This window comes from Mesorhizobium sp. M0590 (genome assembly GCF_040320905.1).
GTDB lineage: Bacteria > Pseudomonadota > Alphaproteobacteria > Rhizobiales > Rhizobiaceae > Mesorhizobium.
In genome coordinates, this window is record NZ_JAMYQN010000009.1 from 1 (window position 1) to 56,084 (window position 56,084).

Genomic DNA, 56,084 nt, shown 5'->3' on the forward strand with positions numbered 1-56,084 from the left:
CGCCCACCTACCCAAACCCCCCCCCGCGAAGCGCTCGCCATCACCCCCCACCAGATGCCCCCCGGCGACGCCCCCAGGCCCCCCCCCCGGCGCCCCTTCCCACCGCGAGGCACGGGCCGTCGCCCACACGGCCTCGGCGGCGGCCTTGTCGATGCGGCCGCCGAGCGCCGAGAGCGCGGCTCGGGTCTCGGCGTCGTAGACCGAAAGCCGGCCACCGCGGTGGAAATTATGCTGCCCTGCCGGTGGCCCATCGGCAGCGTCGATCCGGTAGAGCGCAACCAGAAAGCCGGCCAGCGAACGGGCGAACTCGGTAAGATCGGCAATCAGTCCACCAGCCGCCGGTCTGCCGCCAAGCCAGCGATAGACGGACCAAGGCCATGGATAGCCTTCCCCGGGCGCGCCTTTGGCCAGCGGCACGGGTATCGGCAGAGGCAGGTGAGGCGCCAGGCGGGGCAGCCAGCGATGCTCCTTCTCGACCTGGGCGACATAGGCGGCAGCGCTCGGCAGCCGCACCGACATGCTGTCGCCCAGCCGGAACGTGCGGTTGTCCCAGCCGCCAGGCTCGACCGTCTCTACCGGCAGGTCCGCCCATTTGGGGAACTGCGCGGCAATCAGCCGGCGAACAAGTGCGGCATCTATCGGCATGCCTGGCGTTCGTTCATCGGGCGGCATCGAGCTTGCTCCGGTCTTCTGAATAGCCGGCGGTCCATCTTTTTGTCATCGCACTCTTGCGGCGCCAGTGATTCCCTTGCCGGCAAATTCTCTAAGCCTTGCGTTCCCAGCGCCGGTCAGGCGTTTGCTGCCAGTAGGTCACGGTGTGGCCGGCCTCCTTCATTGTCTTCCAATGCGTGCGTGCCGCCTCTAGCTGGGCTGCATCGTGGCCGTCGAACAGGAACACGGCGCGCTGGTAGCCGCCAAGCTCCGGCGGCGCCGCCCCATCGACCAGGAAGCGTATCTGCGCCTGGTTCGGATTGTCGGGGCCGACGGTCAGAAGCACCGGCTGCTCGGCGGGATGGGCTTCGCGATCCGTTGCGTGGGCCAGGAATGAATCGTCCCGGAAAGTCCACAGATGCTGGTCCAGCGCGTCGCGCCGTTCCTCGGTGCCGGTCTGCACCACGGCGCGCCAACCGCGATCGACACTGCGCTCCAGGAGGCCGGGCAGCGCATCCTCCAGCGTCGATTCGGTCAGGTGATAAAACAGAATCTCGGCCATGCGTTCAGTCTACATTGTCGGAGTCCCGCCCCAGCCGCTCATTGCTCGTAATGATCGCGCACCAGCCGGTCGAGCAGCCTGACGCCGAAGCCGGAAGCCCATGACTGGTTGATCTCGTTGGAAGGCGCGCCCATCGCGGTGCCGGCGATGTCGAGATGCGCCCAGGGCGTGTCCTTGACGAAGCGCTGCAGGAACTGCGCGGCGATGATGGCGCCGCCATGGCGGCCGCCGATGTTCTTCATGTCAGCATTCTTGGAATCGATCAGCTTGTCGTATTCGGCACCGAGCGGCATGCGCCACACCCGCTCCTGCGTCGCCTGTCCGGCCGCCGTCAGCCGGTCCGCCAACTCGTCATTGTTGGAGAACAGGCCGGCATAATGCTGGCCGAGCGCGACCATGATGGCGCCGGTCAGCGTCGCCAGATTGATCATGAATTTCGGCTGGAAGCGGTCGTTGCAGTACCAGAGCGCATCGGCCAGCACCAGGCGGCCCTCGGCGTCGGTATTGAGCACTTCGATAGTCTGGCCCGACATCGAGGTGACAATGTCGCCCGGTCGCTGAGCGTGGCCGTCGACGGCGTTTTCAACCAGCCCGACAATGCCGACGACATTGACCTTCGCCTTGCGCGCGGCCAGCGCGTGCATCAGCCCGGTGACGGCAGCAGCGCCGCCCATGTCGCCCTTCATGTCCTCCATGCCCGACGCCGGCTTGATCGAATTGCCGCCGGTGTCGAAGGTGACGCCCTTGCCGACGAAGGCGACCGGGCTTTCCTTGGCCTTGCCGCCGTCCCACCGCATGACCGCGATGCGGGCGCCACGCGGCGAACCCTGCGCTACGCCCAGCAGCGAACCCATGCCGAGCTTCTTCATCTCCTTCTCGGCCAGGATCTCGACCGTGACGCCGAGCGCCTCCAGTTCGGCGATGCGGGCGGCGAATTCCACCGGTCCCAAAACATTGGCCGGTTCATTGACCAAATCGCGCGCCAGCAAGACGCCGTCGATCACCGCCGCTTCATCGGCGAAGGCCTTCTTTGCAGCTGCCGGATCGGCGGTGTGAATAGTCACCTTGACCGGCTTTTTTGGCTCGCGCTTGTCGTCACCATTGTTCTTTTTGGTCTTGTACTTGTCGAAGGAATAGCTGCGCAGCAGGATGCCCGCTGCAAGCTGAACGGCTTGCCTGCCGCTGACGGCCGCACCGGGAAGATCGAGCACGACGGCCACTTCGGTTGCCTTGCGAAAGGACGCGGCAATCGTGCCGCCGAGCTTCAGCCAGGCGTAATCATCGAGATTGGAACCCTTGCCGGCACCGACCGCCACCAGCCGCTCGAGCGATGTCCCTTCCGGTGCCAGCACTTCGACCAGGCTGGCGAATTTGCCGGTGAAGTCGGCGACCGGAAAAGCCCGCTCGAGGGTCTTTGCCGGATCGCAAGCCCTGGCGGCATCGCTGAGGCCGCCCTCGTCGGCCACCAGAACGAAAACGCTGCCTTTTTTGGGCGCGGCGAATTTGGCAAAGGCGATCGAAGGTCTCGAATTCATCATGTCCTGCTTTCGGGGAAGTGAGTTGGATTATTGCGAGAAACGTTCGTCAGTGAGCGGCGGGTTGAAACAGCTCGATGACATTGCCCGATGGGTCTTCGAGCAGCGTCTGGGAACCGCCGACGCCCGTTATGATATCGTTGCGAAAGACAAGTCCAGCACTCTTGAGGCGCGCAACCTCTTCTTTCAGGTCCGGCACCACCAACAGGATGCGATTCCAACCTCCCGGCACCGGCTGCCGGCCATCCGGCATCGCCCGTGCACCCGAACTGCCGGGGCCGCTTAGAAGGAGCCGTAAAGCGCCGCGTGTGACGGAAGCAAAAGCCGGTCGCGCGTCCTGTTCAACAGCGAAGCCCAGATGTCCACAGTAGAAGTCGATCGAGGCGGCGACATCATCGACCATGTAGCGAATGCTGACTGGCGTCATGACCATTGACCTTTCGGTTCGAGCACCTTTCAACAAGGCGTGTCTATTGCGGGCGGAACAGTCGGCATAGTCCGGCTCATTATCGCTGCTTGACAATCCGCGCCGCTATCGTCCTGGCCTGAATGCGGGCGTTGGCGAAACAACCGCGAATGCTCGGCCGCATGCCGGTAAACCACAGGCCGGGCAATTTCGGATCGGCATCGCCGCCGTTGAAAAGCGGAACGCCCTTGCCGTCGAGAACGCCGAGCTTGCCGACCATCTGCTCCAGACCGGTGCGATAGCCGGTCGCTGCAATGACGATATCGGGCGTGATCAACCTGCCGTCATTCAATACGATGCCGTCTTGGGTAAATTCCCGCAATGGTGGCAGCACCACGATCGTGCCTGCCTTGATGGCGCGAACCGCGCCGTCATCGGCTGCGATCGCGGTGTAGTCGGCGCTCAGACGGCTCGCACCGCCTGTGGGAGCCGGCGGAAGCCCAAATTTCGTCAAGTCGCCGAAAACCAGGCGCTGGGTTGTCGCCATCACCGCATCGGCCAGCCGCACCGGCAAGCTCGCCATTAACGGTGAAAGCCTGTGGACGGCGACCTTGCCGATGCGTTTCGGCAGCAGCGACGGGCCGTTGCGGGCCGACAGCCAGATGCTTTGGGCATCTGCATTCGCAAGATGATTGAGTGCATCGAACCCCGAATTGCCGGCTCCGACGACCAGCACCTTTTTGCCGACGTAGTCCTTCGCCTCGCCAAAATCGGCCGAATGGATAATCCGGCCTGCAAAATCCTTCATGCCTTTCCACGCGGGAATAAACGGCTGCCGGTCGCGCCCGGTGGCGACGACGACATGACGCGCCAGACGACGTCCGGAGTTCGTCCGCACGGTCCAGTGATCGCCGTCGAACGTGATCTCTTCAACGGCAACGCCGAATGCGACCGGCAGACCATGCGCCTGGCTGAAATCGTTCAGATGGCGAATGACGGCCGATTTATGCGGAAAAGCCGGGGTGCCTGCGGGATAGCCGACGCCGGGCAGCGTCGAGAGATCGCGATGCGTATTGAGGTGCAGCCGCTGGTGCCGCCGATGCCAGGGTTCGGCAAGCCGGCTCTCCTTTTCCAGGACGAGCGTCGGTACGCCGGCCTTCATCAAGGCGTGGGCGGCGGCAAGGCCGGCTGCGCCGGCGCCGACCACGATCGCGCCGTCAAAGATCGTTTCCCGACCGGTTTGACCGCGCAATTTTTCCGCTTCCATGCTGGGGCTCACAGATCCTGACCCGTCTTATCATGTCGCGGCGGTCGCGACCGGCGCGACATTTGGTCGTTTTGCCGCATTTGACAAGACTTTGGCCGAAATCGCTCCCATATGCGATATCGAACCATCCACGATTCGTCGCGGCACGGCCCCGCTTCCCGCCGCAACCTGTTGTTAACCAACAATGTTCGCTCTTTCTTATCCATTGCCGCCGACACTCCGGCCCAGCGGATTTTGCGATCCGGGACAGAACCCAGATCGAACCGCCAAACTGAGCCAGTTGTGCAGCCGGCGCCGGACGACTACCTTGTTCCAAGGCATGATGCCGTTCGAAATCGCCGAGAAAAGCCTTCATGAAGGTCGTTGAACGTTACATCATGCGCCGTGCTTTCGCGGTATTCGCGCTGGCGCTCGTCTGGACGCTGGCGATCGTCTGGACGACTCAGGTGCTCGCCCGCATCGACCTCGTCACCGATAGCGGTCAGTCGGCCCTCACCTTCTTCGAAGTCGCAGCGCTGATCATCCCGACGATCGTTCCGATCGTCGTGCCGTTCGCCCTGGTGGTCGCGGTCGCCCAGATACTCAGCGTGATGAATTCGGATTCGGAGCTGGCCGTCATCAATGCCGCCGGCGCTTCACGCTGGACCATCGTCAGGCCGATCATGCTTCTGGCACTTGCAGCCAGCGTTTTTTCCTTCGCCGTCGACAATGGCGTCGACCCTTACGCACGCCAGAAGAACCGCGAGTTGATTGCGTCGTCGCGTGCCGATCTGTTGTCGTTGATCATCCAGGAAGGCACCTTCCGTAAGATCGATGACGGCCTGTTCCTGCAGGTTGGCGAACGGCTTCCCGACAACCGTCTCGGCGGCATCTTCGTCGCCGATTCGCGCGAAGAAGGCGTCAATCTCATCTACTACGCCAAGACCGGCAGCATCATCGAACGCGGCGACGAGAAGGTGCTGATGATGAATGACGGCGTCATCCATCGCAAAACCATGACTGGCGACCTCTCGGTGATCCGGTTCACCTCCTACGCCTTCGACTTGTCCGCTTTCATGTCGGCATCATCTGACATCCTGCTTTTGCCGAAGGACCGGACGACCCAGTATCTGCTCAATCCAAGTCCGAACGACAAGATGTACCAGCAAAAGCCGAACAGGTACCTGGCCGAGCTCAACCAGCGTTTTTCCGAGTGGTCCTATTCGCTCGTCTTCGCGCTGATCGCGCTCGCCGTTGCCGGAGATGCGCGCTCGCATCGCGAGGCGCGTGTGCACCCGCTGATCACGGCAATCGCGATCGCACTGTTCGTGCGCTGGCTCGGGTTCTTTGCCGCCGGCAAGGCCGACAAGGTGCCGCAATATGCCTATATGGTCTACGGCGTCCCGATCGTGGCATCGGCGATCGCCATCTGGTTCATCGTGTCCAACCGGACCATGGAACTGCCGGTTGCCTGGGCCGATTGGATAACCAATCTTGCCGGCCGCTTCAGTGACGGCTGGAGCGCCATCAAGCTCCGTTTTGCCAGGCGTGGCGCATCCGGGCAGGGGGCCGGCTGATGGGCTGGACTCTGGGTCGGTACTTCTTCTTTCGCTATGTGACGATCACCATCTGGTTCTTCATCGGCCTCTTGGCGCTGGTGTTCCTGATCGATTTCACCGAGCTTTCCGGCCGCACGACCGGCGTGCCGGGCTTCACCTACGCAACTGCGTTCGCCATTTCGGGGCTCAGGATGCCGATGATCATGCTGCAGACGGTGCCGTTCGTCGGCCTGTTCTCGGCGATGGCGACGTTGGTGTCGCTCAACCGCAAATATGAATTGGTCATTGCCCGTTCCGCCGGGGTTTCCGCATGGCAATTCCTGCTGCCGTGCTGCATCGGGGCGCTGCTGTTTGGAGCCTTGTCGGTCGGCGTCATCAATCCGGTAGCCGCGCACGCCTATTCCTGGTCCGAGGAGATCGAGACCCAGCTCCGTTCGGGCAAGTCGAACAGCGTCTCGGCCGATGCTGCGCCCTGGATCAGGCAGAAAACCAACGCCGGCGACACCATCATCGGCGCGCGCGCCATTCTCAATCAAGGCCTGGAGATGGCCGACGCGGTCTTCTTCAGCTTCAGCCCGCAAGGCGACATCATCGAGCGCAAGGATGCGGCGCGCGCCTTTTTGCGGGACGGCTACTGGGAATTGCAGGACGTCAAGGTGTTCCGGGACGGTACCATCCAGTCGTTACCTAGCGATCGGCTGCCGACCAATCTCAAGCCGGAATTCGTGCAAGAGCGGTTGGCGCGCCCTGAGACCATTCCCTTCTACGATCTGCCCGGCAAGATCGAAGTGGCCCGCTCCTTCGGCCTCAAGGCAAACGCCTTCGCCATGCAGTTCAATTCCCTGATTGCGCTGCCCTTCCTGCTTGTCGCGATGACGCTGATTGCGGCAACGGTATCAATGCGATTTGCGAGGATGGGGCAGTCGGCAACGATGATTCTGGGTGGCATCGTGGCCGGCTTTCTGCTTTATGTCGTTTCGGTGCTGGTCAAGGCATTCGGCGTAGCGGGATTCGTACCCACTGCCGTAGCGGCTTGGGTCCCGGTTGTCGTGGCTATGTTCTTCGGGGTGACATTCCTGCTATACAAGGAAGACGGCTAGTGAGGGAGGCGGTTTTGCGCAGCCATAGGCACGCCGGTTTGGCACGCCTCTCTGCGGCGAGCGCCTTGGCATGCCTGCTTGCCAGCGCCGCCCCGGTTGCTCCGGCTTTCGCCCAGGACGTCAGTGAGCTGGCAACGAAGGTTCCGAGCGGCACGCAGATGCTGTTGGCAGCCGATACGCTGGTCTACGACAACGACAAGCAGACAGTGACGGCCGTCGGCGGCGTCCAGATCGACTACGGCGGCAACCGTCTCGTCGCCCAGCGGGTCGAATACAACCGCAACACCAAACGCCTCGTCGCCAGCGGCAATGTCGAACTCGTCAATAGCGACGGCACCAAAATTTATTCGCAGCATGCCGACATCACTGACGATTTCGCCGACGGCTTCGTCAACGCGCTGCGGGTCGAGACCATAGACAAGGCGTATTTCGCCGCCGAAAGCGCGGAGCGCATGGGCGGCGTGCTGACGACGTTCCACAATGGCGTCTACACCGCCTGCGAGCCGTGCGAGGACAAGCCCGACAAAGCGCCGACCTGGCGTATCAAGGCCAGGAAGATCATCTGGAACGGCGAGAAGAAGACGGTTCGCTTCGAGAACTCGAATTTCGAGTTCTTCGGCTTTCCGCTGGCCTATCTGCCGGCTTTCGAGATCGCCGACCCAACGGTCAAGCGCAAGAGCGGCTTCCTGATCCCCGGCGTCGCCTACAAGAGCGATCTCGGCGTCGGTGTTAAAGTCCCCTATTATTTCGCGCTCTCGCCGACCTACGATCTCACTGTCACTGGCAGCGGCTATACCAAGCAAGGTTTCCTCGGTGAGGCCGAGTGGAGGCAGCGCTTCAACAACGGTCAGTACAGCCTGAAGATTGCGGGCATCCGGCAGGAGAATCCCGACGCCTTCATCGACGACAATGGCCACAACGTGAATTCGGGTACCGAAGGCGACCCGAACAGGTTCCGCGGCATGATGGGCACCCAGGGCCAGTTCGCCATCAACCCGCGCTGGGACTTCGGCTGGGACATCCTGCTGCAGAGCGACAAGAATTTCGCGCGCACCTACGACATCGATGGCTTCAACGATAGCGTGCACCGCTCCGAGGTGTACCTGACGGGGCTCAACGATCGCAATTACTTCGACGTGCGCGCCATGCACTTCGAGGTTCAGGAAGACACGCTCGCCAGCGATCCGACTGCACGCGCCGCCAAGCAGCCCTGGGTGCTGCCCTCGCTCGACTACGCTTATATCCCCGACATGCCGGTGGCCGGCGGGCAGCTGTCGTTCGACGTCAACGCGCGGGTCATTGACCGCGACAGGCTCGATACGGCTCTTGCAAATTCGGGCATCCCTTCGTCCGTCAACAACGTCCGCGGCATCGACGGTCAATCCGGGCGCCTTACCGCGGAAGCCGAATGGAAGCGCACCTTCACCACCGATGGCGGGCTGCTGCTGACACCGCTCCTGGCGCTGCGCGGCGACGCCGGCTACGTCAACGCCTCCTCGGCCTCGCTCGACGCCGTCAACCAGATGGCGACCAATCTCGGCGTCGAGGACGATATGCGTTCATCGCTTGCCCGCTACATGGCGACCGCCGGCCTTGAGATGCGCTGGCCGGTGCTGTTTTCGATGACCAGTTCCAGCCATGTCTTCGAACCGATGGCGCAGGTATTCATGCGTCCGAACGAGCAATATGTCGGCGGGCTGGCGGTCCCCAACGAGGACGCCCAGAGCTTCGTCTTCGACGCCACGACGCTGTTCGAGCGCGACAAATTCTCGGGCTATGACCGCATGGAAGGCGGCACACGCGCCAATGTCGGGCTGCGCTATTCCGGCGCATATGACAATGGCTGGGGCACCAATGCGGTGTTCGGCCAATCCTACCAGCTCGGCGGCCAGAACTCGTTCGGCACGCCGGACCTGGTCAATGTCGGCGCCTATTCAGGTCTTGAAACTGCAACCTCCGACTATGTCGGCCTTGTCGGCTTCAACAGCCCCAGCGGGTTTTCCGGCTCGGTCAGCGGCCGTTTCGACGAGCAAAGCTTCGAGATCCGCCGCGCTGAGGTAAAGGCCGCCTTTTCAGGCCTGCCGGTGTCGCTGAGCGCCAAATACGCCTTCATCCAGGCGCAGCCACTCTATGGCTTCTCGACCGATCGCCATGAGGTTACGCTCGGCGCCTCGACACATCTTGCCGAGAATTGGCGCGTCTTTGGCACCGGCACATATGATCTGGAGCAGAGCGTTCTGGTCAAGGACGGGGTCGGCTTTGCCTATAGTGATTCGTGCTTTACCTATTTGATGACGTTTTCGGAAAGACGTGACCTGAACACCAAGGAAGTATCGCAGAACGTCGGCTTCAACCTGTCGTTCCGCACGCTCGGCGATTTCGGCTCGTCGCAACGCTCCATCGACACCATTCAATAACGGGCAGCGGTCGGCAACGGGGCGGCTGGCGGACGACATTGTTTCGCCGCATAGAGCAGGCACGAATTTTGACGGCCTGAACTGGGATAGGTTCGGCTGAATCGGGATGGAATTGGGATGCTTTCGATGAGGAAATACCTCTTTTCGGCAGGGTTCGCGCTGCTGGTGGCGTTCTCGACCACCGCGGTGACGCGGCCAGTTTTCGCCACCGAGATCAAATACGTCGTCAACAATATACCGATCACCACCGGCGACATCCAGCATCGGGCCGCTTTCCTGCGCCTGCAGCACAGAAAGGGCGATGCCGGCCAGGAAATGATCGACCAGACGCTGCGTCTGGCCGAAGCCCGGCGGCTCGGCATCCGCATCAGCGACGCGCAGGTCGATGCCGCTTATCAGCGTTTCGCCACCAGCAACAAGATGCCGCTCAAGCAGCTTGACGGCGCGATGGCGCAATCCGGCGTCACCAAGGAGCATTTCAAGGAGTTTATCCGGGCACAGATGGCCTGGAACCAGGCGCTGACCGCGCGTTCCCGTTCCGGAGACGGTGGCGGCGCAATGAGCGAGCAGGACCTCGTCAAGCGCATGCTCGAAAAAGGCGGCAGCAAACCGAGCGCCACAGAGTACATGCTGCAGCAGGTCATCTTCGTGGTGCCGGCCGCCGAGCGAACCGCGACGCTGGCCAAGCGCAAACGCGAAGCCGATGCCATGCGCGCCCGCTTCAACGGCTGCAACACCACCCGCGAATTCGCCAAGGGCCTGATCGATGTCACCGTTCGCGATCTCGGCCGGGTGCTGGCGCCCCAATTGCCGGCGGACTGGGCCGAGCAGATAAAGGCTACAAAGGTCGGCGGCGCCACCACGACGCGCGAAACCGACCGCGGTGTCGAATTCATCGGCATCTGCTCGTCGCGCGAAGTGTCAGACGACAAAGCCGCGCAGATGGTGTTCCAGAGTGAAGGTTCGAACGACAAGAACGCCGACGAACTCTCGAAGAAATATGTCGAGGAGTTGCGGAAGAAAGCCCGCATAATCGAGCGCTGAAGTCGAAGCGCCGTGGCTGACGCAGAGCTTCCGCTGGCGTTGAGCGTCGGCGATCCGTCCGGCGTGGGGCCGGACATCGCCATCGCTGCTTGGCAGGCCCGCGATAGCGCTGGCGTTCCGTCTTTTTATCTCCTTGCCGATCCGGCACTGATTGCCGCGCGGGCGCACAGGCTCGGCACCGATATCGCGATTGCCGAGACGACGCCGGCGTTAGCGCCGGGGGTGTTTTCGCGCGCGCTGCCGGTGGTGGCGCTTGCTGCCCGTTTCGTCGACAGTCCCGGCCGCCCGGATCCAGCCAACGCCGCCGGCATCATCGAGGCGATCGACCGCGCCGTTGCCGACTGCCTGGCTGGCCGCGCTGCCGCGGTCGTCACCTGCCCCATCGCCAAGAAGCCGCTCTACGACGCCGGCTTTCGCTTTCCCGGCCACACCGAATATCTGGCGCATCTGGCATCGCTTCACACCGGCACCGAAGTGACGCCTGTGATGCTGCTTGCCGGACCGGACCTGCGCACCGTGCCGGTCACCATCCACATCGCGCTGGCCGAGGTGCCGAAAGAGCTGACGACGGACCTTATCGTCGCCACCGGCCGCATCACCGCCGCCGACCTTGCGAACCGCTTCGGAATTGCCAAGCCGCGGCTCGCCATTGCCGGCCTCAACCCGCATGCCGGCGAAGGCGGCACCATGGGCACCGAAGACGAGCGGATCGTGCGCCCGGCAGTCGACCGGCTGAGGCAGGAAGGGATCGACGCCTTCGGGCCATTGCCGGCCGACACGCTGTTTCATGCTCGCGCCCGCGCCGGCTACGACGTGGCGCTCTGTATGTATCACGACCAGGCGCTGATCCCGGCCAAGGCGCTGGCGTTTGACGAGGCGGTCAACGTCACGCTCGGCCTGCCCTTCGTCCGCACCTCGCCCGACCACGGCACCGCCTTCGACATCGCCGGCAAGGGCATCGCCCGTGCCGGCAGCCTGATTGCAGCGCTGAAACTCGCTCGCGTTCTTGCCGATACCGGGAAAAGGCCGTAGGCCCTGAGCCCAATCAGCCAAATTCGATGGCCTTAACCCGATGAGCCCGCCTGATGAGCCCAGCCCGATGAGCATAGACGGCCTGCCGCCACTGCGCGAGGTGATCGAGCGCCATGGGCTGCAGGCGAAAAAGGCGCTGGGCCAGAATTTTCTGCTCGACCTTAACCTGACAAGCAAGATTGCGCGAACCGCCGGCGACCTGAGCGACGTTACGGTTATCGAGGTCGGTCCCGGTCCGGGCGGGCTGACTCGTGCCCTGCTCCTCAACGGCGCCCGGCGGGTCGTCGCGATCGAGCGCGACGAGCGCTGCCTGGCGGCCTTGGCCGAGATCGCGAACCACTATCCGGGTCGGCTCGAGATCGTAGCCGGCGATGCGCTGAAAGCTGATTTTGCAGCGCTTGCAAAAGGAGTGCCGGGAAGCGGCGGGTCGGCGAAAATCGTTGCCAACCTGCCCTACAATATCGGCACCGAATTGCTGATCCGCTGGCTGACCGTCACCGAGTGGCCGCCGTTCTACACATCGATGACGCTGATGTTCCAGCGCGAGGTCGCCGAACGCATTGCAGCCAGCCCCGGCAGCGAGGCCTATGGTCGGCTCGGCGTGCTGGCCGGCTGGCGGACGGAGGCGAGGATTGCCTTCGACGTACCGCCGCAGGCGTTCACGCCGCCACCCAAGGTGACGTCCTCGGTGGTGCATCTTGTGCCGCGTGCCAACCCCTTGCCGGCAGAGGTGAAACGGCTCAGCCGCGTCACCGAAGCGGCATTCGGCCAGCGCCGGAAAATGCTGCGGCAGAGCGTGAAAAGCCTCGGCGGCGAGGCACTGCTCACCCGCGCCGGCATCGATCCGACCAGGCGTGCGGAGACGCTCAGCGTCGAGGAATTCGTTCGCCTGACCAACGCGGTGTGATGCCGGGAAGCGTCCGCGTGGAATTTCCGCTCTCATGGCATAGATAGCCGGACAAACCCTGCCCGGAGACAAACAGTGGCCGCCTATGTCATTTCCGACGTCACGATCCGTGACGCAGAGGCTATCGAAGCCTATCGCGCCAGCGCGGCTGCCTCCATCGCCCAGCATGGCGGGCGCTATCTGGTACGCGGCGGCGAGGTGGAAAGGTTGGAAGGCGACTGGTCTCCCGGGCCGCTGATCATCGTGGAATTCCCCGACATGGACACGGCGCGGCGTTGGTACCGCTCCGCCGAATATGCCGCGGCATTGGAACTGCGCGACGCCGCGCTCAGCCGCAATCTGATCCTGGTCGCGGGGACAGCGCCTTGATCAATCCGTCTTTTCGTCGAGCAGCCCCGAGACGAAATCGAACAGGCCCGGCCGGCGATCGCGTCTGAGCCGTTCGGCCGTGACGATGCCCCGCACCTCGGCGAAAGCGCGGTCGAGATCGTCGTTGACTATGACGAAATCATATTCCTTCCAGTGCTCGATCTCGTTGCGGGCGTTCTTGAGCCGCGTCTCGATCACCGCTTCCTGGTCCTCGGCGCGACGCTTCAGCCGCGCCTTCAATTCCTTCATCGATGGCGGCAGGATGAATATCGAGACGATGTCGGCGCGCATCTTCTCCTTGAGTTGCTGAGCGCCTTGCCAGTCGATGTCGAACAGCATGTCGCGGCCTTCGGCCAGCGCCTGTTCAGCCGGCTCGCGCGGCGTCGCGTAGCAATTGCCGTGCACCTCCGCCCATTCGAGCAGCGCATCGGAATCGCGCAGCCGCTCGAACTCGCGCATGGTACGGAAGTGGTAATGGACGCCCTCGATCTCGCTGCCGCGGCGTGGCCGCGTGGTGACCGAGACCGACAATTCCAGGCTGGAATCGCTCTCCAGCAGATTGCGCGCAATCGTCGACTTGCCGGCGCCTGACGGCGACGACAAGACCAGCATCAGCCCGCGGCGCCGAATGCGGGAACCCACATCCCTAGCGGTCATGGGGCTTGGCAGTCATGTGGCTTGGCATCGGGATCATTCCAGATTCTGGACCTGTTCGCGAAACTGGTCGACGACCGCCTTCAGTTCCAGCCCGATGGCGGTGACCGCGGCAGCATTCGACTTGGAACACAGCGTATTCGATTCGCGGTTGAATTCCTGTGCCAGGAAATCGAGCTTGCGGCCGATGGCGCCACCGCCGGCGAGCAGTGCCCGCCCCGACGCCACGTGTGTCTTCAGCCGGTCGATTTCCTCGCGTATGTCGGCCTTGGTGGCCAGGAACGCCGCTTCCATATGCAGCCGGCTGGCGTCCAGGTTGGCAGACGCGTCCATCAACAGGCGGATCTGCTCGGCGAGCCTTTCGCGGATCGTGGCCGGTTCGCGTGATGGATCGGCCTCGGCCCGCAGCGTCAGCGCCTCGATGGCATCGATATGGCCGGACAGCAGGGAACGAAGTGCCGCACCTTCGCCCTGGCGCGCCTGCTGCAGCCCGTTCAGTGCTGCTTCCAGCGCCGACAGTATTGCGGTATCGAGCGCACTGCGCGCCTCTTCGGTTTCGATGGTTTCGGGAATGTCGAGGACGCCGCGCAGCGCAAGCAGGCCGTCGGCCGCCGCAGGGGCTACTCCGAACTGCTCCTGCAGCCGCTTGGCCAAGCCCGCCAGATCCTTCAGGAAAGCCTCGTTGACCACGGGTTGCGCTTGAGCGCCGGCGGCGCGGCCAATGGTCAGCGTCATCTGGAAATTGCCGCGCGCAAAACGCTTTTGCACCGTCTGCCGGACGGCCGGCTCCAGCCGGTCGAAACCTTGCGGCAGCCGCAGCCTGACCTCGACGCTTTTGCCGTTGACGGACTTGGCTTCCCAGGCAATCGAAGTGCCGTCGTGTTCGGCGACACTGCGCGCAAAACCGGTCATGCTCTGCAAGTTCATGTAGCCGTGCGTCCCTTTGCCGAATGCCCCTCAAGCCGGAGCGATTTTCTCCGGACAGGATCATGTGAATTTCAATGCCATAGCAGCCCTTGCACATCCACCCGGACATGCACAGGGCCAACCTGATGGCGTCCGGCCCTACTGGGCGGCGGTGGCGCCCGCATCGTCAACGATGGCTCCCGCCGGCGTGTCGGCTCCGGTATTGGTTGCCCCGGCCTTGGCGGCGTCCTGCGCCTGCTTTTTCAGCAGTGCCCGGTAGCGAGCGACATTCTCGTTATGCTCATCGAGCGTCGAGGCAAAGACGTGCCCGCCGGTGCCGTCGGCGACGAAGTAGAGATCGCTGGTCTTCGACGGATTAGCGACTGCCTCCAGCGCCGCACGGCCGGGATTGGCGATCGGCGTCGGCGGTAAGCCGTTGATCAGATAGGTGTTGTAGGGCGTCGGCTTCTGGATGTCCGACTGATAGATCGGGCGGTCGATGGGTTTGCCCTTGCCGCCGAACAGGCCGTAGATGATGGTCGGGTCCGACTGCAGCCGCATACCCTTGGCCAGCCGGTTGAGGAAGACGGCGGCTACGCGCGAGCGTTCATCGCCCTTGCCGGTCTCCTTCTCGACGATAGAGGCTAGGGTGACAAAATCCTCAACGTTGGCGATCGGCAAATCCGGCGCTCGGCGCTGCCAGACCTCGTCGACCAGCTTCTTCTGGTCGGCCAGAAGCTTGTCGACCATCTGCTGGCGTGTTGCGCCGCGGGTGAAACGCAGCGTGTCGGTGGCGAGGCTGCCCTCAGGTGGAGTGGTCGACGGCATATCGCCGGTCAGCGCGTCCTGCTCGGCAATCCGTTGCAGCGCCTGCGCGACCGTCAGCCCCTCGGGGATAGTCAGCGAATACATCACCGACTTGCCGCTCTTCAGCAGTTCCATGATATCGTGCATCGACGCCTGCGGCTTGATCTCGTATTCGCCGGCCTTCAGGGCGGAATCATTGCCGAAGGCGCGCACGCCAAGGCGGAAAATGCGGGCGTCGCTGATCAGCCCTCGCCGCTCAAGCTGGTCGGCGATCTCCTGGACGCCGCTATTCGGCTTGACCAGGAAAGTGTCGCCATTGGCCGACGGGCCGGGCTCGTTGAACTCCTGCTTGCCGAAATACAGCGCAACGCCTGCCGCCAGCACCATCAGCATCACCGAAGAGATGACGAAGTTCATGAACACGACGAACTGGCTGCGCGAGGCACGCGAGCGCTTCGGCGGCGGCGTGCCGGCCTCGGGCCGCAACGCCTCGCTGGCCGTCTTCGGCACGATCGGGCCGGGCGTTGCTGCCCGTTGCCCGAATTCCCCGTTATCGGCCGGATTTGTGTTCATAGCGCCCTACCATTTGATCTTGCGACGAATCCCCTCGGGCAGAGTAGGGGCGAATATGGCAAAATTGACGGCAGACGGAAACCGGCAGAGCGGTCAGCCATTGTAGCGCTGGAAGACGAGCGAGGCGTTGGTGCCACCGAAGCCGAAGGAGTTGGACAGCGCCACGTCGATCTGCCGGGCCCGCGGCTTGTGCGGCACCAGGTCGATCGCCGTTTCGCGCTCCGGATTGTCAAGATTGATGGTCGGCGGCGCGATGTTGTCGCGAATGGCGAGGATCGAAAAGATCGCCTCGGCAGCGCCAGCCGCGCCCAGCAGGTGGCCAATCGACGATTTGGTCGACGACATCGATATCTTCGAGGCGGCGTTGCCGACCAGCCGCTCGACGGCGCCGAGTTCGATCGTATCGGCCATGGTCGAGGTGCCGTGCGCGTTGATGTAGTCGACATCGGCCGGCGTCAGCTTCGCCCGGTTCAGCGCCGCGGTCATGCAACGGAAAGCGCCGTCGCCGTCTTCGGCAGGCGCGGTGATGTGATAGGCGTCACCGGTCAGACCGTAGCCGGTGACCTCGGCATAGATCTTGGCGCCGCGGGCCTTGGCGTGTTCGAGCTCCTCGAGCACGACAACGCCGGCGCCCTCGCCCATGACGAAGCCGTCGCGATCGCGATCATAGGGGCGTGAGGCCGTTTGTGGCGCGTCGTTGCGCTCGGTGGAGAGCGCGCGGCAAGCGGCGAACCCGGCGATCGACAGTCTCGTCACCGGCGCTTCGGCGCCGCCTGCGACCATAACGTCGGCATCGCCCCAGATGATCAGCCGGGCGGCATCGCCGATGGCGTGCGCACCGGTCGAGCAAGCGGTGACGACGGCATGGTTGGGGCCTTTCAGCCCATGCCGGATCGAGACCTGACCGGAGACGAGGTTGATGATCTGGCCAGGGATGAAGAATGGGCTGATGCGGCGCGGACCGCGTTCCTTGAGGATCATCGCATTCTCGGCGATGCCTTCGATGCCGCCGATGCCCGAACCGATCAGCACGCCGGTGGCGCACTGTTCCTCATGCGTCTTCGGCTGCCAGCCGGAATCCTTGAGTGCCTCGTCGGCGGCCGCGATCCCGTACAGGATGAAATCGCCGATCTTGCGCAGTTCCTTCGGCTCGAGAACGGCTTCAGGATTGAAAGTGGCATTGGAGCCGTCACCGCGCGGAATGACGTGGGCGACCTTGCAGGCAAGGTCTTCCACCTCGAATTCGGTGATGCGCTTGGCTGCGCTGCGGCCGGTCAGAAGCTCCTTCCAGCTGTGCTCGAAGCCCATGCCGAACGGCGAAAGCAGCCCAAGGCCCGTGACGACGACACGCCTCATCGCAGGTCCTCCCCGGTGATGACTGCAAATAGCGTCAGGCGGAGGCCTTGTCGATGTATTTCACCGCATCGCCAACAGTCAGGATGGTCTCGGCGGCGTCGTCCGGGATTTCGACACCGAACTCTTCTTCGAACGCCATGACAAGTTCGACCGTGTCGAGGCTGTCCGCGCCCAGATCATCGATGAAGCTCGCCTGCTCCGTCACCTTCTCGGCATCGACGCCAAGGTGCTCGATGACGATCTTCTTGACGCGCTCTGCGGTGTCACTCATTTGGGCATCCTCGTCTTTTGGTTGTCTGTCTTCGTTAGCGGGCAGAATGCCGCTAATCAAGCTGAAAGATGGTCCTGCCGGAAACGCAGCGGAACAGGACCGGTTTTTGCCCGAACCGCCGGGTTGCGGGCGGCATTACACGAAAAATCCCGTGCATCCAAGACGGAATGAAGCGTTTTCCCAAGTGTTAGATCATTGCCATGCCGCCATTCACATGAATGGTCTGGCCGGTGACGTAGGCTGCCTCGTTGGAAGCTAGGTAGGCGACGGCAGAGGCGACTTCGGCGCCCGTGCCCATGCGCCGGGTCGGGATCGCCGCCATGATCGCCTCTTTCTGCTTGTCGTTGAGCTTGGCGGTCATCGCCGATTCGATGAAGCCCGGGGCGACGCAGTTGACGGTGATATTGCGGGTGGCGATCTCCTGCGCCAGCGATTTGGAAAAGCCGATCATACCGGCTTTGGAGGCGCAGTAGTTGGTCTGGCCGGGATTGCCGGTGACGCCAACCACTGAAGTGATGTTGATGATGCGGCCATGGCGGCGCCGCATCATCGGATGGGTAAGCTCGCGGGTCAGCCGGAACACGGCGGTCAGGTTGACCTCGAGCACGCTATCCCAGTCGGCGTCAGCCATGCGTACGAACAACCCGTCCTTGGTGATGCCGGCATTGTTGACGAGGATGTCGACGCCTTCGAGGTCGGCCTCCGCCTTCTGGCCGAGCGCCTTGACGTCGTCGCGGTTGGAAAGATTGGCCGGGAAAAGCTTGACCCGGTCGCCCAGTTCGGCGGCCAGCGCCTCCAGTTTCTCGATACGTGTGCCATGCAGGCCGACGATGGCGCCCTGGCCGTGCAGCACCCGGGCGATCGCCTCGCCGATACCTCCCGATGCGCCGGTGACGAGCGCCTTGCGGCCGGTCAATTCGAACATGTTTTATCCTCTTCCCAAATCGTACTGGCCAATCATACGGGCCGGTGAGTTCGGCTATCTGTAAACGTCGCCGCGGTGGCCTATGGTTACCACCAGAATGACGAGCCGGTTATCCTGCACATCGCAAATGATGCGATAATCCCCGACGCGATATCTCCAAAAGGTTGCGAGCGGGCCCTTCAGCGGTTTGCCGAGTTCACGCGGGTTGTCGAGAACGGCAATGCGGTTTTCAATAAAATCACGGATACGGTGACGTGTCTGCGGATCCAGTTTTTCGACAAATTTTCGCGCCGAGCGGGCGTATTCAAGCGTCCAGGCCACGCCAGAAGTCCTCGGCTCTCATGACGTCTTCTTCACCACGCCTGATCCGCTCAACGACTTCGGCAGCCAAGTAGTAATCCTCCAAGTCCTCCAGACCACGTTCAATGAGCTCGCGCAGATAGTAGGCCTTGCTGCGACCAGTCTTGGCCGCGAGAAAATCCAGGCGCTGCTCGACTTCAGGAGAAAGGCGGATCGATGTGGGCATGCCGCACCTTGTTGCGATACATGTATTCATGTAGCGGCAAGCACAGATGAATTCAAGCTACGTGGTCACCCAAGGCGGCAAGTGCGGTCTCGACCTCCGCCGCCGATCCGATGCTGCTGGTGGCAATGTCGCGGTTGATGCGGCGGGCCAGCCCCGACAGCACCTTACCGGCGCCCACTTCGTAAAGCGTCACGACGCCGTTGCTGCCGAACCACTCCACCGTTTCGCGCCAGCGCACGCGCCCGATCACCTGTTCGACGAGTCGGCGGGCGATCTCGTCGGGATCGCTCGTCGGGGTCACCGTAACATTGGAGACCAGCGGCACGACCGGCGCACTCTTCGTCACGGCGGCCAGCGCCTCCCGCATGATCTCGGCCGCAGGCTTCATCAATGCCGAATGGAAGGGCGCCGAGACCTGCAGCATCAGCGCCCGCTTGGCGCCCTTCTCCGTGCATAGCCTCGCCGCCAGTTCGACCGCTGGCCTGGCGCCGGAGATCACCAGCTGGCCGCCGCCATTGTCATTGGCGATCTGGCAAACCAAGGCTTGTGCGGGATCTTTGGCGGCGCCCTGGGCGGCCTCTGCGCAAGCGGCTTCGACGTCGGCCTGCTCCAGCCCGATGATCGCCGCCATGGCGCCCTCGCCGGCCGGCACAGCCGCCTGCATGGCGTTGCCGCGGATGCGCAACAGCCGGGCGGCGTCGGCGACCGAAACGAAACCTGCGGCCGCAAGTGCCGAATATTCGCCGAGCGAGTGGCCGGCGACATAGGTGACCTTGCCGTTCAGGGAGAAGCCGCGCGCCTCCAGCGCCCGGATTGCGGCAAGCGACACCGCCATCAGCGCCGGCTGGGCGTTGGCGGTCAGCGTCAGCGTCTCTTCCGGGCCTTCCCAGATCAGCTTCGATAGGTTTTCGCCGAGCGCGTCGTCAACTTCCTCGAAGATCCGCCGCGATTCCACAAAGGTATCGGCGAGGTCCTTGCCCATGCCGACAGCCTGGCTGCCCTGCCCCGGAAAGGTGAATGCGATGGCCATCGGCGGCTCCCAGCTGCTGGTTCACGTTGCCTGTGACGCAAGGCGTGCGGCCAAGTCAAGTCCAACCTTGATCGCGTAATATCGGCCGAGTGCCTGTTTCGGCAGGCTTTTTGGCGATCACTCATGATGAAAACCGCTCACGATTTGTTTGCTGGCTCTTCTTATTTCCGCCGCAGGCGCTAAGCTTTGCGTGACAGTTCGATGACAATCGAGTGACGCTTTTGTTGCGGGCCGGGGAACTATTGAAGTGGCAAAGACCAAGCAGAGCGCAGCCGAGGCGGCGCCCCAGTTTCTTGAAGGCGATCCGTCGACCGGCTATCTGCCGGCGCGCAAATGGCCTGTCATCCGCTATGGCCTTATCAGCTTGCTGGCTGCGGCCGTCCTTGTGTTTGCCATCGAACTGATCGTGCGCGGCAACTTTGCCGGCACCATTGATTTCTTTCTGCAGCCTTTCAAACCCGGCTGGACCACGATCATCATTTTTGCGCTGATCCTCATCGGCCTTGACGCCGTGCTCGGCCGCAGTCATCAGAGCCTGATGATCGTCGCGCCGCTGACATTGTCGCTGGCGTTCGTCGGCCACCAGAAGTCGCTGTATCTCGGCGATCCGCTCTATCCGACCGATTTCCTCTATTCCCGGCAGATCGTGGCACTGATGCCGCTTCTGGTACGCGATCGCCCGGGAACCGCCATTGCCCTGGCGATCGGCATCGTCGGCGGGCTGTCGCTGCTCGTCTATGGCTGGCGGCTATGGCGCCGCCGCGTTCCGGCACTCAGCCACAAGGGCCGCCTTGCCCGGCTGACGCTGACGGTGCCGCTGATCGCCTTCTTCGTCTCCATCATGGACTATGCCACTTTCTCGTGGACACGCGACCGGCTGCAGATCATCCCGATCATGTGGGACCAGAAGGAAAACTATGCCTCGAACGGTTTTGCGCTCGCCTTCGCGCTGAACGTCCCGATGGCGCATGTCTCGGCGCCGCCCGGCTATTCCGGCAAGGCGATCGAAGCGATCGGCAAACCGCAGGTGACGGCTTCGGTACCCGCCGAGAAGCCCGACATCATCGTCGTCATGAGCGAATCCTTCTGGGATCCGACCAAGCTACCCGGCGTCACCATCACGCCCGACCCTATCCCCAATGTGCGGGCACTGCGCACGGGTTACATGTTCTCGCCCGAGTTCGGCGGCATGACGGCCAACATCGAGTTCGAGGCCCTGACCGGCTTTTCCAACGCCTTCCTGCCGGCGGGCAGCATTCCCTACCAGCAATATGTGCGGACACCGACTCCCTCGCTGGCGACCTTCCTGAAAAGTCAAGGCTACCGGGCGCGCGCTATCCATCCCGGCACTAACTGGTTCTGGAACCGGGGGGCTGTCTATGCCGATTTCGGCTTCAACGACTTCAAGTCCGAGGAGACGTTGCCGCCCATGCAGAAGCGCGGACCGCTCGCGTCGGACGCTGCGATGACCGACGAGATCATCCACGAAGCCGATACCAGCGCCGAGCCGGTCTTCTTTTTCGCCGTCAGCCTGCAGAACCACGGGCCGTATGAGCCGTATCGCTATAACAATCCGACCCACAAGGTGCAGGCGCCGATCAGCCAATGGGCGCGTGAATCGCTGTTGAGCTATGCCGAAGGCTCTTCCGACGCGGACCGCGGCCTCGAGCGGCTGATCGAATGGGCGAAGAAACGCGAGCGGCCGACCGTCATCGCGTTCTTCGGCGACCATCTGCCGCCGCTTGGGCCGGTCTACGTCGAGACCGGCTTCCTGAAGGACAATGTTGCGCCGCGCAAGGAGGCGGCCGACCAGATGCTGCTACACCACCAGACGCCGCTGGTCGTCTGGTCGAATCGCAGCGGCCCGGCCGAGGATCTGGGCGCCGTCAGCCCGTCCTTCCTGCCCTACCATATCCTGAAGACAGCCGGCATCAGCCATCCCTATTACACCGGCTTCCTCGGACAGTTGCGAGAGCGCTACCGCGTTATCGACCGCAATTTGCTTTTGGCACCCGGGGGCGACGCCACCCCCGATTGGTCGCGTCAGAAAGAGATCGATCCGGCAATCCGCGACTTCCGTCTGCTGCAATACGACATGATGTTCGGCAAGCGCCATGCGGCGCCCGATTTCTTCCCCGAAACCACAGGCAAAGTGGCTGCACACACGAGTTGAGCAGCGGCTGCGGGAGAGCGGCCGACGTCGTTCAGTTCGTCAAGTGCAGCTGCGAAATCGAGCTTCCGATTTTCAGGAAGACGCTTTCGAGCTGACTGACGTCGTTGGTCGGGTAATAATCCGACGGCGACGATGCGCAGGCCTCGTAGAGCTTGCGGTTGGCTGCGGTGTCGGCCTGCAGCAGCACTGTGAATATCTGTACGTCCTGCTTCTTCAATGTGTTGCATACATTGGTTGTCCAATCGTCGACATTGCGCGCAGCCGCGGTCTGGTCGCTGGATCCAAACCGACCCGAGGCCAGGAATCCGTAGGAGCCATAGTCCGATTTCTGTGGCGTATCCTTCGCGCCATAGACAACATTCTCGCCGTCGGTGAGCAGCAGCACCGTTTTGGTCGTGCCTGACGCCCTGAACGGCGCGCCGTCGCTGTAAGGCGGTTCCGGCGAGAGCACCCGCATCCCCCATGACAAGCCTTCCGAAACATTGGTCCCCGAGCCGTTCCATTCGATCATCTCACCGACGGCCTTCCGCAATTTGTCGAAATCATCGGTCAGCGGCACTATCGGCGTCGGACAGGCCCGGTTTGGGCCGATAGTCAGTGGGCCTCTCTTGTCGTTGATCAGCTTCATCGTCGAAACACTGTACTTCGCCATGTCGCTGGTGAGGCCGGGAAGCACGGTGACAACGGTATCGTCGAGATAGGAATTGTTGTAGCCGGTCGCTGAATTGCCGTAGGAGCTGGTTGGATTTTTAGCGTTACCTGGATCGTCCGGCGCGAAATAGGGTACGAACAGGGTGTCCGGTTTGTTTTGGTCGGGCGAAATGTCGGAAACATTGTTGGTTCCGGGCCGCGCTTTCGACGCAGCCTCTCCATTCGACGCCCAATTGCTTGAACAGGTCCATATGGTTGACGCGCTTGCCGCCGACCAAGGGGAAATTGGCGCCATTGTTCGGCGATTTGCCGGCCATGTCGATCCAGGCCGGATCGTAGTCCTCGCCCTTGACGTTGACGGCGGTGACGAACGGCACCACCGCGACACGTACGCTGCGCGTCGGCGACTTCGCCGCTTCGAGCATATCGATCAGGGCCGTCGCCGCCGTCCGCAATGCGCCGATGCGATCGTTGCTGGCCATCGACCCGGTATTGTCGAGCACTAGCACGACTTCGAGCTGATTGGTCGATTCGACGGCGCCGGCATCGACGGTGATGCGCTTGTCGTTGCCGAACAGGAAGGCGAAGTTCAAATTGACGTCCGCCATGGCGACAGCCTTTGTCTGGATGTAATTGAGGCCCCTTTCCACGGTAAGCGTCGCTTCGGCGTTCCTCAACTCGCTGTGGCCGGCGACATTGGTCTGGAAGTAGCGGTCGAAGACGTCCTTGCGCGAAGCCTCGATGTCGCCGAGATGCGAAGATGCAAGGTTCGCGGCATCGAGCGCGTTCTGCAAGCTGACCTTGGCCCTCATCAAGGTGGACACGTCCACGGCAAAGGCGACGGCGGTCAGAACCGCAGGCAGCCCGAACGCCAGCATCAGGGCAAAGTTGCCGCTCTTCGAACGGCAGAATTTGTCGAAAAGCATTTTTGTCCCCAAAACCGCCTTGCTGCCGACCTCGCACAGACTGTTTGCTTTTGCATCCGCATGATGAACGACGGGTTGCCGCCACGCCCGCCGGTGCTGGAACTTCGCATGGTGGTTAAGGTCCGGTTTCAGGAAATCCGTAAGCCTTGCCGTCGAGGCCCGTGGCGCTCTGGGACGGTAGGGCCGTTTGCCCTGTCGTTTGGCCTTGCTTTGCGGTCAAATTCCTGTATAGACGCCCGCAATCTGCCGGTCCTTGCTGGGGGCTGAACGGAGGGCCGGAGGTTTTTCGAAACCTTCGCGTGAAGCCAGAAGCGCTTCCGCCTCCCGTGTCTCCGCTCTCGACCGTCTCGTCATGCTCCTTTCTTCCCCGCCTTCGCAAGGATTGCGGGTCAGAGAAGTTGCAGAGGCTTTTGCCGCCGGGAACCGGGAGAGAAACGAAGAAAGGCACGAATACTATGGCTCTATACGAACATGTGTTTCTTGCCCGGCAGGACCTCTCGCAGCAGCAGGTCGATGCGCTTGTCGAACAGTACAAGGGCGTCATCACCGCGAATGGCGGGTCCGTCGGCCGGGTCGAGAACTGGGGACTGAAGTCCCTCACCTACCGGGTCAACAAGAACCGGAAGGCATACTATACACTCATGGACATCACCTGCCCGCCGGCCGCGCTCAACGAAATGGAGCGTCAGATGGGTCTGTCCGAGGACGTACTGCGTTTCCTGACCATCAAGGTCGATGCGCATGAGGAAGGTCCGTCGGCAATGATGCAGAAGCGCGAAGAGCGCTCGGAACGCGGCGGCTTCGGCGACCGCGACCGTGGCGATCGTGGCCCGCGCTCATTCGGCGACCGCGATCGCGGTGACCGTGGTGATCGTCCGCCGCGCAGCTTCGGCGATGGCGGTGCCGATCGTGGCCCGCGCCGTCCGCGCGAAGGCTTTGAAGGAGCCGCAGAATAATGGTCGACATCAACCAGATCCCAACCCGGCGCCCCTTCCACCGTCGCCGCAAGACTTGCCCGTTCTCCGGCGCCAACGCGCCGAAGATCGACTACAAGGACGTGCGGCTTCTGCAGCGCTACATCTCCGAGCGCGGCAAGATCGTGCCATCGCGTATCACCGCCGTCAGCCAGAAGAAGCAGCGCGAACTCGCCAAGGCGATCAAGCGCGCCCGCTTCCTCGGCCTGCTGCCCTACGTGGTCCGCTAACACTTCAGGCGGGCGGTTCGCCGCCCGCTTTTTCACCGGCCACGACGGGCGTAGCCGGATCGAACACTAAATCCCGGGTTGGATTTCGACAAGAGATCCTAACTGCCGCGACAGGCAGGACAGCGACACAGGCGATGACGCCCCAGCTTCCTGACCTGTTCCAGACAATTCGGCGCCGATCCTGAGGATAGCGCCCAAGCGAAGGAACAAAACCATGGAAGTCATTCTTCTCGAACGCGTTTCCCGCCTCGGCCAGATGGGCGATACCGTCAAGGTCAAGGACGGGTTCGCCCGCAATTTCCTGCTGCCGCAAGGCAAGGCGCTGCGCGCCAACGAAGCTAACAAGAAGAAGTTCGAGGGACAGCGGGCCCAGCTCGAAGCCCGCAACCTGGAGCGCAAGTCCGAAGCCGCGCAGATTGCAGAAAAGCTCGACGGCAAGAGCTTCATCGCCGTGCGCTCGGCCGGCGAAACCGGTCAGCTTTATGGTTCGGTCTCGACGCGCGACATCGCCGAGCTGGTGACGGCGGAAGGTTTTTCGGTCAACCGCAACCAGATCCTGCTCAACCAGCCAATCAAGACCATCGGCGTCACCAATGTGGCGATCGCGCTGCACCCGGAAGTCGAGGTTACCATCACGCTCAACATTGCCCGCACGGCCGACGAAGCCGAGCGCCAGGCCAAGGGCGAAACACTGACCACCGCCGAAGCCATCTACGGCGAGGACATCAACGATAATGCGCGGCCGGAAAACTTCTTCGATCCGAATGCGGAGTTCGAAGGCGGCGAAGACAACGGCTGATCGTCATTCGTCGGCATTCGCCGGCTAATCGCTATTCTGGACCAATGCCCGGGCCTCGTACCCGGGCATTTTTATGCCAAATGGAACTTTTCGAACCCCTATATCTTGATGCAGAATAGGACAGCATGTCTGGCCGAGAGGGGACAATTGGTCATGAATATTCTGCTGAAACGCGTTCTCGACCGCCTGGTCCGCATAGGCAATCTCAAGGTGACAGGGCCGCAAGGCTCGATGGTGACTTTCGGTGACGGCAGCGGCGAGCCGGTGCACATGCACATCAAGACAAGGCATGCCGAGCGCGCAATAACCTTCGATCCGATGCTGGCGGTGCCGGAAGCCTACATGGACGGTGAACTCGACATTCTCGAGGGCGGCGTTCTGGGGGTGATGCGGATTGCCTTCCAGAACATGGGCAGCGGCGGTATCGATGCCACCTGGTCGAAGGCGATCGAAGGTCTGCGCCACGCCTTCCGGCGCCTGCAGCAGATCAACACGGCGTCGCGGGCGCGCCGCAACGTGCAGCGCCATTACGATCTGTCGGGCGACCTCTACCGCCTCTTCCTCGATGAGGACATGCAATATTCCTGCGCCTATTTCGAGCAGCCGGACATGACGCTCGACGAGGCACAAGCGGCCAAGAAGCGCCATATCGCCGCCAAGCTCAGGCTGAAGGCCGGCCAGACGGTTCTTGATATCGGCTCCGGCTGGGGTGGGCTTGGGCTCTATCTAGCCAAGGCGTTCGACGTCGACGTGCAAGGCGTGACGCTGTCGACCGAGCAGCACGGCGTCGCCACCGACCGCGCCCATGCGCAAGGCCTGCAAAACCGGGTGCATTTCGACATCAAGGACTATCGCGAGCTCAATGAGCGTTTCGACCGCATCGTCTCGGTCGGCATGTTCGAGCATGTCGGGGTCAATCATTTCCGCACCTTCTTCGACAAGTCGGCGACGCTGCTGAAGCCGGACGGCGTCATGCTGCTGCACACGATCGGCCGCTCCGGCGTGCCGTGGGCAACCAGCGCCTTCATCCGCAAGTACATCTTCCCGGGCGGCTACATCCCGTCACTCTCCGAAGTGATGCCGGCCATCGAGAAATCGGGGCTCGTCGTCACCGATATCGAGGTCCTGCGGCTGCATTATGCGGAGACGCTAAAGCATTGGGGCGAGCGCTTCGCCGCCAACCGCGACAAGGCCAAGGCGATTTATGACGAGCGCTTCTGCCGCATGTGGGAGTTCTATCTTGCCGCCTCGGAAGCCGCTTTCCGCTGGCAGGATCTGGTGATTTTCCAAATCCAGATTGCCAAGAAGAACGACACGCTGCCGATGACGCGCGACTACATGGCCAGTTGCGAGAAGGCGCTGGAGATGCGCGATCTTGGACGTCGTGAAAAGGCTTCTGCGGCCAAGCCCACTCGCCGCCGCAAGGTGGCGGATCCGGAGTAGACTGCCTGCGATTGCACCATTGCCGCTTGCCATTGCCGGCCGGCACGCTGAAAAAGGTCTCGTCAACGCGGGACCTTTTTTCATGACCTACCTCCTCTACGTCGCCGCCGCACTTGCCGAGATCGCCGGCTGCTTTTCGTTCTGGGCGTGGTGGCGGCTGGACAAGTCGCCGCTGTGGTTGGCGCCCGGTCTCGTCTCGCTGGTGCTATTTGCGTGGCTGCTGGCGCTGGTCGACGCCAGTGCGGCCGGTCGTGCCTATGCCGCCTATGGCGGCATCTACATTGCCGCCTCGCTGGTCTGGCTGTGGCTGGCGGAAAGCGTGCGCCCAGACCGCTGGGACCTTGCCGGTGCCGCGATCTGCATCGTTGGCGCCTCGGTCATCGTGCTCGCACCTCGGGCGGCGTAAGCGATGGAACTGCCCGTCCCGCTTAGACAAGGCGTCGACCGCCTTCTCGAACAGGTGCCGTTGCCGATGCTTAAGCAAGCGGCAAAGACGCTGTCGGACCGCTACCGCGCAGAGTTGCGCGACGGTCGCCTGCACATGGCCGAAGACATGGCGGTGAAGGCCTATCTGGCAACGCGGCTACCGGCGACCTATGCGGCCGTTCGCGCCAGCCTCGATGCGGTGGGCGAGTCTCGGCCCGACTATGCTCCGAAGACCTTGCTCGATGTCGGCGCCGGCCCTGGCACGGTGCTTTGGGCCACAATCAATCTTTGGCCGGATCTCGAACAGGCGGTGCTACTCGAGGCCGGCGCCGCGGTACGAAGGGTCGGCGAAGCACTTGCCGCGGATTCGATCACGGCCAGGACCGCCTGGCGGACCGGCGACATCACCATCGACCTGGTCGATCTGGATCCGGCCGAGCTGGTGACTTCGGCCTATGTGCTGGATGAGATCGCGCCGGCATCGCTGGCAAAACTCGTCGACCGGCTCTGGCAGCTGACCGCAGACACGCTGCTGGTGGTCGAGCCGGGCACGCCGGCCGGCTGGCAGCGTATTCTTGCCGTGCGGCGGCAGCTGATCGAGGCGGGCGCGCATGTGCTCGCGCCATGTCCGCATGAGGCGCCCTGCCCGCTCGTCGCTCCCGACTGGTGCCATTTCGCCCGTCGCGTCGCCCGCTCGCGCCTGCACCGGCTGGCCAAGGATGCCGAGGTGCCGTGGGAGGACGAGAAATTCATCTTTGTCGCGGCCTCCCGCCATCCGGCCGCTCCGCCTCGAGCGCGAGTGATCGCACCGCCGAAGTCGGGCTCCGGCAAGGTCTTGCTGAAGCTTTGCGAACAGGATGGGGGTGCTGCCGAGCGACTGTTCACCAAGCGCGACGGCGAGACGTTCAAGGCCGCGCGGCGACTGGATTGGGGTGATGCCTTGCCGGAATGACCGGCAGCTATTTTCCTGTTTTGTTCTCGCCTGAGAACGGCTAGGCTCGCCATCTTGATTCGAGTCAATCGAGATTCTTTCCACCGAAAGAACCTGGCTGTGAATCGTGGGCATCAAAGTTGGTTGGTTGGGGACTGATGCAGATAAGTCATCACCGACTTGTCTCGTTCTGATATCGAAAGACGGGGATCAGGACCGGGGACATCATGGCAGAGGCAGCACGAAAATTCGGCGTGGCGGAAACACCGCTCTATCGCGAGGCGCCGAACAATATCGAGGCCGAGCAGGCGCTGCTCGGCGCCATACTGGTCAACAACGATGCCTTCTACCGCGTCTCCGACTTCCTGAAGCCCGGCCATTTCTACGAGCCGCTGCATAGAAAGATCTTCGAGGTCGCGGCCGAGCTCATCCGCATGGGCAAGATCGCGACGCCGATCACGCTGAAGACCTTCCTGCCGGCCGATGAGAAGGTCGGCGACATGACGGTGGCGCAATATGTCGTGCGGTTGGCGGTCGAGGCCGTCACCGTCGTCAACGCCACCGACTATGGCCGCGCCATCTACGATCTGGCGACGCGGCGCGCGCTAATCACTGTCGGCGAGGATATGGTCAACATCGCCTATGACGCGCCGGTCGACATGTCGCCCTCCGACCAGATCGAGGATGCCGAGCGGCGCCTGTTCGAATTGGCCGAAACCGGCCGCTACGATGGCGGCTTCGAGAGCTTCACCGATGCCGTCAAGACCGCCGTCGACATGGCCAATGCGGCTTATATGCGCGACGGGCATTTGTCGGGCGTTGCTACCGGCTTGCGCGATCTCGACCGCCGCATGGGCGGCCTGCAGTCGTCCGACCTGATCATCATTGCCGGCCGCCCCGGCATGGGCAAGACCTCGCTCGCCACCAATATCGCCTTCAACATCGCCGAGGCCTATGTCCCGGCGCAGCAGGCGGACGGCTCGTTCAAGGCGGCCAATGGCGGCGTCGTCGGCTTCTTTTCGCTCGAAATGTCATCCGAACAGCTGGCCACCCGCATTATTTCCGAACAGACGGAAATCCCGTCGTCGAAAATCCGGCGCGGCGAGATCAGCGAGATGGATTTCGAAAAGCTGGTCGCCTGCTCGCAGACAATGCAGAAAATCCCGCTGTTCATCGACCAGACCGGCGGCATTTCCATCGCTCAGCTGTCGGCCCGCGCGCGTCGCCTGAAGCGCCAGCGCGGCCTCGACGTCATCGTTATCGACTATATCCAGCTGATGCAGGGATCGAGCGCAAAATCCTCGCAAAACCGCGTCCAGGAAATCACCGAGATCACCACCGGCCTCAAGGCACTAGCCAAGGAGCTGGCGGTGCCGATCATCGCGCTGTCGCAGCTGTCGCGCCAGGTCGAGAGCCGCGACGACAAGCGCCCGCAGCTTTCGGATCTGCGCGAATCGGGCTCCATCGAGCAGGACGCCGACGTGGTGCTGTTCGTCTACCGCGAGGAATATTATCTGAAGAACCGCGAGCCGAAGCCGGGCACCGACGAATACATCAAATGGGAACACGAGATGAACGAGATGCGCGGTAAGGCCGAGGTCATCGTCGCCAAACAGCGCCACGGCCCAACGGGATCGGTCAGCCTCGCCTTCCAGGGCGAATTCACCCGCTTCTCGGACCTTGCGGAAGAGCATCATTTGCCGGATCGGTTCGAGTAGGCATTGTCGCGGAGCAGCCGATTGGACTTTAGCGATATCTACCAAAGGATAAAATTCGAAGAGTATGACATCTCCGAGGATGAACGCGCGCAACTCACTGAATATTTGAGATCTGCCGGGTCAATTTCTCGCACGGAATCGCACGCCGGTTTGCTGGTGTTCTGCTACTCGAGCGAACCGACGCCCGAGAACGTTGAATTGGTGAGGAAATTCCTTGCCAAGCATGTCGAAGACTATACGCGAAGCGCGGCAGTGACCGGCCTCTATCGGATTTGGAAGCTGGGAACGACTCGCGACATCGATGATCTTCTGGGCCTTTTGGCACTTTGGTCAGGGGACTCTCGGCAGAGTACGTCTGTCGCTGCGATCGGGTGTGCATTCCTTCTCATGCATCGGCTTCAGGACCGCCGCCTCTCGTTAGCGCTCAGGCGATTGTTCGAAACGCTGCATGAAGAAGTCAGGCGAGACAATGATTTGGCGGTAAATTTGTTCATCTATGCATGTTGGTCGGCATACGACAATTGGGCTCAGAGCAACGGCCAGCGCCGCACTCATTTCGATACAGTCGAAAATGCTTTGCCGATTTACTGGGATCGTTCCAAATACCTCTTGGAACCAATAAACTGATGGCCAAGTCCCGTATCCAGTTCATCTGTCAGAATTGCGGATCGGTGCATCAGCGCTGGGCCGGCAAATGCGATGCCTGCGGCGAGTGGAACACGCTGGTCGAGGAAGGCACGTCAGGCGGCATAGGTTCCGGCCCGGCCAATACGCGCAATGCACGCAAGGGCCGCGCGGTGGTGCTGACCAGCCTCTCCGGCGACATCGAGGACGCGCCGCGCATCGTCTCCGGCATCGGCGAACTCGACCGCGCCACCGGCGGCGGCTTCGTGCGCGGCTCGGCGCTGCTGGTCGGCGGCGATCCCGGCATCGGCAAGTCGACGCTGCTCACCCAGGCCGCCGCCGCACTGGCAGCAAAGGGCCACCGCATCGTCTATGTCTCGGGCGAAGAAGCCGTCGCCCAGATCAGGCTGCGCGCCCAGCGGCTCGGCGTCGCCGACACCCCGGTCGAGCTCGCCGCCGAGACCAATGTCGAGGACATCCTCGCCACCATCGCCGATGGCAAGCGGCCGGATCTGGTCATTCTCGATTCGATCCAGACGCTGTGGACCGATATGGCCGATTCGGCGCCCGGCACGGTGACCCAGGTGCGTGCCGCCGCCCAGGCGATGATCCGCTACGCAAAATCCACAGGGGCGGCGATCGTTCTGGTCGGCCACGTCACCAAGGAGGGCCAGATCGCCGGACCGCGCGTCGTCGAGCACATGGTCGACGCGGTGCTCTATTTCGAGGGCGAAGGCGGCCACCACTACCGCATCCTGCGCACGGTCAAGAATCGCTTCGGGCCAACCGATGAGATCGGCGTCTTCGAAATGTCGGACAAGGGCTTGCGGGAAGTCGCCAACCCGTCCGAGCTTTTCCTCGGTGAGCGCCATGCGAAGTCGCCGGGTGCCGCGGTTTTCGCCGGCATGGAAGGCACACGGCCGGTGCTGGTCGAGATCCAGGCGCTGGTGGCGCCATCGACGCTGGGCACACCGCGCCGCGCCGTCGTCGGCTGGGACGGTGCCCGGCTGTCGATGATCCTGGCGGTTCTGGAAGCCCATTGCGGCGTCCGTTTCGGCACGCACGACGTCTATCTCAACGTTGCCGGCGGCTACCGCATTTCGGAGCCGGCGGCCGACCTGGCAGTGGCGGCGGCACTGGTTTCCTCGCTCACCGGTCTTGCCCTTCCCGCCGATTGCGTCTATTTCGGCGAAATCAGCCTTTCGGGTGCGGTGAGGCCGGTTGCGCATGCGCAGCAGCGCCTCAAGGAAGCCGAAAAGCTGGGTTTCGGACGCGCGGTTCTGCCCTTGGGCAGCGAGGAACTTGTTGGCGGCAATGGGGTCGGGGGGATCGGAGCCGGCGCTTTCCAGCCCACCGAGCTTGCCGATCTCGTGGCGCGCATAGCCGGCTCTCGGCGCAGCCGCGCCGACGAGCAAGAGTGATGCGGCTCGTCGAGTCGTGAAAAAGAGATCGGAGTGGGGCGAAAAACATGCCGATTACGCTGCTTGACGGAATACTCGTCGGCTTCACCCTGGTCTCGGCGATGCTCGCAATGGTTCGCGGCTTTTCGCGCGAGATCCTGTCGATCATCTCCTGGGCAGCCGCCGCGGCCGCCGCCTTCTTCTTCTACAAGCCGGTGCTGCCTTACATTCAGCCCTATGTCGACAATGAAAAGGCCGCCATGGCGGCGGCCGCCGGTATCGTCTTCATTGTCGCGCTGATCGTCGTTTCGGTCATCACCATGAAGCTCGCCGACTGGATCATCGATTCCAGGATCGGCGCGCTCGATCGTACACTTGGCTTCCTCTATGGCGCGGCGCGCGGCATCCTGGTCGTCGCTGTCGCGCTGCTTTTCTTCAATTGGCTGGCCGGCGCCAAGGCTCCAGGCTGGATTGCCAACGCCAAGTCAAAGCCGTTGCTCGAATCGATCGGCGCCAAGCTCGAAAGCCTGCTGCCCGAGGATCCGGAAAACGCCATCCTCAACAAGCTCAATCCGAATCAGCCGGCCACCGAGACGCCTCTGGCCCCCGACGCGCCTGCAGCGGAAGCCCCTGCCGCCGGCGACGACACCACTGCTCCGGCACCCGACGACAGCGATGCGCCGCCGGCCGACAATGCGCCCGCGACGCCGGCACCTGCAAACCCGGCGCCGGCAAACTGATTTCGACAGACTTGCCAGGCTCAAGACTGTCGATCATGTGAACGCCGCACGACGTGCGTTGCTTTCGATGCGCTATGACCTTATATGGCGACTTTAGCGGAGCTTGAGCCCCAATGGCAGCCTCAGTGGCAGACGCAGACGACGTGCTTTCCGCCGAAGCCGACGACCATTTCCACGACGAATGCGGCGTGTTCGGCATTTTCGGCCGGCAGGACGCCGCAGCCATCGTAACGCTCGGTCTGCATGCGTTGCAGCATCGAGGCCAGGAAGCGGCCGGCATCGTTTCCTATGACGGCACCCAATTCCATGTCGAGCGCCATGTCGGCCTGATCGGCGACACCTTTACTAAGCAGCGTGTCATCGACAGCCTGCAAGGCAACCGTGCCATCGGCCACACACGCTATGCCACCACCGGCGGCGCCGGTCTGCGCAATATCCAGCCTTTCTTTGCCGAACTTGCCGATGGCGGCTTTGCCGTCGCCCATAACGGCAATCTCACCAACGCCATGACCGTTCAGCGCGCCCTGCAGAAGCAAGGCGCCATCTTCTCTTCCACCTCCGACACCGAAACGCTCCTGCACCTGGTTGCCACCAGCAAGGAGCGCGACCTGAATTCGCGCTTCATCGATGCGGTGCGCCAAGTCGAAGGCGCCTTCTCGCTGGTGGCGATGACGTCCAAGAAGATGATCGGGTGCCGCGACCCGCTCGGCATCCGCCCGCTGGTGCTCGGCGATCTCGACGGCGCCTGGATTCTCGCCTCCGAGACCTGCGCGCTCGATATTATCGGTGCGCGTTTCGTGCGCGACCTGAAGCCCGGCGAAATGGTCGTCGTCACCAGCAAGGGCATCGAAAGCCTGTTCCCGTTCGAGCCGCAGAAGACCCGCTTCTGCATCTTCGAATATGTCTATTTCGCGCGGCCGGATTCGTCGGTCGAAGGCCGCAACGTCTATGAAGTGCGCAAGCGCATCGGCGCCGAGCTGGCGCAGGAAAGTCCGGTCGAGGCCGACATCGTCGTGCCGGTGCCGGATTCGGGCACGCCGGCGGCGATCGGCTTTTCGCAGGCCGCGGGCATTCCGTTCGAGCTCGGCATCATCCGCAATCACTATGTTGGCCGCACCTTCATCCAGCCCGGCGATTCGATCCGCCACATGGGTGTCAAGCTCAAGCACAACGCCAACCGCCGCATGATCGAAGGCAAGCGCGTGGTGCTGGTCGACGATTCGATCGTGCGCGGCACCACCAGCCAGAAGATCGTCCAGATGGTGCGCGATGCCGGCGCCAAGGAAGTGCATATGCGCATCGCTTCGCCGCCGACGCGCGCCTCCTGCTTTTACGGCGTCGACACACCGGAAAAGTCGAAGCTGCTGGCGTCGCGCATGTCGGTGGAGGAGATGGCCGAGTTCATCCGCGTCGATTCGCTCGGCTTCCTGTCGATCGACGGGCTCTACCGCGCCGTCGGCGAGGCCGGCCGCGACAACGAGCAGCCGCAATTCTGCGACGCCTGCTTCACCGGCCAGTATCCGACCCGGCTTGCCGACTTCGAAGGCTCCGACAATGTGCGCACGCTGTCGCTACTGGCGGCGGGCGGGTCTTAGAATTCCGATCCGGACGGGGGTAAGACATGAGCGCTCGACGAGGCTTATGGCAAGCCCTCAAGGATTCACTCTCATTTGCAAAATCCTTGCTCAAAGATCAGATTAGATCTGAGGTCGATATCGATACGCCTCTCGGTAATGGATTTCTTTTTTGCCAAGCTAGAGAGGCGAGGGAGACTCAGGACAAGTATGTCGTCGTCAAAGCCATTGGTGGTGATGCAACGGTTTTTGCCCCTCTTGACGAGAATTCCGCCAAACAATTGATTGCCTTCATTCAGCTGTCGTTCTTAGACCAGCAACCCAAGAATAGCTCATGACCCCTCCCCTCGATCTCTCCGGCCGCGTTGCGGTCGTCACCGGCGCCTCGCGCGGTATCGGCTATTTCGTCGCCAGGGAGCTTGCCGCGGCCGGTGCGCATGTGATTGCGGTTGCTCGCACCGTCGGCGGGTTGGAAGAACTCGACGACCAGATCAAGGCAGGTGGCGGACAGGCGACGCTGGTACCGCTCGATCTTGCCGACATGGCGGGGATCGACCGGCTGGGCGGCGCCATCCACGAGCGCTGGGGCAAGCTCGACATACTGGTCGCCAACGCCGCTGTGCTCGGCGTCATCGCCCCGATCGGCCATGTCGAGGCCAAGACCTTCGAGAAGGTGATGACCATCAACGTCACCGCAACATGGCGGCTGATCCGCTCGGTCGACCCGCTGCTCAGGCTTTCCGATGCCGGCCGTGCTATCGTGCTGAGCTCCAGCCTTGCCCACTCCGCACGCGCCTTCTGGGCGCCTTATGCGGCGTCGAAGGCGGCGGTCGAGGCCATGACGCGTTCATGGGCGCATGAGACCGAAAACCTGCCGCTCAGGGTCAATGCCGCCGATCCCGGGGCAACGCGCACCGCGATGCGGGCGCAGGCCGTACCCGGCGAGGATCCTGAAACACTGCCGCACCCTTCGGAGATCGCCAAGCGTATCGTGCCGCTGGCCAGCCCTACGCTCAAGGAGACCGGGCTGATCTTCCAGGCCAAGCACAATCGCTTTGTCGCCTACCGGCAGCCGGAGTAGCCACATATCGCATTTTGCCGGAAGAATTGCGCCGGCACCAACGTTGTTCGGGTGCCACAATTCGAGAAACGGAGGACCATATGCGGAGGCTGCTTCTCTTGACTGCCGCCGCGCTGCTTGCAGTAATCGGCGCCGCGTCGTCGCAGACAGACGGCACTCGACGAAAAGGGCCAAATGGTCAACGGCCGCGGCGACACGCCCAACCGGCACGACGTGTTGACCGGCTCCAAGCCGGATGGCACGAAAATAGCCGACCAGACCTGCGGCGACTGGACGCTGAGCGGAGCAGAAGGTGTGGCGATGATGGGTCATCACGATCGTACCGGCCTCGATGATTCGGCAGCCGCCAAATCGTGGAATTCCTCGCATGCGTCACGCGGTGGCTGCAGCCAGGAAGCGCTGAAGGGCACCGGCGGCGACGGCCTGTTCTATTGTTTTGCGGTGAACTGAACCAAAACGACCCGACGTCACGTGGCTGTGATGCCGTGGCTTAACGCCGCGCTTTGGCCCAGCTTTCGCCGCTGGGCCGGAGTTGCTAGGATCGTGCGACTCCCAAAACAAGCAGAGCGAGGAAATACTCATGGCGGCACCGAGCGTAGCGTTAGTCTGGTATCTGGTGATCGCCGGCCCGCAAGGCGGCATGGTCGTGCTGCCCAGCACATTCGACACCCGCGAACAGTGCGCCTTCGCCATAACCGAATACCAGAAGCAACCGACGCCGGCCGGCTGGTCGGTGCAGTGCGTGCCGAGCGCCTCGCCCTTCGCCGACGAGGGCGACGCCGAGGAGCCGTCGGCGCAGTAGGACAGCGTGATCTCCCCCCTTGAGGGGGAGATGGCCGACAGGCCAGAGGGGGTTGGTCCGACCGGGCTCGGCCTGCTGCAACGGTTGGCGGTTCACGCGAGACAACCCCCTCTGTCGCCTTCGGCGACATCTCCCCCTCGAGGGGGAGATCGTCAGCGTCGCGCGCTTACCGTCAGCTCCGGCTTCTGGCTGATGGTCTGGAACACGACGCAGTAGCGCTCGGTCAGCTTGAGCAGCGCATCGATGCGCTCCTGCGGCTCGTCGGTGTCGAGGCCAAATGTCAGCCGGATGGCGCGGAAGCCAACCGGCGCATCCTTTGCCACGCCAAGCGTGCCGCGAAAGTCTAGGTCGGCTTCGGCTTCCACCGTGGCGGCCCCAAGCTTGAATTCCAGCGCCGTCGCTACCGCCTTCAGCGTGACGCCGGCGCAAGCCACCAGTGCCTCCAGCAGCATGTCGCCGGAGCAGAGTTCGAGCCCGGTGCCGCCGGTCGCCGGATGCAGCCCGGCAATGGCGATCGCCCTGCCTGTCTCGACCTTGCAGGCGATCGATTGGTCGTCGATCGAGCCTTTGGCGCGGAGAGTAATCAGCGCGCGCGAGGCGTCGTCGCGATAGGCCACCTTCAGCGGCGCCTGCATGGCCTTCAATGCGATCGCGTCCATTTCGTTTCTCTCCCATAGTTGCCTGGCTTCGCTGCTTAACGGCGATGCCGTCTGCCCAAACGCAAGTCTCCACTGGCGTAGCGCTTGGCAGGGTTTCGCCTGTATAGCCTGACGATACGGGGAGCATCCAACGCCTTCACACCGTCTCTCGCAACACATTCGTAAGGCCGCCGGACATATGGCCGATATCGCCATCGTGGAAACCCGCGAACGGGTTCTTGCCGGAATCCTGTTCATCGGGGCTGCCTACCTGCTGTTTTCGATGCAGGACGCCTCAAGCTGACGCTATGGTGTCAAGAAGGGCAGCGTAGGCTGGTGAGATGATGGGATCGCTGGACATGCCATGCACAGTGGAAAGCGCCCGCGAGCGTACCCTCGGCATCATCCTGGTCTCGGCATCGGCGGCCGTTTTCGGCCTCACCGGCGTGCTGACCAAATCGATCCATGCCGACCCGCTGACCATTACCTGCTGGCGCGGCTTCGTCGGCTCGATCCTGATCAGTCTCTATGTCCTATGGCGCCGCCAGCGCTCCGGCGGTCGCGACAGCTTGCGGCTCGGCTGGCGAGGCTGGCTGCTGGCGATCGAGGGCGCGCTCGCGAGCATCGCCTTTATCTCGGCGTTCAAGTTCACGTTTGTCGCCAATGTCGCGATCATCTATGCCACGGCCCCGTTCGTCACCGCGCTGCTGGCCCTCCTGTTGGTCCGCGAGCCGTTCCGGCTGCAGACGCTTGCGGCCGCTGCTGTGTCACTATGCGGTGTGGCAATCATGGTCTGGTCCGGCTTCGGCACCGGCCATTTGTTCGGCGACGGGCTGGCGCTGCTGATGACGATCGGCAGCGCGCTCTACATGATCATGGTGCGCGCCTTCCGCGACACGCCGGTGGTGTGGGCGGGTGCGGTGTCGGCATTCCTTCTGTTCGTGCTCGGCTGGTTCGTCGCCGATCCGCTGGCTGTCTCGGCCAGGGACGCTGTGCTTCTAGCCACCTTCGGCGCCTCATTCGCGCTGGCTTCGATCCTGTGGACGGAGGGCACCCGGCTTATTCCGGCGGCCGAGTCCGGATTGCTGGGTTCAGCTGAAGTGCCATTCGCGATCCTGTTTGCCTTCCTGTTCCTGGCGGAGATCCCGCCGGCAGCCAGCATGGTCGGTGGCGCCATCGTGCTTTGCGCGGTGTTCGCTCACGCCGGCCGCGACTGGCTGATGGCCAGGCAGCGCGCAGCGGATGCATGACCAATCCTCGCCGCGTCCGAGCGCGAGTTGGTGGTCCGATCACGAGAAATCCGGTCCTGAAAATTAATTTGAAAAGTCATGGAACCATCATAGGGCTCAGGCATTATGGCTGCGACGGGCCACCCCAAGTCCCCCCAAACCCCTCGGCCCGTCCTACTTAGAAGCCGACCGCAAGGTCGGCTTTTTCTTTGCTGGCTCAATTGGCCAAGGCCAGGTTGCCGCTGAACAACGCTGCCAGATCCTGCGCCGGCCGGTCGGCATCCTCACGCAAGCGGACGGCGAATTCGGCGACCGGCACCGGCGGCAGATCAAGATCGCGCGGCGCCTCGACGATGCCGGAATGCGCGAAGCGCGCCGTCCTCAACGTCAAGGCGATGCCGGCGTGCACCGCCGTGCGCAGGCCGGCAAGGCTGGCACTGCCGGCAGCAATGCGGTAGCGACGGCCGGCCGCATCGAGTGCACTGGTCGCCGCTTCGCGAAACCCGCAATGGGGATCGAGCAGCGCCAAGGGCAGTTCGTCGTGGCGGGTGGCCAGCCCGTTCTGTGAGCAAAGCCAGATCATTGGTTCCTTGAGCACACCGACTTCGTCCCGTGTCGGCACCTGTCGCATGGCAATGGCCAGATCAAGGGTGCCGGCCTGCAAAGCCTGCGCCAGTTCGGCGGAACGGCCGACGCGCAGTTCGATCCTGACGCGCGGATGGCTGACAGCAAAAGCCCTGAGAAGCTGCGGCAAGCCGCTGTCGGCGAAATCCTGCGTGGTGCCGATGGCGACGCGCCCGTCGGCGTGCGCGCCTTTGAGGGCCAGCCACGCCTCGCGGTGCGCGGCAAGGATGCGACGCGCGTGAACGATCAGATCCTCGCCTGCCGACGTCAGGCCGCGCCCTCGCCCCTGCGGCACCAGCAGCGGTTCGCCGACAACATCCTCCAGCCGCTGCATCTGCGCGGTCACTGCGGACGGCGAGCGACCGACGATCGACGCGGCCCGCGCCAGGGAACCGCCATCGACGAAAGCGAGGAAAGTTTTGAGGAGGTCGGGATCGAACATCTGCACAATTCGATACTATCAAAGTGTTTATCAAAAACAATTCGATTTTTTTTGATCAAAGGATGATGGCATGATTTTCTCGACGGCGAAGAGGCGCCGCTTGAAACCGAGGAGAAGAAATATGCCGATCATCAATGTCAGCGTTACCGGCAAGCCCGATGCCGCTTTGTCCGCCGCCATTGCCAAGGAAGTGACCGAACTGACGGCCACGCATCTGCGCAAGGACGCGACGATCACAGCTGTTGCCATTTCCTATCACGACCCCGAGCACTGGTTCGCCGGCGGCAAGTCGCTGGCCGAGCATGGCACCAACACGGCCTGGCTCGACATCAAGGTTGTCGACGGCACCAACACCAAGCTCGAACTGGAGGCGTATCTGCAGGCAATTTTCGCGGCATTCGGTCGGCTGCTGGGTAAGGTGCATGAGGAAAGCTACGCCCTCGTGCATGAAGTGCCTGCGGCCGCCTATGGCTTTGGCGGCAAGACGCAGGAATTCCGCTTCATCAGCGGAAGGATGAAAGCGGCGTAGCTGCGATAGGCAGCCGAGCCGAATCAAACATAGGAGAGAAGGAAAAATGGAGCCGCATTGACGTTGATCCAACTTCGGCTAGGTTCTCACCCGAAGCGGCCACTGAAGAGCCGTGACGTGAGATCGTTGGGAGATGCGGCGATGATCCTGACACTGGCGCTGCTTGCGGGTCTTGTCGCGGCCTGGCTGCTGATCGGCGTGGTGGAGAAGTTCCGCCTCGGCCTGCGTTTGAGCCAGGCGCTGCTCTACGTGCCGTTCAAGCTCGCCTACCGGATCAGCGACGAGCGCATCAAGATTGCGCGCAGGTCGGTGACCCCGGTCATCTATGTCATCTGGCATCAGTCACGCATCGAGCCGGCGCTGATGCTGTCGCTGCTGCCGGAGGACACGCTGCACATCCTCGACCAGGCTTCGGCCAGATCGCCGTGGCTGGAGCCGTGGCGCGAGCTCGGCCGCACCATCGCCTTCAACGCCGAGCATGTCTTCGTCAGCCGCAGATTGGTGCGGGTGCTGAAGGGCAAGGGCCGGCTCGCCGTTTACCTGCCGGATGCGGTCGAGCCAGACGTCAAGTCGTTTCGGTTGTTTCGCGCCATCACCCGTATCGCCATGCAGGCCGACGCCCGTATCGTGCCGGTCTTCGTTGCCGGCGCACGCAGCCTGCCGGCCTCGCTGACGCCGGCGGACAAGGCGCCGCGCCATTGGTTTCCGCAGCTGTCGATCAGCGCGCTGGAGCCGATGACCATCGCCAAGCTGGTGGCGCGGAACCCAGATCAGGCCTCCAACACCAATGCGCTGTTTGATCGCTTCGCCGAGGCCAGGCTTTTCGGCAGTGATCTCGACCGAGGGCTGTTCCTCGCCATGCGCGATGCGGCCGACCGTGTTGGCGCTTCGCACCCAATAATCGAGGACGTCATTGGCGGTGCCCTGAGCTACCGGAAAGTGTTCATCGGCGCCAGGGTTTTGGGCCGACGGTTCGAGGCAATAACAGCGCCGGGCGAAGCGGTTGGGCTGCTCCTGCCCAACGCCAATGGCGTCGTGCTGTCGTTCGTCGGACTTTTGTCGACTGCGCGGGTGGCAGCAATGATCAACTATACCGCCGGCCCGGCCAGCGTCACCGCCGCCATCCGCACGGCGATGATCCGTACCGTGGTCTCCTCACGCGCCTTTGTCGAAAAGGCCAACCTCGCCGACATCGTCGAGGCGGTGGAAAAGGGCGGGGCGAAACTGCTGTGGCTGGAGGATGTCCGCGCAAGCGTGACCGTGCTGGACAAGGCCGCAGCCGGCTTGCTGTGGCGCTGGCCGTTGCAGCGCCAGGATGCAGCCAAGCCGGCGGTGATCCTGTTCACCTCCGGCTCGGAAGGCACGCCCAAGGCCGTGGTGCTGTCGCACCGGAACCTTCTTGCCAATGCGATGCAGGCGGAAGCTCGCATCACCATCTCGCCGGCCGATATCCTGCTCAACGTGCTGCCGGTGTTCCACTCGTTCGGGCTGACCGGCGGCACCATCCTGCCGCTGGTCACCGGAGTAAAGCTGTTCCTCTACCCGTCACCGCTCCACTACAAACTTATTCCGGAGGTGGCGCGCAAGGTCCGGCCGACGGTGATGTTCGGCACCGACACGTTCCTCGCCAACTATGCCCGCACCGCCAAGGACGGCGATTTTTCCAGCCTGCGCTTCGTCGTGGCCGGTGCCGAGGCGGTGAAGCCGGAGACGCGCCGGGTTTACCGCGAGCGCTTCCAGGCCGAGATCATCGAAGGTTTTGGCTTGACCGAGGCCGCACCAGTGGTTGCCGTCAACACCGCCATCCACGGCCGCGATGGAACGGTCGGGCGGCTGCTGCCGGCCATGCGCATGAAACTCGAACCAGTCGAAGGCATCAGCGACGCCGGCCGGCTGTGGCTCGACGGGCCGAACCTGATGATGGGCTACATGACCGGCGACCGGCCTGGCGAGTTGCAGCCGCTCGAAGGCTGGCACGACACCGGCGATATCGTTTCGGTCGATCGCGAAGGCTTCATCACCATTCGCGGCCGCGCCAAGCGCTTCGCGAAGATAGCCGGCGAGATGGTATCGCTTGGTGCGGTCGAGATGTTGGTGCAGTCGCTGTGGCCGGAAGAGCATCACGCCGTGGTAGCGGTGCCGGACAAGCGGCGCGGCGAGCGCCTCGTTCTGGTCACCACCGCCGACAATGCCGATCCCCACGAATTGCGCGAATTCGGCAAAAAAGCCGGCGCGGCCGAACTGATGGTGCCGAACGACATCGTCAAGGTCGAGGAGATCCCTGTACTGGGCTCCGGCAAGACCGACTATGTCTCGACTAGAAAGCTGGCACTCGAGAGGCTGGGACTGAGCGCAGCCGCCTGAGGTTTGCTGTCGAGAACTCTAAAGCGCGTCGCGTTCGACCGGCCTTGTGCGACACGCTTTAGATTCTTGCTTTTATGCATGCCGTTATCGCAAAACCGCTGCACACTTTTGCGCGAATGCATTAGAAGACCACCACCGACAACAGCAGAATGGCGCCGACGGCCATCATCAGCAGGCCCGGCCAGTTCTGCGACAGGCCGAGAAAACGGAGCCCGCGCCGCCGCGGCTCCAGGGTCGGACCTGGTGTTGCGAGATAAGGCGTCGGACTGTCCGGCGCGGTGGAGACAGCGGCCGGTTCACTAAGCCGCCCGCGCATGATGGCTGCTACCGCCATATAGACGAGGCCGGCGACAGTCAGTAACACGCCGATGAGGATGACAGCCATTTCTCCTCGTTTCCGATGGTTCTGAGCCCGATGCGGCAGCTTGCGCGACGTAGATGACGTACCACGAGCAGCCGCTCAGACGGACCTACCAAACACAAACGGTCTAGCCGCCCAGCAAGTTCCGAAACCGGTGTTTTTGAGGTGCATTCCACAGCGCCGCGCGCTGTGTGAGCCGGTCCTGAGTCTAAACGGACGACCCTTTTCGGAATCATGCACTGCCAGGCCCAACGCGAACTGGCACCAAATCTGTCAGCCAATATCCGAGGACGGCACCTTCTCGCCTTCGCGCTTGGCGCGTCTCGAATAGGCGCGCACGCTGAACGGCAAGAAGACCAGATAGCCGGCAACCGAGGCCGTCAGCGTATACCAGGGATAGGTCATCAAAAGCAGGACGTAGAGGACGACTGCGAGGATGATCGGCAGCACTCTGTCGCCCGGTATCCTGACGCTCTTGCCGGAATAGACGGGCAGTCTGCTGACCAGCAGGAACGCCACCAATATTGTAAAGCCGGTGGCAATGAAGGCTGCCAGGCGGCTGGGTTCAAGCCCAAGCCTGAGGAAGAACAGATAGAGCGGCAGCATCACCAGCACCGCACCCGCCGGCGCCGGCACGCCGACGAAATATTCGGTCTGCCACTGCGGACGGTCGAGCTCTTCGTCGAGCACGTTGAAACGGGCAAGCCTCATCCCACAGGCGATGGTGAACAGCAGCGCGGCGATCCAGCCCGGCGAACCTGCCCTGTCGAGCAGAAAGGCATAGAGCACCAGCGCCGGTGCCACGCCGAAATTGACGATATCGGCCAGCGAATCCATCTGGGCGCCGAATTTGGAAGTCGCCTTCAGCATTCGCGCCAGACGGCCGTCGATACCATCGAGGAAGGCCGCGAGCAGCACCATCACCACCGCTGGCTCGAAGCGGCCCTCGAAGCCGAAGCGAATACCGGACAGGCCGGCGCAGATGGCGAGCACCGTGACCAGATTGGGCAGCACCATGCGCATCGGGATTTCGCGAATGCGCGGGCCACCGCCGCCATGCGCCTCGAATTTCTTGAACGGCGGGGCCACCGGTCAGGAGATCCGCACGAGCGGCGTTGCGGCAACGCCGCCGAATTCCGCCAGCACCGTCTCACCGCCAACCGCGGTCTGGCCGACGGCGACACGCGGCGTCGCGGTCGAGGGCAGGAATACATCGACGCGCGAGCCAAAGCGGATCAGCCCGAAGCGCTCGCCGGTGCCGATGGCGCCGCCGGGCTCGGCCCAGCAGACGATGCGCCGCGCCACGAGGCCGGCGATCTGCACCGCGGCCACCGTTCCATTGGGGCTTTCGATGACCAGCCCGTTGCGCTCGTTCTCGGTGCTTGCCTTGTCGAGTTCGGCATTGAGGAATTTTCCTGGCCGATGCTCGATCCTGGAAATGCGGCCACGCACCGGAGAGCGGTTAACGTGGCAGGAAAAGACGTTCATGAATACCGAGATGCGGGTCATTTCGCCGCCGCCGAGGCCAAGCTCGCGCGGCGGCACTGCCGGGCCAACCGCCGAAACGATGCCGTCGGCCGGGCTGACAACCAACCGGTCGTCGATCGGCGTGACACGCTCGGGATCGCGGAAGAAATAGGCGCACCAGGCCGTCAGGATGAGACCGATCCAGAACAGGGTCGAGGAGAAATAGCCAAGAAAGAGCGTCGCCGCGCCGAATGCAGCGATAAAGGGATAACCCTCGCGATGGATCGGAACGAACGCATTCTTGATCGTGTCAACGAGGCTCATGGGATGAGGGCAACCTTGGTTCCAAGTCCGGCCTCAATAGCGGAAACACCCCGCGGTCGCAACGCGACAATGAGAGCGCTCGGGGGGTGGCGGTCGCCGCCGTTTCAGGATGCCGTTAGCAGCATCCGGACTGCCGAAGTGATCAACCGGAAATGTTCATTGCGATTGTCGGAACGCAGCACTCTCGCCCGTCCTTGGCAAGACAGCGCCTCTCATCGGCCTTTCGGCCATGACGATTTGCGCAAACCCGGAGGTTCTCGGCCCATGCAGAAATCAGCAGCTAGGCAAGTGCAAGTGGTGATGAACGGCTTGGCCTTCGGCGAGTCACCGCGCTGGCACGATGGCCGGCTGTGGTTCTGCAACTGGGGCACAGGCCAGATCATCGCCGTTGACGCCCTAGGCAACAGCGAGATCGCGCTCACCGTGCCGGCCACCCTGCCCTATTCCATTGACTGGCTGCCGGACGGGCGCCTGCTTGTCGTGTCCGGCCGCGAAGGGCTGATCCTCAGGCAGGAGGCAGACGGGACATTGGTCACCCATGCCGATCTGAGACAACTATCAAAGAGCCCGTGGAACGAGATCGTCGTCGATGGACGCGGCAACATCTATGTCAATGGTGGTGGGCCTGCTCCGGGTCCCGGCCAGCATTTCGGCCCCGGCGCCATCGTGCTGGTCGCGCCTGACGGCTCGGTTCAGCAGGTGGCTGAGAACCTCGCCTTCGCCAATGGCATGGCGGTGACGCCTGACAACAAGACGCTTATCGTTGCCGAGTCCCACGCCAACCGGCTGACCGCCTTCGACATCGCTGCCGATGGTGGCCTTTCCAACCGGAGGGTCTGGGCCGATCTCGGCAACGGTTTTCCCGACGGCATCTGCCTAGATGCCGAAGGTGCGGCGTGGTACGCCGACGTTCCCAACCGGCATTGCGTGCGGGTGCGCGAGGGCGGCGCGATGCTCGAAAGTGTCGATGTCGACCGCGGCTGCTTTGCCTGCATGCTCGGCGGCAGCGAGGGAAAAACGCTGTTCATCGTCGCCGCCGAATGGCGCGGCTTCGAACATATGATCAGCGATGCCCGTACCGGCCAAGTGCTCAGCGTCGACGCTACTGCGCCGGGCGCCGGCTGGCCGTAGAGAGCTTACATCCCGTGAATCCGCTGATAGTTGGCAATATCGGCCTTGACGCCAAGTCGCGCGATGGTCTCCTGAGGATTGAAGCCGCTGCGCTCATGCGCGGCCTTGATGATCGGCACGACCTTGTCGACGGCGGCCTGCCCTTCCCATTCGACAATGGTCACGAGGTTGAACTCGCCCGGCCCCGAGAATTGCTCAAGCAGGAAATCCTGGACGAACCCTTGCTGCTGGCGCAGCAAATCATGCGTCATCCGGACCTTGGCAAGAATCTCCTCGCGGGCGTTGGCCGGAACGACAAACTTGTCCACCCGGAATACACTGCCGCCACTAACTGCCTGATTTATCCCATTCATATCGATTGTCTCCGTTTTTGAACGACGCATCTTGCTGCGATCCAAAACGGCCTACGATCTCAACTTAAGTTGAGGTCAAGCACGAATTTTCAGCTCACCTCCGAGGTGCGGCGGCGGACGACGACGCCGAACTCGTCGCTTTCGCGGGCAATGCGCAGCCGCTCCTCGGCCTCGCTTGCCTCGCGCTGGCGGTCCCACATCGATGCATAAAGGCCGCGCTTGGCTATCAAGGCGACATGGGTGCCGCGCTCGGCGATCTGGCCATCCTGCAGGACGATGATCTCGTCGGCCGAAATCACTGTGGACAGCCGATGGGCGATGACGAGGGTGGTGCGGCCCTGGCTGACCAGGTCGAGTGCCGCCTGGATCTCCTGCTCGGTGTGGCTGTCCAGCGCCGAGGTCGCCTCGTCGAGCATCAGGATCGGCGGTGCCTTCAAAATGGTGCGGGCAATCGCCACCCGCTGCTTCTCGCCGCCGGACAGTTTTAATCCGCGCTCGCCGACCATTGAGCGATAGCCGTCGGGCAGCCGCTCGATGAACGGTCCGATCTGGGCCAGTTCTGCCGCCTTGCGCACATCCTCCTCGCTGGCGCCGACGCGGCCGTAGCGGATGTTGTAGGCGATGGTGTCGTTAAACAGCACCGTGTCCTGCGGCACCATGCCGATGGCAGCGCGCAAGCTCTCCTGCGTCACGTCGCGAATGTCCTGGCCGTCGATCAGAATCTTGCCGCGCTGGATGTCGTAGAAGCGAAACAAAAGCCGCGAAATGGTCGACTTGCCGGCTCCGGAGGGGCCGACGATGGCCACCGTCTTGCCGGCTGGCACCTCGAAGCTGATGCCCTTCAGGATCTTGCGGTTGGGGTCGTAGGAAAAATGTACGTCGCGGAACTCGACCCTGCCGGCATCGACGACCAGCGGCTTGGCGCCCGGCCGATCGACGATCTCACGCTTGACGTCAAGCAGATCGAACATGTTTTCGATGTCGGTCAGGCCCTGGCGAATTTCGCGGTAGATCATGCCGATGAAATTCAGCGGCACCGAAAGCTGTATGAGCATGGCGTTGACGAAGACGAAATCGCCGACGCTCTGTGTGCCCGCCTTCACCTCGAGCGCCGACATCACCATGACGACGGTCATGCCGATACCGAAGATCACACCTTGGCCGAAGTTCAGCCAGCCAAGCGAGGTCCAGGTCCTGGTCGCCGCCAACTCATAGCGCGCCGTGGACCGGTCGAACCGCTCGGCCTCCATGGCTTCGTTATTGAAATATTTGACTGTTTCGTAGTTGAGCAGCGAGTCGATCGCCTTCGTGCTGGCTTCATTGTCGCTTTCGTTCATCTCACGGCGGATCGAAATACGCCAATCGCTCGCCCTAACGGTGAACCAGACATAGAGCCAGACCGTGACCGCGATCACCAAGACGTATAGCCAGCCATAGGCGACGGCGAAGATGCCGGCGGTGAGCGCGAATTCGACGATTGTCGGCGCCGTCGCCAGCATGGTGAAGCGGACGATCGTCTCGATGCCCTTGGTGCCGCGCTCGATGACGCGCGACAGTCCGCCGGTGCGCCGTTCGAGGTGGAAGCGCAGCGACAGTTCGTGCATGTGCACGAAGGTGCGGAAGGCGAGCCGGCGCACCGCATGCTGGCCGACCCGTGCAAACAGGGCGTCGCGTAACTGGTTGAAGCCGAGCTGCACCAGCCGCACGGCATTGTAGGCGACGACCAGCATGACCGGCGCCAGCAACAGGGCCGGCAGCGGCGGCGGCGATTTGCTATCGCCGGCCAGTGCGTCGGTCGCCCATTTGAAGAAATAGGGTCCGGCCACCAGGGTCAGCTTGGCGACAACCAGCAGTACGGTTGCCCACACCACGCGCGCCCTCAGGTCGGCGCGGTCGGCCGGCCACATATAGGGCCAGAGATTGCGCAACGTTCTGAAGGTCGAGCCGGAATCTGCGGAAACGGTTTTCTCGGCCATTCTTGTTTACCTTTATGATTTTAGCGGCCGGAGCAGCAGGAATCGACCAGCGCGGCCAGCGATGCCGAAACATCGGCGAGCGCGGCGCGGTCGAGCTCATAGCGCGAGCGCTGGCGGTCAGGCTCGAAGCGGATCAGCCCGGCCTCAACCAGGATCTTCAAATGCTGGGAAACGGTGGACTGCGCCAGGTCGAGATGCTCGACGACCTCTCGACAGCAGCAGGAACGGCTTGCGGAAAGGTGTTTGAGAATTTCGATCCGCGCTGGATGCGAAAGGGCCGCGAGCCGGACAGCGACAGCGCGGCTATCCGGCGTGCAGTTGGCCGGCGTGCAGTTGGCCGGCGCGCGTTCATCTGCCGCGCGGCTTCGGTCCGTTACGAGGGGGGATTCGGTCATCGTCCATCGGCGATAAACGATGACTGGCCCTGCCGCAAGCTATCCTGATGGGCAGAACGGCTACTCGGTCTTGACTGGCGCCGTCGTCATCTGGTCGCCCATTGCCTTGAGATCGGCGGGCTCGCCTTCCTTCGATTTCTCCGGCACCTTGAACACCTGCCCCGGCCAGATGCGGTTCGGATTGCTGATCTGGTCCTGGTTGGCGAGATAGATGGTCGAGTAGCGCATGCCCTGGCCATAGACCCGCCGCGAAATCCGCCACAGCGTGTCATGGCGGCGGATGATGACTGCGCCATCGGCATGTTCGAGCTTTGGCGCCACGGTCTCGGGAGTTTCGCCCGGGGGCGTTGCGACAGCCATTTCGGCCGGGGCCTCGGTTGCAGGAGCGGGGGCAGTTGCGGGCGTTTCGGCGGCCGTTGCCGGTGCGGCTTCGGTCGCCGGAGCATTCGGCTCGGCTGGTTTTATCCCGGCAGGCTTCTGCTCGGCCGGCGCCACGGCCGCAACCGCCTCACCAGGCTCGCGCTCGAACGGCACAGCCGCACGGGCCACCACCGTCACGCCGTCGGCGTCGAGCGCATCGACGTGGATGGTGTAGGTGCCGACCGGGATGTCGCGTGTCGCTTCGACCAGGAAGTGGCGGTCGGGCGAGGTCTTCGCGTCACCGAGCAGGATATCGTTGGCATAGGCACGCACCTTGCGGCCGGGATCGGCAAGGCCGGCAACGAAAATCTTGTTACCGTCGATTTCGACAGCTTCGACGACGATCTTCGGCTCCGCCGCGGGAGTGGCGGGCGCTGCCGGTGTGGCGGGTGCTGCCGGAGCCGGCGCGGCTTCAACAGCGGCCGGCGCGGCAGGAGCAGGCGCTGCTGGAACATCAGCCGCCGGGGCGGCTGGCGCCGGCGCTGCGGCAGCCGGCAATTCGGTGCCGGTGGCGGGTGGCTGAACGGCCGCCTGTTCGCCGACAGGCGGCGAGGCGTCAGATTTCGCCTGAGGGCCCGGAACAGTGAGCAGTTCGGACGGCTTGCCCGGCTCCTCGACCATTGCCAGCACCTGGCCGGTGGAATTCTGGGGGATCGAAACGACGGCGGTCTGCGCCGAGGCGGTCACGACATTGCCAGCCGTCGAGCGCAGTGTGATCGTGTAGTCGCCGGGCTTCAGCGGATCGTCGAGAATAATGGCAAAGGCGCCGTCGGGACCGGCGACCGTCGAGCCGAGGACAGCCGAACCGTTGAGAATCTCGACCTTGGCGTTGGGCGCCGCATTGCCGGCGACGACGATCGAGCCGTTGCTTTCGACGCGCACGATGTCGAAGGTCGGCACGATTGCACCTGCTGTGGCCGGCGCGGCGGGCGCTGCCGCATCGGTGGACGCGGCAGACGCAGGCGGCAGCCGGCCCTCGGTCGCCGGAGCGGCCGGTTTCGAAGCCGGCGGCGTCAGCGCCGCGACCTCCGCAGGCCGGGTAGAATTGAGATACGGGTCGAGCGCGCCCGATACATAGGCGGTTCCCGCCGCGGCGACAGAGCCGCCAGCCGCGAACAAAAACGCCTTCAATGGATTAATTGCCATGTTTCCCTGCCCCTTAGCCACCTAATTTCGGTCTAGCCTGTTTTACCAAAGCCGACAAGAAAAAGCCCGCCCCAGGGCTTGACCATGCCAATAGTCCCTATCACCAATCATAACATGAACACGATTCGATCTGTCTGCGTCTATTGCGGCTCGTCCCCGGGCCGAGATGAAACCTATATCAAGGCCGGACACCTGCTTGGCCGCTCGATCGCCAAGTCCGGCCTGCGTCTGATTTATGGCGGCGGCACTAAAGGTATCATGGGTGCCGTCGCTGAAGGGGCATTAAAGGCCGGTGGCAAGGTAACCGGCATAATTCCGCGTTTTCTGATCAACAGGGAGGCGACCGAAACCGCGCTTAACCGGCTCGACGAGCTCGTCGTCACCGACAACATGCACGAGCGCAAGCACAGGATGTTCGAGAAATCCGACGCCTTTGTGGCGTTGCCCGGCGGCATCGGCACCGTCGAGGAGATCGTCGAGATCATGACTTGGGCGCAGCTCGGCCATCACCGCAAGCCGATCGTCTTCGGCAACGTCGGAGGGTTCTGGGATCCGATGCTGGCGTTGCTCGACCACATGGCAGCGGAGGGCTTCATCCACACGGCGCAACGGGTCAAGCCGCTGGTGGTCGAGGATCCGGAAGCAATCGTCGCCGCTATCATGGTGGCGGGATTCTCCGTCGATGCACCGACGGAGGGCGTGCAGTCGGTGATTGATAAGATGTAGAGTGAATGGTGAATGGTGAATGGTGAATGGTGAATGGTGAAGTAGAAGACTTTCCAAACCGGCGCCTGTCTATTCACTATTCACTCCTTCCCTACTGCCTTCCTCAAGTCTCCGATGACCGCACGCTTGTCCTGACGCCGCCAGGCGAGATGGATCGAGACGGTGCGTTCGAACCACGGCAGATCGCGAAACACGATCTGAAGCGGGGCGGCACTCCGCAGGCTGGCCTGCACCGTCGCCAGCCCAAGCCCGGCGCTGACCAAGCCCAACGACGTCAACGGATCGGTCGTCTCATAGGCTATGTCGGGCAGGAAACCGGCCTTCGCACAGGCGGCGAGAAATTGGCTACGGTTGGTGTCGTCAGGCTGGCGCACCACCGTGATCCAGGTACGGCCGTCCAGTTGCTGCGGCAGTATCTCCGCGATTTCTGCCAATGGATCGCCTTCCGGCATCGCCAGAACCAGCGGCTCGCGCATGATGAGCATGGCGACGATGTCGGGATCATCGGCAGAAGGAGGCGTGTTGACAAGGCCCAGATCGAGCGATCGTTCGCGCAGCGCTTCGATCTGGGCGGCGGAACGCTGACCCTTCAGTTGAAGATGAAATTCGGGCCGGTCGCGGCGAAACTGGCGCAGCATCCGAGCGACAAGCCCGGCATGGACCGCACCTTCCACATAACCGATGGCGAGACGGCCGACCGTACCGCTGGCGAGATTGCGGCCGAGTTCCTCGAGCCGTCTTGCATGGGCCAGCAGCGCACGCGCCTCGGCAAGAAAAGCGCGGCCCTCGGCATTGAGATGAACACGCTGCCTCGCCCTCTCGAACAGTGCGACGCCCAGCTGCTCCTCCAGCTGAATGATCTGACGGCTGAGCGGCGACTGCGAGATGTGCAGCAATTCGGCGGCACGCCCGACGTTGCCGGTTTCGGCCACCGTGATGAAATAGCGGAGCTGGCGCAGGTCGAACATTGTTGCTTCGATGCTCAAGTCCCGTGAGGTCTCAAATTTAGCCTAATCAGTCTTGGACTGTCTGGCCAGCAGAAGCGAATATTTCCGCCATTCCAACGGCCAACATCAGGAGATTCCGATGCAGTTCTTTGCCCTTCTTGCGCGCAACACCGAAAAGTTCACCGACGCCGATTTCGCGCCGCTGCTGCCTGGCGAGGCCGAGCAGCGCCGCACGCTCTATGCCGAAGGCGCCGTGCGTCAGGTGTGGAATCGGGGCGACATTCCCGGCAGCGGCATGATGTTCGAAGCCGGCAGCGATGTCGATGTGCGCCACCATCTTGCAACTTTACCGCTGGTCAAGGCCGGCATGATGGATATTGCCGCCGTCGTGCCGCTGCAGCCATATCCCGGCTTCGGGCCGAAGCGCTGAGCGCTCGTGAAAGACGCGGCTGCCGGCATTAAGACCGGCCAGCCGCCTTTCTTCGTTACGCGGCTCGAGCTGATGCGGAAACGGTCTTGCGCGCCGAAGAAAACATCGACCAGGAGTACATCGCCAGTGCCGCCCAGATCAGCCCGAAGGCTATGGCCTGAACACTGCCGAAGGGTTCGCCGAAAATCAGCACCGCGATCAAAAAGACGATCGTCGGCGCGATATATTGCATGATGCCGATGGTGGAGAGGCGCAGCAGCCTGGCGCCGAACGCAAACAACAGCAGAGGCACGGCGGTGACCGGACCGCAGCCGATCAGCAAGGCGGTGTCGTTCAGCGAGCTGGAGACGAAATGATCCTGTCCTGTGGCGATCAGGAAGATGATGTAGCCGAGTGCCGGCACCGACAGCAGCAGCACTTCAAGCAGGAAGCCCTGGCTCGGGCCGATTGGCAGCGTCTTGCGGAAGAAGCCATAGGCGGCAAAGGAAAAGGCTAGCACCAGCGACACCCAGGGCAGTTTGCCGGCGTCGATGGTCAGCACCGCGACCGCGATTGCCGCCAGCACCACCGCCGCGATCTGCAGGCGGTCGAGCCGCTCGCCGAGGAGCAGCGCGCCGACAACGACGCTGACCAGCGGGTTGATGTAGTAGCCGAGCGCGGTCTCGATGGTGCGGTCGACCGCGATCGCCCAGACATAGATGCCCCAGTTGACCGAGATCAGCGCCGCCGTCAGCACCGCCATCGAAATGATGCGCGGTGAACGAACTGCCGCTTTGAAATCGGCAGTGCGGCCGGCCCAGACCAGGACAGCGGCCGCGATCGGCACCGACCAGACGATGCGGTGGGCAATGACTTCGGCCAGCGGCAGATGCGCGACAGCCTTCATGTAGAAGGGCAGCAGCCCCCAAAGCAGGTAGGCGCCGAGCGCCAGCAGGAAGCCGCGACGAGCTTTGGTATCGGCCTCGATTTGAAGTGCTTGGGTAGCCATGGCCCAAGGCTATGCGCCAGCGGCTTGCCCAAAACCATCGCAAATTGCTGATGGATCAATGGAGTCTCGCTGATGGTTCAACGCTATTCCGCCGCCGCCAATCCCGCCATGTCGCGGTTCTTCATCAGCTTGTAGACGATCGAATCCATCAGCGCCTGGAACGAAGCATCGATGATGTTTTCGGAGACACCGACTGTCCACCAGCGCGCACCGGTGCCGTCATGCGATTCGATCAGCACGCGGGTGATCGCCTCGGTGCCGCCATTGAGGATACGCACCTTGAAGTCGGCCAGTTCGAGATCGGCGATCTCGCTCTGGAATTTGCCGAGATCCTTGCGCAGCGCAATGTCGAGCGCGTTGACCGGGCCATGGCCTTCGGCGACCGACATCTTCTCCTCGCCCTCGACCAGCACTTTCACGATCGCCTCCGAGACCGTCTTCAGCTGGCCGTTGGCGTCGAAGCGGCGCTCGACCATGCAGCGGAACGAGGTGACGCGGAAGAATTCCGGCAGGCCATGCAGCATCTTGCGCGCCAGAAGCTCGAAGCTGGCGTCGGCGCCTTCGTACGCGTAGCCCTCCGCCTCACGTTCCTTGACTACAGCGATCAGCGCATCGAGGCGATGGTCATCCCGGGGCATGTCGATGCCGCGCCGCTTCAGCTCGGCGAGGAAATTGGCCTTGCCACCTTGGTCCGAAACCATGACGCGGCGGCGGTTGCCGACAGTCTCTGGCGGCACATGCTCGTAGGTCGCCGGCTCCTTGGCCAGCGCCGAGGCATGGATGCCGGCCTTGGTGGCGAAAGCGGAGGCGCCGACATAGGGCGCTTGCGCTTCGGGCGCGCGGTTCAGCAACTCGTCGAAGGCGCGGGACAGGCGCGATATACCGGTCAACGCTTCTGCCGAAATGCCTGTAGCAAAGCGGCCCGAAAAGGCCGGCTTCAACGCCAATGTCGGCACGATCGAGATCAGGTTGGCGTTGCCGCAGCGCTCGCCGATGCCGTTCAGCGTGCCCTGGATCTGGCGCACGCCGGCCCCCACGGCGGCAAGCGAATTCGCCACCGCCTGGCCGGTGTCGTCATGGGCGTGGATGCCGAGATGATCGCCCGGTATGCCGGCGGCGATCACCTTTTCGACGATGGCGCGCACCTCGGAGGGCTGCGTGCCGCCATTGGTGTCGCACAGCACCACCCAGCGCGCGCCGGCATCGTAGGCCGTCCTGGCGCAGGCCAGCGCATAATCTGGATTGGCCTTGAAGCCGTCGAAGAAATGCTCGCAGTCGACCATCGCCTCCTTGCCGGCAGTGAGCGCCGCCTCGACCGAGGCCTTGATCGCCTCGAGGTTCTCCTCATTGGTGCAGCCGAGCGCGACGCGGACATGGTAGTCCCAACTCTTGGCGACGAAGCAGATGGCGTCCGACTTCGACTGGACCAGCGCGCCAAGCCCAGGATCGTTCGAGATCGACACTCCTGCCCGTTTGGTCATGCCAAAGGCAACGAACTTGGCATCGGCCGTGCGGCGCTCGGCAAAGAAGGCGGTGTCGGTTGGATTGGCGCCGGGGTAGCCGCCCTCGACGTAGTCGATGCCGAACTCGTCGAGCAGCTTGGCGATGGCGATCTTGTCCTCGACGGAGAAGTCGACACCCGGCGTCTGCTGACCATCGCGCAGCGTGGTGTCGAACAGATAAAGGCGCTCGCGAGCCATGGTCATTTCCCGGCAAACATGTCCGTTGCGCGGATCAGCCTGTCGAGGATGCCCGGCTCCGAATAGGCGTGGCCGGCGCCTTCGATCAGATGGAAATCCGCTTGCGGCCACGCCTTGTGCAGCGCCCAGGCGTAGCGCGCCGGGCACGGCATGTCGTAGCGGCCGTGAACGATGGTACCCGGGATATCCTTAAGCTTCCATGCATCGCGCAGCAGCTGTCCCTCTTCCAGCCAGCCGGCATGGACGAAATAGTGGTTCTCGATGCGGGCGAAAGCCAGGGCATAATCATCCTGGCCGAAGGGACCGCTGGTTTCCGGTTCCGGCAGCAGCGTGATCGTCTCGCCTTCCCACAGGCTCCAGGCGCGGGCGGCCTCGACCTGCGCCACAGGATCGCTGCCGACCAGCCGTTTGCGGTAGGCGGCCATCATGTCGCCGCGCTCGGCCTCCGGGATCGGCGCCAGAAACCGCTCCCACTTGTCGGGGAACATCTCCGACACGCCGAACTGGTAGTACCATTCGAGTTCGGCGCGGGTCAGCGTGTAGATGCCGCGCACGACCAGTTCGCTGACCCGCTCGGGGTGGGTCTCGGCATAGGCCAGCGCCAGCGTCGAACCCCACGAACCGCCGAACACCAGCCATTTGTCGAAGCCGCACATTTTTCGCAGGCGCTCGATGTCGGCGACCAGGTGCCAGGTGGTGTTGGCTTCAAGCGAGGCATTGGGCGTCGATTTTCCGCAGCCGCGCTGGTCGAACAGGATGACATCGTACAGCTTCGGATCGAACAGCCGCCGGTGCTTTGGCGAAATGGTGCCGCCCGGCCCGCCATGCAGGAAGACAGCCGGCTTGGCCCCTCTGGTGCCGGAGCGCTCCCAATAGACCTGATGGCCATCGCCAACGTCGAGCATGCCGGACTCGAAAGCCTCGATCTCGGGATAGAGGGTACGGAATTCGCTGCTCATAATTTCAGGCCCTGCTGCGGCCAGTTGGCCGTCTCGTGATCGGGATGCTGGAAGGAGATGATGGATTCCTGTCGCGCGTAGAAATCCGGGTCGTCATGGATCGGCGCGTCGAAGATCGTCTCGACCCAAGGCAGCCTGGCGGCGTAGTTAACCTGGATCTGCGGCGCCAGATCGGAACGGTCGTCGAAGGCGCCGATGGCGATCTCCAGCGCGCCGGGCTGGCGGTAGGTCAGCGGTGTGCCGCAGCGGGCGCAGAAGCCGCGATCGATGTTGACCGACGACTGAAAGTAACTCGGCTCCTCGCGCACCCATTCGACCCCGTCGCTCGGCACTGTCACCAGCGCGCCGAAAAACGACCCGAACTGTTTCTGGCACATGCGGCAATGACAAATGGACGAGCGGCCGAGCGCCCCGTGGATGCGGAAGCGCACGGCGCCGCACTGGCAGCCGCCGGTACGAACGGTTTCGGTCATGATTTTTCCTCCGGCGGCCATTGTTCGGTGTCGTGGTCGGGATGTTGGTAGGAGACGAGATCGGCGAGATAGGAGGCCGACGAGACGTCGGCCA

59 protein-coding genes and 1 pseudogene (1 of these 60 running past the window's edge) are annotated in these 56,084 nt (G+C 63.0%); 29 read left to right on the forward strand and 31 right to left on the reverse strand.

What is annotated here, in order from left to right; all coding sequences use genetic code 11:
* The 5 genes from NKI52_RS16280 to NKI52_RS16300 all read right to left on the reverse strand — a co-directional run.
* Positions 1-672 (reverse strand): phosphotransferase (locus tag NKI52_RS16280; RefSeq protein ID WP_352698624.1); only part of this gene is annotated, 672 nt, incomplete at its 3' end.
* A 91-nt stretch (positions 673-763) separates the two neighbouring features.
* Complete coding sequence (locus tag NKI52_RS16285) at positions 764-1,213, reverse strand: DNA polymerase III subunit chi (RefSeq protein ID WP_352625021.1); 450 nt, start codon at positions 1,211-1,213, stop codon at positions 764-766.
* Between the two features lie 38 nt (positions 1,214-1,251).
* Positions 1,252-2,748 carry a leucyl aminopeptidase gene (locus NKI52_RS16290; protein WP_352621266.1) on the reverse strand — a complete coding sequence of 499 codons (1,497 nt, stop codon included), beginning with the start codon at positions 2,746-2,748 and terminating at the stop codon, positions 1,252-1,254.
* Positions 2,749-2,797: 49 nt separating this feature from the next.
* Positions 2,798-3,181: a VOC family protein gene (locus NKI52_RS16295; protein ID WP_352471101.1), complete on the reverse strand. Its 384-nt coding sequence runs from the start codon at positions 3,179-3,181 to the stop codon at positions 2,798-2,800.
* 73 nt (positions 3,182-3,254) lie between these two features.
* Positions 3,255-4,421 carry a flavin-containing monooxygenase gene (locus NKI52_RS16300; RefSeq protein WP_352698626.1) on the reverse strand — a complete coding sequence of 389 codons (1,167 nt, stop codon included), beginning with the start codon at positions 4,419-4,421 and terminating at the stop codon, positions 3,255-3,257.
* 353 nt (positions 4,422-4,774) lie between these two features.
* Between NKI52_RS16300 and lptF the strand changes: the two genes are divergently transcribed.
* The 7 genes from lptF to NKI52_RS16335 all read left to right on the forward strand — a co-directional run bounded on the left by lptF (position 4,775) and on the right by NKI52_RS16335 (position 12,828).
* Positions 4,775-5,977 (forward strand): LPS export ABC transporter permease LptF, encoded by a 1,203-nt coding sequence (lptF, locus tag NKI52_RS16305; protein ID WP_352569685.1) that lies wholly within the window; start codon positions 4,775-4,777, stop codon positions 5,975-5,977.
* Positions 5,974-7,059 (forward strand): LPS export ABC transporter permease LptG, encoded by a 1,086-nt coding sequence (lptG, locus tag NKI52_RS16310; RefSeq protein ID WP_023677695.1) that lies wholly within the window; start codon positions 5,974-5,976, stop codon positions 7,057-7,059. Before lptF ends, lptG begins: the two co-directional genes overlap by 4 nt.
* Positions 7,059-9,476, forward strand: a complete 2,418-nt coding sequence (locus NKI52_RS16315; RefSeq protein ID WP_352542725.1) for an LPS-assembly protein LptD — start codon at positions 7,059-7,061, stop codon at positions 9,474-9,476. The genes lptG and NKI52_RS16315 overlap by 1 nt, the downstream gene beginning before the upstream one ends.
* A gap of 117 nt (positions 9,477-9,593) precedes the next feature.
* On the forward strand, positions 9,594-10,520 hold the full coding sequence (locus NKI52_RS16320; RefSeq protein ID WP_023677697.1) for a peptidylprolyl isomerase: 927 nt from the start codon (positions 9,594-9,596) through the stop codon (positions 10,518-10,520).
* 12 nt (positions 10,521-10,532) lie between these two features.
* The gene (gene pdxA, locus NKI52_RS16325; RefSeq protein WP_352454406.1) at positions 10,533-11,552 is read left to right on the forward strand and encodes a 4-hydroxythreonine-4-phosphate dehydrogenase PdxA; all 1,020 of its coding nucleotides are present in this window, start codon (positions 10,533-10,535) and stop codon (positions 11,550-11,552) included.
* 67 nt (positions 11,553-11,619) lie between these two features.
* Positions 11,620-12,459, forward strand: a complete 840-nt coding sequence (rsmA, locus tag NKI52_RS16330) for a 16S rRNA (adenine(1518)-N(6)/adenine(1519)-N(6))-dimethyltransferase RsmA (protein ID WP_023677699.1) — start codon at positions 11,620-11,622, stop codon at positions 12,457-12,459.
* 75 nt (positions 12,460-12,534) lie between these two features.
* Positions 12,535-12,828 carry a DUF1330 domain-containing protein gene (locus tag NKI52_RS16335; RefSeq protein ID WP_023677700.1) on the forward strand — a complete coding sequence of 98 codons (294 nt, stop codon included), beginning with the start codon at positions 12,535-12,537 and terminating at the stop codon, positions 12,826-12,828.
* Here the strand turns inward: NKI52_RS16335 and gmk are convergent, their stop codons facing one another.
* The 9 genes from gmk to fabD all read right to left on the reverse strand — a co-directional run bounded on the left by gmk (position 12,829) and on the right by fabD (position 19,876).
* Complete coding sequence (gene gmk / locus NKI52_RS16340; RefSeq protein WP_023677701.1) at positions 12,829-13,485, reverse strand: guanylate kinase; 657 nt, start codon at positions 13,483-13,485, stop codon at positions 12,829-12,831. It abuts the gene before it with no gap.
* Positions 13,486-13,518: 33 nt separating this feature from the next.
* On the reverse strand, positions 13,519-14,409 hold the full coding sequence (locus NKI52_RS16345) for a YicC/YloC family endoribonuclease (RefSeq protein WP_023677702.1): 891 nt from the start codon (positions 14,407-14,409) through the stop codon (positions 13,519-13,521).
* Positions 14,410-14,547: 138 nt separating this feature from the next.
* Positions 14,548-15,768 carry an endolytic transglycosylase MltG gene (gene mltG, locus NKI52_RS16350; RefSeq protein ID WP_023677703.1) on the reverse strand — a complete coding sequence of 407 codons (1,221 nt, stop codon included), beginning with the start codon at positions 15,766-15,768 and terminating at the stop codon, positions 14,548-14,550.
* A gap of 93 nt (positions 15,769-15,861) precedes the next feature.
* Positions 15,862-17,124, reverse strand: a complete 1,263-nt coding sequence (gene fabF, locus NKI52_RS16355; RefSeq protein ID WP_352467164.1) for a beta-ketoacyl-ACP synthase II — start codon at positions 17,122-17,124, stop codon at positions 15,862-15,864.
* Between the two features lie 34 nt (positions 17,125-17,158).
* Positions 17,159-17,395, reverse strand: coding sequence for an acyl carrier protein (locus tag NKI52_RS16360; protein WP_127851501.1), 237 nt, complete (start codon positions 17,393-17,395; stop codon positions 17,159-17,161).
* 187 nt (positions 17,396-17,582) lie between these two features.
* On the reverse strand, positions 17,583-18,320 hold the full coding sequence (fabG, locus tag NKI52_RS16365; RefSeq protein WP_352453223.1) for a 3-oxoacyl-[acyl-carrier-protein] reductase: 738 nt from the start codon (positions 18,318-18,320) through the stop codon (positions 17,583-17,585).
* A 54-nt stretch (positions 18,321-18,374) separates the two neighbouring features.
* Positions 18,375-18,641 carry a type II toxin-antitoxin system RelE family toxin gene (locus tag NKI52_RS16370; RefSeq protein ID WP_352467165.1) on the reverse strand — a complete coding sequence of 89 codons (267 nt, stop codon included), beginning with the start codon at positions 18,639-18,641 and terminating at the stop codon, positions 18,375-18,377.
* Positions 18,625-18,846: a type II toxin-antitoxin system RelB family antitoxin gene (gene relB, locus NKI52_RS16375; RefSeq protein ID WP_352467166.1), complete on the reverse strand. Its 222-nt coding sequence runs from the start codon at positions 18,844-18,846 to the stop codon at positions 18,625-18,627. The genes NKI52_RS16370 and relB overlap by 17 nt, the downstream gene beginning before the upstream one ends.
* 52 nt (positions 18,847-18,898) lie before the next feature.
* Positions 18,899-19,876, reverse strand: coding sequence for an ACP S-malonyltransferase (fabD, locus tag NKI52_RS16380; RefSeq protein WP_352471091.1), 978 nt, complete (start codon positions 19,874-19,876; stop codon positions 18,899-18,901).
* 247 nt (positions 19,877-20,123) lie between these two features.
* On the opposite strand from fabD, the gene NKI52_RS16385 reads away from it, so the two are divergent.
* The gene (locus NKI52_RS16385) at positions 20,124-22,049 is read left to right on the forward strand and encodes an LTA synthase family protein (protein ID WP_352698629.1); all 1,926 of its coding nucleotides are present in this window, start codon (positions 20,124-20,126) and stop codon (positions 22,047-22,049) included.
* 31 nt (positions 22,050-22,080) lie between these two features.
* Here NKI52_RS16385 and NKI52_RS16390 read toward each other — a convergent pair whose 3' ends face one another.
* Positions 22,081-22,725: a vWA domain-containing protein gene (locus tag NKI52_RS16390; protein WP_352698631.1), complete on the reverse strand. Its 645-nt coding sequence runs from the start codon at positions 22,723-22,725 to the stop codon at positions 22,081-22,083.
* A 79-nt stretch (positions 22,726-22,804) separates the two neighbouring features.
* The gene (locus NKI52_RS16395; protein WP_352698633.1) at positions 22,805-23,626 is read right to left on the reverse strand and encodes a pilus assembly protein TadG-related protein; all 822 of its coding nucleotides are present in this window, start codon (positions 23,624-23,626) and stop codon (positions 22,805-22,807) included.
* A 455-nt stretch (positions 23,627-24,081) separates the two neighbouring features.
* On the opposite strand from NKI52_RS16395, the gene rpsF reads away from it, so the two are divergent.
* From rpsF to NKI52_RS16470, 15 genes and pseudogenes are all read left to right on the forward strand, one after another.
* Positions 24,082-24,582 carry a 30S ribosomal protein S6 gene (gene rpsF / locus NKI52_RS16400; RefSeq protein ID WP_292663863.1) on the forward strand — a complete coding sequence of 167 codons (501 nt, stop codon included), beginning with the start codon at positions 24,082-24,084 and terminating at the stop codon, positions 24,580-24,582.
* Positions 24,582-24,830, forward strand: a complete 249-nt coding sequence (gene rpsR / locus NKI52_RS16405; protein ID WP_006203718.1) for a 30S ribosomal protein S18 — start codon at positions 24,582-24,584, stop codon at positions 24,828-24,830. The genes rpsF and rpsR overlap by 1 nt, the downstream gene beginning before the upstream one ends.
* A 214-nt stretch (positions 24,831-25,044) precedes the next feature.
* Positions 25,045-25,629, forward strand: a complete 585-nt coding sequence (rplI, locus tag NKI52_RS16410; RefSeq protein ID WP_254820243.1) for a 50S ribosomal protein L9 — start codon at positions 25,045-25,047, stop codon at positions 25,627-25,629.
* A 153-nt stretch (positions 25,630-25,782) separates the two neighbouring features.
* Positions 25,783-27,072 carry a cyclopropane fatty acid synthase gene (locus NKI52_RS16415; RefSeq protein WP_352454398.1) on the forward strand — a complete coding sequence of 430 codons (1,290 nt, stop codon included), beginning with the start codon at positions 25,783-25,785 and terminating at the stop codon, positions 27,070-27,072.
* Positions 27,073-27,154: 82 nt separating this feature from the next.
* Positions 27,155-27,478 (forward strand): YnfA family protein, encoded by a 324-nt coding sequence (locus NKI52_RS16420; RefSeq protein ID WP_352698635.1) that lies wholly within the window; start codon positions 27,155-27,157, stop codon positions 27,476-27,478.
* A 3-nt stretch (positions 27,479-27,481) separates the two neighbouring features.
* Entirely contained in the window at positions 27,482-28,450 is a 969-nt protein-coding gene (locus NKI52_RS16425) for a small ribosomal subunit Rsm22 family protein (RefSeq protein ID WP_352698637.1), read from the forward strand.
* Positions 28,451-28,656: 206 nt separating this feature from the next.
* Entirely contained in the window at positions 28,657-30,147 is a 1,491-nt protein-coding gene (locus NKI52_RS16430) for a replicative DNA helicase (protein ID WP_023677714.1), read from the forward strand.
* Between the two features lie 21 nt (positions 30,148-30,168).
* Positions 30,169-30,774, forward strand: coding sequence for a hypothetical protein (locus tag NKI52_RS16435; protein WP_023677715.1), 606 nt, complete (start codon positions 30,169-30,171; stop codon positions 30,772-30,774).
* The gene (gene radA, locus NKI52_RS16440; protein ID WP_352453216.1) at positions 30,774-32,192 is read left to right on the forward strand and encodes a DNA repair protein RadA; all 1,419 of its coding nucleotides are present in this window, start codon (positions 30,774-30,776) and stop codon (positions 32,190-32,192) included. Before NKI52_RS16435 ends, radA begins: the two co-directional genes overlap by 1 nt.
* 47 nt (positions 32,193-32,239) lie before the next feature.
* Positions 32,240-32,911: a CvpA family protein gene (locus NKI52_RS16445; protein WP_352698639.1), complete on the forward strand. Its 672-nt coding sequence runs from the start codon at positions 32,240-32,242 to the stop codon at positions 32,909-32,911.
* Positions 32,912-33,036: 125 nt separating this feature from the next.
* The gene (gene purF, locus NKI52_RS16450; RefSeq protein ID WP_023677717.1) at positions 33,037-34,506 is read left to right on the forward strand and encodes an amidophosphoribosyltransferase; all 1,470 of its coding nucleotides are present in this window, start codon (positions 33,037-33,039) and stop codon (positions 34,504-34,506) included.
* Positions 34,507-34,532: 26 nt separating this feature from the next.
* The gene (locus tag NKI52_RS16455) at positions 34,533-34,823 is read left to right on the forward strand and encodes a hypothetical protein (protein WP_023677718.1); all 291 of its coding nucleotides are present in this window, start codon (positions 34,533-34,535) and stop codon (positions 34,821-34,823) included.
* Positions 34,820-35,566, forward strand: coding sequence for an SDR family NAD(P)-dependent oxidoreductase (locus NKI52_RS16460; RefSeq protein WP_023677719.1), 747 nt, complete (start codon positions 34,820-34,822; stop codon positions 35,564-35,566). Before NKI52_RS16455 ends, NKI52_RS16460 begins: the two co-directional genes overlap by 4 nt.
* Positions 35,567-35,710: 144 nt before the next feature.
* Positions 35,711-36,016: pseudogene (locus tag NKI52_RS16465) on the forward strand (hypothetical protein); the annotation flags it as partial.
* Positions 36,017-36,146: 130 nt separating this feature from the next.
* Positions 36,147-36,368: a hypothetical protein gene (locus NKI52_RS16470; RefSeq protein ID WP_254820234.1), complete on the forward strand. Its 222-nt coding sequence runs from the start codon at positions 36,147-36,149 to the stop codon at positions 36,366-36,368.
* A gap of 152 nt (positions 36,369-36,520) precedes the next feature.
* On the opposite strand, the gene NKI52_RS16475 is transcribed toward NKI52_RS16470, so the two are convergent.
* Positions 36,521-37,027, reverse strand: coding sequence for an OsmC family protein (locus NKI52_RS16475; RefSeq protein ID WP_352698641.1), 507 nt, complete (start codon positions 37,025-37,027; stop codon positions 36,521-36,523).
* A 320-nt stretch (positions 37,028-37,347) separates the two neighbouring features.
* On the opposite strand from NKI52_RS16475, the gene NKI52_RS16480 reads away from it, so the two are divergent.
* Positions 37,348-38,256 (forward strand): DMT family transporter, encoded by a 909-nt coding sequence (locus NKI52_RS16480; protein ID WP_502897760.1) that lies wholly within the window; start codon positions 37,348-37,350, stop codon positions 38,254-38,256.
* 196 nt (positions 38,257-38,452) lie between these two features.
* Here NKI52_RS16480 and NKI52_RS16485 read toward each other — a convergent pair whose 3' ends face one another.
* Positions 38,453-39,307 (reverse strand): LysR substrate-binding domain-containing protein, encoded by an 855-nt coding sequence (locus NKI52_RS16485; RefSeq protein WP_352691795.1) that lies wholly within the window; start codon positions 39,305-39,307, stop codon positions 38,453-38,455.
* A 115-nt stretch (positions 39,308-39,422) separates the two neighbouring features.
* On the opposite strand from NKI52_RS16485, the gene NKI52_RS16490 reads away from it, so the two are divergent.
* Together NKI52_RS16490 and NKI52_RS16495 are read left to right on the forward strand one after the other, a co-directional pair.
* The gene (locus tag NKI52_RS16490; RefSeq protein ID WP_023677725.1) at positions 39,423-39,830 is read left to right on the forward strand and encodes a tautomerase family protein; all 408 of its coding nucleotides are present in this window, start codon (positions 39,423-39,425) and stop codon (positions 39,828-39,830) included.
* A gap of 141 nt (positions 39,831-39,971) precedes the next feature.
* Positions 39,972-42,194 carry an AMP-binding protein gene (locus NKI52_RS16495; RefSeq protein WP_352698787.1) on the forward strand — a complete coding sequence of 741 codons (2,223 nt, stop codon included), beginning with the start codon at positions 39,972-39,974 and terminating at the stop codon, positions 42,192-42,194.
* A gap of 121 nt (positions 42,195-42,315) precedes the next feature.
* On the opposite strand, the gene NKI52_RS16500 is transcribed toward NKI52_RS16495, so the two are convergent.
* From NKI52_RS16500 to NKI52_RS16510, 3 genes are all read right to left on the reverse strand, one after another.
* Entirely contained in the window at positions 42,316-42,579 is a 264-nt protein-coding gene (locus NKI52_RS16500) for a hypothetical protein (protein ID WP_023677727.1), read from the reverse strand.
* Positions 42,580-42,828: 249 nt separating this feature from the next.
* Positions 42,829-43,644 carry a CDP-alcohol phosphatidyltransferase family protein gene (locus NKI52_RS16505; RefSeq protein ID WP_023677728.1) on the reverse strand — a complete coding sequence of 272 codons (816 nt, stop codon included), beginning with the start codon at positions 43,642-43,644 and terminating at the stop codon, positions 42,829-42,831.
* A gap of 3 nt (positions 43,645-43,647) precedes the next feature.
* Positions 43,648-44,346, reverse strand: a complete 699-nt coding sequence (locus NKI52_RS16510) for a phosphatidylserine decarboxylase (RefSeq protein WP_023677729.1) — start codon at positions 44,344-44,346, stop codon at positions 43,648-43,650.
* A 264-nt stretch (positions 44,347-44,610) separates the two neighbouring features.
* On the opposite strand from NKI52_RS16510, the gene NKI52_RS16515 reads away from it, so the two are divergent.
* A complete protein-coding gene (locus tag NKI52_RS16515; protein WP_352569668.1) occupies positions 44,611-45,477 on the forward strand; it encodes an SMP-30/gluconolactonase/LRE family protein in 867 nt (288 codons plus the stop codon).
* A 5-nt stretch (positions 45,478-45,482) separates the two neighbouring features.
* Here NKI52_RS16515 and NKI52_RS16520 read toward each other — a convergent pair whose 3' ends face one another.
* The 4 genes from NKI52_RS16520 to NKI52_RS16535 form a co-directional block, all read right to left on the reverse strand.
* Complete coding sequence (locus NKI52_RS16520; RefSeq protein ID WP_352569818.1) at positions 45,483-45,830, reverse strand: antibiotic biosynthesis monooxygenase; 348 nt, start codon at positions 45,828-45,830, stop codon at positions 45,483-45,485.
* A gap of 89 nt (positions 45,831-45,919) precedes the next feature.
* On the reverse strand, positions 45,920-47,806 hold the full coding sequence (locus NKI52_RS16525) for an ABCB family ABC transporter ATP-binding protein/permease (RefSeq protein ID WP_352569666.1): 1,887 nt from the start codon (positions 47,804-47,806) through the stop codon (positions 45,920-45,922).
* A gap of 20 nt (positions 47,807-47,826) precedes the next feature.
* Positions 47,827-48,201, reverse strand: coding sequence for an ArsR/SmtB family transcription factor (locus NKI52_RS16530; protein WP_023677733.1), 375 nt, complete (start codon positions 48,199-48,201; stop codon positions 47,827-47,829).
* A gap of 60 nt (positions 48,202-48,261) precedes the next feature.
* Positions 48,262-49,767, reverse strand: coding sequence for a LysM peptidoglycan-binding domain-containing protein (locus NKI52_RS16535; protein ID WP_352569664.1), 1,506 nt, complete (start codon positions 49,765-49,767; stop codon positions 48,262-48,264).
* Between the two features lie 114 nt (positions 49,768-49,881).
* Here NKI52_RS16535 and NKI52_RS16540 point away from each other — a divergent pair, with 114 nt between their 5' ends.
* A complete protein-coding gene (locus NKI52_RS16540; RefSeq protein WP_352569662.1) occupies positions 49,882-50,493 on the forward strand; it encodes an LOG family protein in 612 nt (203 codons plus the stop codon).
* 80 nt (positions 50,494-50,573) lie between these two features.
* Here the strand turns inward: NKI52_RS16540 and NKI52_RS16545 are convergent, their stop codons facing one another.
* Positions 50,574-51,479 (reverse strand): LysR family transcriptional regulator, encoded by a 906-nt coding sequence (locus tag NKI52_RS16545; RefSeq protein WP_352569659.1) that lies wholly within the window; start codon positions 51,477-51,479, stop codon positions 50,574-50,576.
* Positions 51,480-51,579: 100 nt separating this feature from the next.
* On the opposite strand from NKI52_RS16545, the gene NKI52_RS16550 reads away from it, so the two are divergent.
* On the forward strand, positions 51,580-51,870 hold the full coding sequence (locus tag NKI52_RS16550; protein WP_352569658.1) for a muconolactone Delta-isomerase family protein: 291 nt from the start codon (positions 51,580-51,582) through the stop codon (positions 51,868-51,870).
* A 55-nt stretch (positions 51,871-51,925) separates the two neighbouring features.
* On the opposite strand, the gene rarD is transcribed toward NKI52_RS16550, so the two are convergent.
* The 5 genes from rarD to NKI52_RS16575 all read right to left on the reverse strand — a co-directional run.
* A complete protein-coding gene (gene rarD / locus NKI52_RS16555; protein ID WP_352569656.1) occupies positions 51,926-52,858 on the reverse strand; it encodes an EamA family transporter RarD in 933 nt (310 codons plus the stop codon).
* Between the two features lie 83 nt (positions 52,859-52,941).
* On the reverse strand, positions 52,942-54,564 hold the full coding sequence (gene cimA / locus NKI52_RS16560; protein ID WP_352569654.1) for a citramalate synthase: 1,623 nt from the start codon (positions 54,562-54,564) through the stop codon (positions 52,942-52,944).
* The gene (gene pip / locus NKI52_RS16565; RefSeq protein ID WP_023677740.1) at positions 54,561-55,517 is read right to left on the reverse strand and encodes a prolyl aminopeptidase; all 957 of its coding nucleotides are present in this window, start codon (positions 55,515-55,517) and stop codon (positions 54,561-54,563) included. Before pip ends, cimA begins: the two co-directional genes overlap by 4 nt.
* Positions 55,514-55,990, reverse strand: coding sequence for a GFA family protein (locus NKI52_RS16570; RefSeq protein WP_352569652.1), 477 nt, complete (start codon positions 55,988-55,990; stop codon positions 55,514-55,516). The genes pip and NKI52_RS16570 overlap by 4 nt, the downstream gene beginning before the upstream one ends.
* On the reverse strand, positions 55,987-56,084 hold the 3' end of the coding sequence (locus NKI52_RS16575; protein WP_023677742.1) for a GFA family protein. It continues 394 nt past the right edge of the window; the window shows 98 of its 492 coding nt (coding positions 395-492); its start codon lies beyond the right edge, outside the window; the stop codon is at positions 55,987-55,989. Before NKI52_RS16575 ends, NKI52_RS16570 begins: the two co-directional genes overlap by 4 nt.

Coding starts and splice junctions, on each gene's coding strand:
- lptF (WP_352569685.1), top strand. CDS start 4,775: ATGAAGGTCGTTGAACGTTACATCATGCGCCGTGCTTTCGCGGTATTC.
- NKI52_RS16515 (WP_352569668.1), top strand. CDS start 44,611: ATGCAGAAATCAGCAGCTAGGCAAGTGCAAGTGGTGATGAACGGCTTG.
- NKI52_RS16445 (WP_352698639.1), top strand. CDS start 32,240: ATGCCGATTACGCTGCTTGACGGAATACTCGTCGGCTTCACCCTGGTC.
- mltG (WP_023677703.1), bottom strand. CDS start 15,768: ATGAACACAAATCCGGCCGATAACGGGGAATTCGGGCAACGGGCAGCA.
- fabG (WP_352453223.1), bottom strand. CDS start 18,320: ATGTTCGAATTGACCGGCCGCAAGGCGCTCGTCACCGGCGCATCGGGA.
- gmk (WP_023677701.1), bottom strand. CDS start 13,485: ATGACCGCTAGGGATGTGGGTTCCCGCATTCGGCGCCGCGGGCTGATG.
- fabD (WP_352471091.1), bottom strand. CDS start 19,876: ATGGCCATCGCATTCACCTTTCCGGGGCAGGGCAGCCAGGCTGTCGGC.
- NKI52_RS16290 (WP_352621266.1), bottom strand. CDS start 2,748: ATGAATTCGAGACCTTCGATCGCCTTTGCCAAATTCGCCGCGCCCAAA.
- NKI52_RS16500 (WP_023677727.1), bottom strand. CDS start 42,579: ATGGCTGTCATCCTCATCGGCGTGTTACTGACTGTCGCCGGCCTCGTC.
- NKI52_RS16295 (WP_352471101.1), bottom strand. CDS start 3,181: ATGGTCATGACGCCAGTCAGCATTCGCTACATGGTCGATGATGTCGCC.
- NKI52_RS16320 (WP_023677697.1), top strand. CDS start 9,594: ATGCTTTCGATGAGGAAATACCTCTTTTCGGCAGGGTTCGCGCTGCTG.
- NKI52_RS16525 (WP_352569666.1), bottom strand. CDS start 47,806: ATGGCCGAGAAAACCGTTTCCGCAGATTCCGGCTCGACCTTCAGAACG.
- NKI52_RS16495 (WP_352698787.1), top strand. CDS start 39,972: ATGATCCTGACACTGGCGCTGCTTGCGGGTCTTGTCGCGGCCTGGCTG.
- cimA (WP_352569654.1), bottom strand. CDS start 54,564: ATGACCATGGCTCGCGAGCGCCTTTATCTGTTCGACACCACGCTGCGC.
- radA (WP_352453216.1), top strand. CDS start 30,774: ATGGCCAAGTCCCGTATCCAGTTCATCTGTCAGAATTGCGGATCGGTG.
- NKI52_RS16530 (WP_023677733.1), bottom strand. CDS start 48,201: ATGACCGAATCCCCCCTCGTAACGGACCGAAGCCGCGCGGCAGATGAA.
- NKI52_RS16360 (WP_127851501.1), bottom strand. CDS start 17,395: ATGAGTGACACCGCAGAGCGCGTCAAGAAGATCGTCATCGAGCACCTT.
- NKI52_RS16475 (WP_352698641.1), bottom strand. CDS start 37,027: ATGGACGCGATCGCATTGAAGGCCATGCAGGCGCCGCTGAAGGTGGCC.
- NKI52_RS16285 (WP_352625021.1), bottom strand. CDS start 1,213: ATGGCCGAGATTCTGTTTTATCACCTGACCGAATCGACGCTGGAGGAT.
- NKI52_RS16430 (WP_023677714.1), top strand. CDS start 28,657: ATGGCAGAGGCAGCACGAAAATTCGGCGTGGCGGAAACACCGCTCTAT.
- NKI52_RS16490 (WP_023677725.1), top strand. CDS start 39,423: ATGCCGATCATCAATGTCAGCGTTACCGGCAAGCCCGATGCCGCTTTG.
- NKI52_RS16300 (WP_352698626.1), bottom strand. CDS start 4,421: ATGGAAGCGGAAAAATTGCGCGGTCAAACCGGTCGGGAAACGATCTTT.
- NKI52_RS16480 (WP_502897760.1), top strand. CDS start 37,348: ATGATGGGATCGCTGGACATGCCATGCACAGTGGAAAGCGCCCGCGAG.
- NKI52_RS16570 (WP_352569652.1), bottom strand. CDS start 55,990: ATGACCGAAACCGTTCGTACCGGCGGCTGCCAGTGCGGCGCCGTGCGC.
- NKI52_RS16420 (WP_352698635.1), top strand. CDS start 27,155: ATGACCTACCTCCTCTACGTCGCCGCCGCACTTGCCGAGATCGCCGGC.
- rpsF (WP_292663863.1), top strand. CDS start 24,082: ATGGCTCTATACGAACATGTGTTTCTTGCCCGGCAGGACCTCTCGCAG.
- NKI52_RS16425 (WP_352698637.1), top strand. CDS start 27,482: ATGGAACTGCCCGTCCCGCTTAGACAAGGCGTCGACCGCCTTCTCGAA.
- NKI52_RS16345 (WP_023677702.1), bottom strand. CDS start 14,409: ATGAACTTGCAGAGCATGACCGGTTTTGCGCGCAGTGTCGCCGAACAC.
- rarD (WP_352569656.1), bottom strand. CDS start 52,858: ATGGCTACCCAAGCACTTCAAATCGAGGCCGATACCAAAGCTCGTCGC.
- rplI (WP_254820243.1), top strand. CDS start 25,045: ATGGAAGTCATTCTTCTCGAACGCGTTTCCCGCCTCGGCCAGATGGGC.
- pip (WP_023677740.1), bottom strand. CDS start 55,517: ATGAGCAGCGAATTCCGTACCCTCTATCCCGAGATCGAGGCTTTCGAG.
- NKI52_RS16540 (WP_352569662.1), top strand. CDS start 49,882: ATGAACACGATTCGATCTGTCTGCGTCTATTGCGGCTCGTCCCCGGGC.
- NKI52_RS16455 (WP_023677718.1), top strand. CDS start 34,533: ATGAGCGCTCGACGAGGCTTATGGCAAGCCCTCAAGGATTCACTCTCA.
- relB (WP_352467166.1), bottom strand. CDS start 18,846: ATGCCCACATCGATCCGCCTTTCTCCTGAAGTCGAGCAGCGCCTGGAT.
- NKI52_RS16535 (WP_352569664.1), bottom strand. CDS start 49,767: ATGGCAATTAATCCATTGAAGGCGTTTTTGTTCGCGGCTGGCGGCTCT.
- NKI52_RS16470 (WP_254820234.1), top strand. CDS start 36,147: ATGGCGGCACCGAGCGTAGCGTTAGTCTGGTATCTGGTGATCGCCGGC.
- NKI52_RS16550 (WP_352569658.1), top strand. CDS start 51,580: ATGCAGTTCTTTGCCCTTCTTGCGCGCAACACCGAAAAGTTCACCGAC.
- NKI52_RS16520 (WP_352569818.1), bottom strand. CDS start 45,830: ATGAATGGGATAAATCAGGCAGTTAGTGGCGGCAGTGTATTCCGGGTG.
- NKI52_RS16395 (WP_352698633.1), bottom strand. CDS start 23,626: ATGCTTTTCGACAAATTCTGCCGTTCGAAGAGCGGCAACTTTGCCCTG.
- NKI52_RS16415 (WP_352454398.1), top strand. CDS start 25,783: ATGAATATTCTGCTGAAACGCGTTCTCGACCGCCTGGTCCGCATAGGC.
- fabF (WP_352467164.1), bottom strand. CDS start 17,124: ATGAGGCGTGTCGTCGTCACGGGCCTTGGGCTGCTTTCGCCGTTCGGC.
- rsmA (WP_023677699.1), top strand. CDS start 11,620: ATGAGCATAGACGGCCTGCCGCCACTGCGCGAGGTGATCGAGCGCCAT.
- NKI52_RS16460 (WP_023677719.1), top strand. CDS start 34,820: ATGACCCCTCCCCTCGATCTCTCCGGCCGCGTTGCGGTCGTCACCGGC.
- rpsR (WP_006203718.1), top strand. CDS start 24,582: ATGGTCGACATCAACCAGATCCCAACCCGGCGCCCCTTCCACCGTCGC.
- NKI52_RS16510 (WP_023677729.1), bottom strand. CDS start 44,346: ATGAGCCTCGTTGACACGATCAAGAATGCGTTCGTTCCGATCCATCGC.